Below are 55225 nucleotides of genomic sequence, written 5' to 3'. Positions count from 1 at the left end.
AGCGGTGCGATCTTGTCCGCCATGTAGGCGTGGCCCGCGTCGGTGGGGTGCACACCGTCCGCCCCGATGAGGTCGGGCCGGCCGACGAACCACCGGGCGGCGATCGGGTCGACGAACGTCGCGCCGGCGAGTTGGGCCTGGTAGCCCAGCATGTCGCGAATCCTCAGGATCTCCGGCGGCGGATCGGCCGTCGGCCACGGGGGGCCGATGACCAGCATCTTCGCCGACCGGGCGATCTGGCGGGCCAGATTCAACGTGCCGTACATCGCGATCGACAGCCGCGTCGGTTCGACCTTCATGTCGTTTCGCGACCCGAAGAACACGACCAGCGTGTCGTTGGGTTTGACCGCCCGCACCGTCAGGTCCTCGAAGACGCTGCCGCGGTTGCCGCGCGTGCAGTACCCGGCGCCGCCTTCCGCGGCGACGGTGGGCGTGACCGGGATACCGTGATCGCTGAGCGCCTGCCACACCTGCGGAGCCCAGCCCTGCGGCCCGTTACCGCCCTGATCGCTTCCCGTCGTGTAGGAATCACCGATCACCGCGACCCGGTTGATCGCATAGTCGAGGGTGCGCACCTGGCGATGAGTGACCGTCGGGGCGGGCGCGCTGAAGGCGCCGAACAGCAAGGCGGCAGCGAGGATCCACGTCAGCGCACGACTCACTGGACCAGCCTAGGGTCGGTCCGGCCGGGCGCGCGCGCCGACGCGCCGCGCATCACGATCGCGCCTCATCCCGCCCTCGCAGTGACCGTCTGCAGCCGGCCCTGCGGCGAACCCGAGAGGCTGGCCGGCGGTCTGCGGGGCTCGATCATCCGACGCATCCAGCGGCGTGCCGGCTCCTCGACGACGTGGTAGAGCAGCGCGGCCAGCAGCCCGGACAGCAGGACGAGGCCCATCACGGTGAACTTCGCCGACCAGCTGGGGACCAGGGTGATCGCGAACTGCTGGACCGCCCAGTTCCACATCGTGTGCACGATCTCGTGGACCATGTACAGCCCGAACGAGATGTGACCGAGGTAGACCATCACGGACGTGGACAGGAACGCGGACAGCGTTCCTGCGCCGATGGCCAGCGTGATGACCAGCGGGACGAACAACACGTCGATGAGCCCGCCGGCGTCGAGCATGTCCTGGGGCGGATACGCGTCGAGGAGGTAGAGCCCGCCGACGATCGCGGCGCCCAGACCCAGCGCGGCGACGCCGGCGGCGCGCCGGCCGCGGTCGGTGAGCTGTAGCCGGCGCACCGCAGCGCAGGCCAGCGCCCCGGCGGTGAACTGCATGATGATGCGGGGCAGCCAGCTCCACGGCGTGTAGAAGACGCCATGGGCGAGCAGCAGCAGCGTGGGCGCCAGCGCGGCCGCGACCGCCAGCCACATCAAGCCGCGCGCCCGGGTCACCGCCGCGATGCGGAACACCACCAGGACCAGCCCGCCGAACAGCAGGTAGGCCAGCCACTCGGCGCTGATCGACCAGGCCGGGCCGTCCCAACTCGAACCGTCGAAGAACGGCTGGAACCACAGCTGCACGAGGAACACTTGTTTGAGCCAACTCAACGCGTTCAGTGATGCGATGACGTCCGGCGGAAGCGGGAACCGTCCCACGTAGAGGGTGAACACCGCGAACGCCGCGGCCAGGTGCATGGTCACCAGGTACACGGGCCAGACGCGCGCGAGCCGCAGCCACAGGAACCGCAGCGTGGCGCGCGTCGACCAGGATTCACCCATGCGGTCGAGATAGTTCCACGTCAACACGAACCCGCTGAGGATGAAGAACAGGTCGACACCCTGGGCTCCGGCGTTCAGGATCGGCGCCAGCGCGTTGCGCACCCCGGGGGACGCCTCGGCCAGCAGCGGCCGGAAGTGGAACAGCACCACCCACAGCGCGGCCACGATGCGCAGCCCCGACAGGGCCCTGATCTCACCGGTGCGCACACGACTCATTTCGGTCTCGACGAACCACCTCGAAAAACGTCGAAGCGGTGACGACGGCGTCGATCCTCGGGGCAACGGGACAGGTCGCCTCCCCGGAGGTGAAAACACCGGCGACCGGACGCAGGTTACCAGCGCAAGCTGGATGGAGAGGCCTCGCAACGCCGCCGCAGCCCGCCTCTGAAGATCCTGTGACTGCCCGGGTAATGTCTTGCGAATTGTCAATCGAAGATGTCAGCGTGCGTGACGAGCCGCACGGAGAAGCACCGGGTCAGCTGACTGTCCCGGGCGACGGGGGGCCGCTGCAGGTCCTGCTCGTCGAGGACGATCGCGGCGACGCCGTCCTGGTCGAAGAGCTGATCGCCGACGCCGGCGTCGACATTCATGTGGTGTGGGCCGAGTCGATGGCCGACGCCGAGAAGGCGATCGACGGGTCGCGGCCCGACTGCGTACTGCTGGATCTGCATCTGCACGACACCGAGGGAGTGGCGGGACTGGCGCGCATCACCGCCCGGGACGCGACCGTTCCGGTCGTGGTGCTGACCGGTCTGAACGACGAACACGTCGCGTCGGCGGCCGTCGCCTCCGGCGCACAGGACTATCTGGTCAAGGGTCGAGTCGATCCGGAGACCTTGCGGCGCGCCGTGCTCTACGCGATCGAACGCAAACGCGCGGAACTGACCGCGGTCGACCTGCATGCCACGCGGTCTCGCGAGCGAGAGAATGCCCGGCTGGAGCGGGGGCTGCTGCCTTCGCCGCTGCTGCTCGACGACCCCGGCGTCAGCATCGTCACCCAGTACCGTCCGAGCCGGCAGAACGCACTGCTCGGCGGAGACTTCTTCGACATCGTCCAGACGCCGGACCGCACCGTGCACGTGATGATCGGTGATGTCGCCGGACACGGACCCGACGAGGCCGCACTCGGGGTGGCCTTGCGGATCGCCTGGCGGGCGCTGACCTTCGCCGGGCTGCGCGGCGCGGAGCGCATGCGTCAACTCGAGCGCATCCTTCGCGCCGAAAGGGCAGGCAAAGGCACCTTCGCCACCGTTCTCAGCCTGGCGCTGCCCCTGGACGGGTCGGCGCTCACCGCAGTGCGGGCCGGCCACCCCGGCATGCTGCTGCATGGCGGTGGCACGGTCGAGTGGGTCGAGCCCCCCGGCGGGCCCGCGCTCGGACTGCGGGTCGGCGACTGGACGCCTCAGCTGATGGAGCTGCCGCCGGGCAAGGGGCTCGTACTGCTCACCGACGGTTTGTTCGAGGGGCATGTCGGTCGCGGGAACGAACGGCTGGGTGAGGACGGGCTGCTGGAACTCGCTCGTTCGCTGGCACACCTGCCCGGGCCGCAGTTCGTCGACGGGCTGATCGACGCTGTCGAGCAGCGTGCGCACGCGCAGGGCGGGATCGCCGACGACATCGCGGTGGTACGAGTGGAAAGGACGTCTCGATGAGCCCCGACCAGCGCGGAATGCGCGCCCTGACCGTCGAAGGCTGGCATTACCTGGTGCTGTCGATCATGGCGCTCGTCGTGCTCGTCGGCGCCATCACGACCGCGGTACTGCTCAACCGCACCGACCGGGTGTCCGGCCAGCTCACCAACAACGTGGGGCCAGCGCGGGTGGCCGCCTACCAGTTGCAGGCGGCGCTGCGCGATCAGGAGACCGCGGTCCGCGGATACGTGATCTCCTCCGATCCCCAATTCCTCCAGCCCTACGACCTCGGGCGTGAGACGGAATCGACGGCATCGGCCGACCTGCGCCAGTTCGAACAGAAACGGCCCGACCTGCTCGCCGATCTGGATGACATCGAGCAGGCCGCCGGGTCGTGGCGGGACAGCTATGCCGAACCCGTCATCGCAGCGGTGCAGCCCGGGGTGCGCAACGCTGTCTCCCCCGCCCTCACCGAGGTCGGCAAAACCGAGTTCGACCGGTTGCGCATGCTCTTCGACCAGCAGAACCTGCACCTCGCTCAGGCGCGCACCGACGGTATCGCCGAACTCGAGTCGATCAGCGCGTGGCGCAACGGGGTGCTGCTCGCGATGCTGGGCGCGTTCGGAGTGACGATGGTGGTGCTGGCGATCGTGCTGCGGCGTGCCCTGGTGCGACCGCTGCGGCGGCTGGCCGAGGCGTGCCGCCGGGTCGCCGAGGGGAGCTTCGGCGAACAGATCGTGCCGCAGGGCCCGCGCGACATCCGGTTGATCGCGATCGACGTCGACAACATGCGCCGGCGGATCGTCGACGAACTGGAGTCATCAAGAGCGGCCACCGAGGCGCTCGACGAGCAGACCGAAGAGCTGCGCCGCTCCAACGCCGAGCTGGAACAGTTCGCCTACGTGGCGTCCCACGACCTGCAGGAGCCGCTGCGCAAGGTCGCGTCGTTCTGTCAGCTGCTCGAGAAGCGCTACGGCGACAAGCTCGACGAACGCGGCACCGAATACATCGCATTCGCCGTCGACGGCGCCAAACGCATGCAGGTGCTGATCAACGATCTGCTGACGTTCTCCCGGGTGGGACGTCTGGGCGCCACCGAGACTGCAGTCGATCTCGACACGGTCGTCGACGCCGCACTGGCGAATGTGGCCACCGCGATCGAGGAGACCAGCGCGCAGATCGAACGGCCGGCCGCCGGTCTGCCGACGATCTCGGGGGATCCGACCCTGCTGACCATGCTGTGGCAGAACCTCATCGGCAACGCCGTGAAGTTCCGCCGCGAGGGCGTGACGCCGCGGGTGGTGATCGAGTGCGGCCCCCCGGATTCCGGCCAATGGTCGTTCTCGGTGAGCGACAACGGGATCGGCATCGCCGCGGAGTTCTCCGAGAAGGTCTTCGTCATCTTCCAGCGGTTACACGGCCGCGATGCTTACACCGGGACCGGCATCGGTCTGGCATTGTGCAAGAAGATCGTCGAACACCACGGCGGGACGATCTGGATCGACAACGACTACACCGACGGCACCCGCTTCCGGTTCACATTGCCGAGCCGCCGTTCGGACAAGGCAGTGGATTCCGACGCCGCGGTCTCCGGTGCAGCACCCCTGATGGAAGGATCGTCGTCATGACCCCCGCTGAACGTGCCATCGACGTGCTGCTCATCGAGGACGATCCGGGGGATGAATTGATCACCCGGGAAGCGTTCGAGCACAACAAGATCAAGAACAATCTGCATGTCGCTCACGATGGCGAGGAGGGACTGGACTTCCTTTACCGGCGGGGCAAGTACGAAGGCGCGCCGCGGCCGGATCTGGTGCTGCTCGACCTGAATCTGCCCAAATACGACGGACGTCAGCTGCTGGAGACCATCAAGTCCGACCCCGAGCTCAACCACATCCCGGTGGTGGTGCTGACGACGTCCTCGGCCGAGGAAGACATCCTGCGTAGCTACAAGCTGCACGCCAACGCCTACGTGACCAAGCCCGTCGATCTCGACCAGTTCATGAACGCGGTTCGGCAGATCGACGAGTTCTTCGTCCAGGTGGTCCGGCTCCCCCACTCGTAGCGGTGGACCTGCCCCGGCCCGATCCGCAGGCGGCTCACCTCGCCGACGTGGCACCGTCGCTGCTCGCGGCGATGGGTGTCGCCGGGTTCTCGTCAAGGCTCACGGGCAGCGTCGACGTCGGTGAGGCGGCGGGCGCATGCCTGCTGCTGATCGACGGGCTCGGTGCCGAGCTGCTCGACGCCCATCTCGACGACGCACCGTTCCTGGCGTCACTGCGCGGGCCGACCCTGACCGCCGGCTATCCGGCGACGACGGCGGCGGGGCTCGCTGCGGTGGGCACTGGATGCCGTTCCGGAGAGCACGGCGTGGTGGGCATGACCTTCCGGCTGCCGGACGTCGGTGTCCTCAATGCGCTGCGCTGGCGTCCGCACCCCGGGGGTGAGGATCTGCGGGGGCGGGCGGTGCCCGAGCGCGTGCAGCCGCGGGACACGATGTTCGAGCGGGCTGCCTCGGCCGGGGTGTCGGTGCGCGTGATCTCGGGAGCCGAGTTCGCGGGTTCCGGTCTGACCCGGGCGGTGCTGCGGGGCGGCGACTACGTCGGAGTGCACGCGATCGGTGATCTCGTCGCAGCGGTCAGCGCGACACTGGCCGGCCGTGGCTTCTGCTACGCCTACCACGCCGACCTCGACCTCGTCGGCCATCTGCACGGTCCGGGAAGTGCGGCGTGGCGGTTTCAGCTGCGCCAGGTGGACCGGATGGTGGAGTCGATCGTCGAGGCACTGCCGGCAGGCGGGCTGCTGGCGGTTGTCGCCGATCACGGCATGGTGAGGCTGGGTGACGACACCGTGGATGCCGATGCCGAGCCGCTGCTTCACGACGGGGTGGCCGCGATCGGTGGCGAGGTGCGGGCCCGTCATGTGTACGCCGAACCCGGTGCGTCCGACGACGTGCTGGCCGCGTGGCGGGGCGTGCTCGGCGAACGGGCCTGGGTCGTCAGCCGAGACGAAGCCATGGCGGCGGGCTGGTTCGGCTCACGGGTGAGCGATGAGGCGATGGTTCGCCTCGGCGATGTGTTGGTTGCGGCACAGGGGGCCTCCGGTGTGGTGCGGCGCACAGTGGAGCCGATCGAATCCTCACTGATGGGTCAGCACGGCTCCTTCACGGCTGCAGAACAGCTGATTCCGCTGCTCATCGCCCGGGGTTAGCCGAATCCTGTTGATTCACAGCATCTTTCCTGGGTCTCTGCTGATCACGAAAAGGTCCGCGCCGCACACCTTTTCGTGACAATCACGGTTCGAATTGGCGTAATGTGCCCGCTGTCACACAATTTGGCCGTATTAGAGACCCGCTGCTAGCGTCCGGCCGCATGTATGAACTCGCCACACTTTTGACGCTCGTCAACCAGGTGTCGGGAACTCCGTACATCCGAGGCGGAGACTCACCGGCCGGAACGGACTGCTCGGGCCTGGTCTCCTGGGTGACCAACGCGGCCACCGGTCGACCCGTCTTCGGCGACCGCTTCAACACCGGCAACATCGAAGGCGCGCTGAAGGCGCGCGGATTCCAGGACGGAACCCAGCCCGGCGCCCTCGTGGTCGGGTGGAACGGCGGCCACGCCGCGGTGACCCTTCCTGACGGCACCCCGGTCTCTTCCGGGGAGGGCGGTCGCGGTGTCCAGGTCGGCGGTGGCGGCGCCTACCAGAGCCAGTTCACCCACCACATGTTCCTGCCCGCGCCGGCGGCTGCCGACGTGCCCCCGCCCGTCGATCCGCAGCTGACGCCGCCGATGGCCCCGCCGCCGCCTGCCCCCGTGGTGCTGATGGGCTCCGAAGCGCCGCTGCCTCCCCCGCCGCCGGCCGACCCGGTGCTGCCTCCCCCGCCGCCGCCGGCGGGATGATCCGGTGGCGCTACCGTCACTGCCGTGATCGTGCTGTTGCCACCGTCGGAGACCAAACGTGGCGGCGGTGACGGACCGGCTCTGAGCCTGGACTCGTTGAGTTCACCGGTGCTGAGTCCGGTCCGCGCCGAGCTCGTCGACCAACTCGTCGCACTGGCCGCCGACCCGGCGCGGAGCCGCGCGGCGCTGGGCCTGTCCGCGAGCCAGGACAGCGAGATCGACCGCAACGCGGCGCTGTGGTCCGCGCCCACGATGCCCGCTTTGCATCGCTATACCGGTGTCCTCTACGACGCACTGGACGTCACGTCGTTACGTGGCACGGCGGCGTCGCGCGCCACCGCGCGTTTGATGGTCGTCTCGGCGCTGTTCGGGGTCGTGCGGGCCGATGACCCGATTCCCGCCTACCGCCTCTCGGCGGGTTCCAAGTTGCCGGGCCGGCCGACGCTGGCGGCCGTGTGGCGGCCGGCCCTGGAGCCGGTGCTCGCAGAGCTCGCCGGCGGTGACCTGATCGTCGACCTGCGCTCCGGGGCCTATGTCAACTTGGGCAAGGCGCCCGGCGCGGTCACCGTCGACGTGGTCGCCGAACACGATGACGGGCGTCGAACCGTCGTCAGCCACTTCAACAAGGCACACAAGGGACAGCTTGCCCGTGCACTCGCGACGAGCAGGTCAGATCCCGCCGACGCCGCCGCGGTGGCGGCAATCGCCCGGCGTGCCGGGATGCGCGTCGAGCGTCGAGGCGACCACATCACCGTCGTGGTGGCCGCCTGATCCCTTGTCGGGCAGCCGATGTCAGGTGTCAGGCAGCCGATGACAGGTTCGCGACCAGATCGGTCGTGTAGAACTCGCCCGGCTTCTGACTGTTCGTGCCGGGCCGGGTCAGCGCCAACCACGCACCGGTGGCCCCGGGCATCAGCGGCCCGCGCACCGTGGTGTGGCCGGAACCCACTCCGTCGGTGAACAGCGTCGTCGCGGTGACGCCCGGCGCGCCCGCGCCGCAGCCCGCCGCTGAGGACCGGGGCATCTGGATCAGCCGGAGGTCATAGGGCGTGTTGGGCAGACCGGTGAAGAACTCGACGTCGGCGACCACCTCACCGCCCTGGACTCGCAGATGGGCCGACGGGCGACCGTAGCCGCTGCCGCCCACGTACTTGATCTGGGTGAAGTCGCAGCGGCGCAGCTTCTCGGAGAACGGCATGCTGACCGTCGTCCCTTCGGCCGCCGCCGCGCCGGCGAACAGGGGCGCGGCGATGAGCAGTGCTGCGGTCGCGACCGCGGCTCGTGTCGATCGGGACATCAGGTCACCTCACAGAGGAATCAACAGGAAATCTACAGCTTCGTCAAGGTTAGTTGTTCTCAGTTTCTTCTGGCCATCCGGACGGGGCGTTGACGTGCGGGTGTGTCGAAGGTGACACTGTCGGCCGATGGCGGCTCTGTGGGTGTACGTACGCGTGCAGCTGATGATGTTCGTGTTCGGGATCGTCGGCCCGATCTTCCTGTTCGTGTACTTCGCCGCGCAGCCCGACCAGACGATCCGCTGGATGTACTGGTGGGGGTTGACCATCACCGTGGGCGACATCCTGCTCGCGCTCTCGCTGACCGACACCGTCCTGCGCAAAGACCGCGAGCTGGCGGCCCAGCGAGCTGCCCGGCGGGCTGGTGAGGAGGCGCCGTGACGCATCCGGCGCCACGCTCACGCGCAGATCTGGCGACTTCGATCGTCCTGCTGGTTGTGACCGTGCTCATCGGGGCCGTCGGAGCGGTGCTGGGTCTCTTCTCGCTGGCATTCCTGGACCACTGCCCGCCCGTGACGTGCAGTGTGGACGGCGCGGTCACCGCCGTGTTCACCGCGCTCGCCGCCGCCGCGATGATCGGGGTGATCGGCCTGGTGCTGACGGTGGTGGCGCTGGTCCGGCGCGCAAGTGCCTGGCCGTACGCGCTCGCGACCCTCTGCCTGTGCGCACTGAGCCTGTTCCTCGGGATGCTGCGCTATGGCGCCGCGGTGAGCTGAGCCCGTCCGGTTGCCGCGGCGTGCTATCGGCCGGAAGGATTCGGCGCATGGACGCACGCACAGCGGTCGAACTCGCCGACATCGACGCCGTCGGCCAGGCGGCCCTGGTCGCCGCGGGTGAGCTGAGCGCCGCCGAACTGCTGGACGCCGCGATCATCCGCCTCGACGCGGGGCGTGCGCTGAACGCGGTGATCACCGACCTCGCCGACCGCGGTCGGGCCAGCGCCGCCGCCCTCGACGCGTCCGGTGTGTTGCGTGGCGGGCAGGCAGGTCCACTGGCTGGGGTCCCGTTCCTGCTCAAAGACCTCGGCGCATCGCTGGCCGGCGCTCCCGAAGCGATGGGCTGCCGCGCGCTACGCACCCACATCGCATCCGACACCGCCTGGATCGTGGCGCGCTACTCCGACGCCGGTCTGGTGATCTTCGGCAAGACCAACACCCCCGAGTGGGGCAACCACTGCACCACGGAACCGACGTTGTTCGGCGCGACCGCCAATCCGTGGGCGCCCGGAATCACCCCTGGTGGCTCCAGCGGGGGCTCCGCGGCTGCCGTCGCCGCCGGCATCGTGCCCGCCGCGTCGGGGGGTGACGGCACCGGATCGATCCGCGTCCCTGCGGCCTGCTGCGGTCTGGTCGGACTCAAGCCGCGGCGCGGGCGTACCTCGTTCGCGCCGGGGGCCGGTCACGGCTTGGAGGGTCTGGTCAACGAGCACGCCCTCACCCGCACCGTGCGCGACAGCGCGGCATTGCTCGACGCCGTGACCGGAACCGGCGTCGGCGATCCCTACTCAGCGCCGCTGCCGGCCGAGCCCTTCCTCCGCGCCATCGCGAATCCGCCTGCGCCGCAACGCATCATGGTGGCGACCGGATCCCCGTTTCCCGGGCCGATGACCGATCCCGCCGTCGTCTCGGCCGTCGAACGCACGGCGGCGGTACTGGCCGACCTGGGCCACCGCGTCGAGCCGGGCGCGCCCACGATCGATGCCGAGGCCGTCGCCGACGCGATCGCCGTCCTGCACACCGTCAGCAACGTCGAACTGTTCGAGACGGCGCGCGCACATCTGGGTCGCGAGCCGCGTGAGGACGAGTTCGAGCCGAGTTCCTGGGTGATGATCCAGGAGGGTTTCCACACGACCGGCGTCGCCTATGCCGGGGCCATCGCCGCGATCCACGCCCAGACGCGTCGCTTCGCCACGCAGATGCTCGACCACGACGTGTTGCTCGTGCCCACACTGCTGACTCCCCCGCCGCCGTACGGGCTGCTCGATCAGCCCCGGGGCAGCACGCGCGCGTTCTTCGACGTCGAGTTCGCGACCACCGGCTGGACGTCGCTGGCGAATGTGACCGGCTGGGCGGCGATTTCGCTGCCGCTGGGTATGACGGCCGACGGCCTGCCGATCGGTGTGCAGCTGATGGCGCCCGACGAGGCGGTCTTGCTCGCGGTCGCCGCACAGCTGGAAACGGCCGTCGGGTGGGCCGATCGCCGCCCACCGGGATGGGTCAGCGGGGTCTGAGGTGTTTCTCCGGCATGCGACACTGTCGCGCATGTCCGACGACATCACCCGTCCCAAGCTCGAGGGCAACGTCGCCGTCGGCCCGGAAGGCTCGGGCCGGCGCCTCGGCTTCGCCGAGTTCGGCGACCCTCAAGGCAAGCCGATCCTCTGGCTGCACGGCACACCGGGCGCGCGCCGACAGATTCCGTGTGAAGCGCGGCTCTACGCGGAGCGCAACGGCATTCGGCTGATCGGCATCGACCGGCCCGGAATCGGTTCCTCCACGCCCTACGCCTACGGACGGGTGATCGACTTCGCCGAGGACCTTCGCATGCTGGCCGATGTTCTCGGAGTCGGCAAGATGATGGTGATCGGGCTGTCCGGCGGCGGACCGTACGCGCTGGGTGTCGCCGCCACGATGCCCGATCGCGTCGTCGCGGCCGCTGTCCTCGGCGGGGTGGCTCCGACCAAGGGACCCGATGCCATCGGCGGCGGGGTGATGGGCACGGTCGGGGTGCCCGCCGCGCCCCTGCTCGAACACGTCGGCGGCACGTTGAGCCTGGTGGCCGCCGGCTTGATCCGGCTGATCAAGCCTGTCGCCGAACCGATTGCCTCGCTCTACGGCGCGCTCTCCCCGGAGGGTGATCGCCGGCTGCTGGCCCGGCCGGAGTTCAAGGCGATGTTCATCGACGACCTGCTCAACGGCAGCCGCAAGCAACTCGCGGCACCGTTCGCCGACGTCGTGGTGTTCGCCCGCGACTGGGGCTTCCGGCTCTCCGACGTCACAGTGCCGGTGCGCTGGTGGCACGGCGACAAGGACCACATCGTGCCGTTCGCGCACGGCCAGCACGTGGTGTCCCGGCTGCCCGACGCCGAGCTCTACACCCTCTCGGGTGAGAGCCACCTGGGTGGGCTCGGCGAGGCCGAGGCGATCCTCACCTCGATGACCGCGCTGTGGGACGCCGACGAAGACCGTTGATCAGCGCCTGAGCCAGCTCTGCACCGTCGGCAGCTCACGGCTGTAGGACGTCAAGAGGTCGTCGTGGAAGAGCGTGCCGCCGTTGAGGGCGCTGTCGTCTTGCCACACGATGTGGACGCGGATATCGCCCTTGGCGAAGTAGTCGTTGCGCTCGGCCCTGCGCTGCGTCCAGCCGGTCTCCTGGGCGAGCGCCGAGACCGCCTGCCGCTCGTCGGTGTCAACCATGGTCCACACCCTAGCGGGGTGCGCGCAGCGCCCTGCGCAGCATGTGCATCGCGATCGTGGTCGAGCGGTCTCGCACGTCCGATCGTCCGCCGGGCAGCACGGTGGTCCGCGTCAGCGTCGCGCCGTCGGCCAGGGCCACCGTGAAGCAGACCGTGCCCACCGGTTTTGCCTCGGTGCCGCCACCGGGCCCCGCGACGCCGGTGATGGCCACCGCGGTGTCGGCGCCGAAGCGGGCCAGTGCGCCGCGGGCCATCGCCTCGGCGACAGGTTCGGACACCGCGCCGTGCTGGTCGATCAGTGCGGGGTCGACGCCGAGCACTTCGGCCTTCGCGCTGTTCGCGTAGGCGACGGCGCCGCCGCACACGTAGGCCGACGACCCGGGACGCTCGGTGAGTCGCGCGGCCAGCAGACCGCCGGTGCAGCTCTCGGCGGTCGCGATCCTGCGGCCGGCCAGCAGTGCAGCCACCTGGTCGTCGATCAGGGCGCCGTCGGTGGAGAAGATCTCCTGCGCGTGCCGGTCCGACAGCGTCGCGAGAAGTGCGTCGTAGACGGGTGCGTCCTGCGGCTCGAATCGGGTGACGATCTCCAGCTCACCCCGGCGCAGACAGGTCGTGATCTCGAGCCGATCGAACCCGTCGACGTTGCGCTGCGCTTCGCGCAGAGTTTCGGCCAGCCCGGACTCGGGCAGCCCGAACATTCGCACCGTCTCCTGCTGGTAGTACGTGCGGCCCGTCAGCGCGTCGACGATGGCGTCGGTGGCCACCGCCGCCCGCCACATCGGCTGCAGCTCACGGGGCGGACCGGGCAGCACCACCACCGTCGGCCGGCCGGGGACGACGACGCCGGGCGCGGTCCCGACCGGAGGCAGGATCGTCGCGCCTGCGGGTACCAGGGCCTGCTTGCGGTTGGCGGCGTGAACGGCCTCGGCGTCCACTTCAGGGTAGCGGGCCATCAGGCCGTCGACGATGCCGCGAATCGTGGCTTCCAGCTCGGCGTCGAGCACCAACTCGCGGTCGCAGAAGCGGGCCACCACCTCGACGGTCATGTCGTCGGCGGTCGGGCCGAGGCCGCCGCTGGTGATGATCAGATCGACGTCCTGATCGGCGAGGAACCTCAGCTGCGCCTCGATGTCGCCGGGACGGTCGCCGCACAGCGTGATGTGCGCCAGTTCGACGCCGAGTTCGAGGAGGCGATCAGCGAGGTACGGACCGTTCTGATCGGCCACCCGCCCGGTGAGGACCTCGGTTCCGGTGATGACGATGCCCGCCCGTGCGCTCACACCTTGAGACAGTACGCATGGGTCAGCGGACCGGAACGGTGACCGGTGCGGTGTTGTAGCCGGTGACGCGGACCCAGTCCGCGCGCGGCGTGTCCGCCAGCGGTTGCCCGCGAATCTCGACGGTCTCCCCGCCGTAGACGGTGACGTAGTTGTCGGTGTAGGTGATCGGCAGGATCTCGTCGGCGTCGGGTGTCGGCGTGAGCTCCGCGCGGGCGAAGAACGCGACTCCCCGACCGGGATTGTGCAGTCGGATCGTCACCCCGTCTGCGTCTCGGCGCGCGGCGACGTCGAGCCTGCCGCGCGGCATGGTGTTCAACGCAGTCATGTCGGCCCAGCGGGCGGGCCGCAGCTCGAACGCCTGGTCGTTGCTCGGCTCCCCGACGTCGTCGCGGCGCTGGGACTGCCAGTAGGTGCTGTCGGTGACGAGATGCTCTGTGGCATCGAGCAATTCGACGCGGACGAAGAACACCGGGGAATCCGGTGCGACGCGCGGCAGCCACAGCGCCGTCGCGGTCCCTCCGGAGGCGACGTCGACGGGCGGGCTCGTGCGGTCCTCCCGCACGCGGCCCGCCACGTCGTACACCCGGACCCGCACCCGCAGGTCACGCTGATCAGCCTGGGTCTGGTTGACCACGGTCAGGGCGGCGCGGCTGTGGTCTCCGGTGGCGTAGGCGTCGAACACCGCCGACAGCGGGCGCAGACCGGTCTTGGCGCCGAAGTAGGCCCCACCCGGGCGCAGGTAGTAGTCGAAGAGGTGCCCGAAGAACGACGGCCAGTGGTTGTTCAGCATCCAGTAGATCGTCATCTTGTGCGTGTCCCAGCCGCCCGCGGCGAATGCCTCGAACTGCGCACGCGTCGATTCATAGTGCGCCAGTTGGGCTTTGGCGGTGAACATCTCGGCACTCGTGGACGTGCCGTAGCGCCGGTCGATCGCGCGCCGGATCGTGGTCAACGACGAATTGCTGGTGTTCGCGCCCGCGTGGAAGGACCAGGTGTCGTTGATCGGCCACAGCTTGTCGGGCGGGATGAAGCGGCGCAGGCTGGCCATCGGCGGGATGTGTTCGTTGTCGCCCTGCTCGGCGTTTGCGCCCCGTGCTGCTCCGTATTTGCCGGCGAACCAGTAGCTGGGCGGTCGCCAGCTGTACGGCCCGGCCATATGGATGCCGTCCCACGCGACCGCGCCGTCGGCGTCCCGGGCGAAACTGGACACCGTGTCGACCACGGCGTTCGGCCAGTGCAACTGCTGCAGTATCCGGCGGTAGTCGGCCAGCAGGTCCGGCGGCGGCGTGCCGTCACTGCCGTTGGCCCACACGAAAGCCGAAGGGTGCGAACGCAACATGGTGATCTGCGAGGTCAGGCTGTCGCGGGCGACGCGGTTGTCCTCGGCGTCCCACTGCGACCACTTCTCCCACTGGTTGCAGCACATCCACCCCAGCATCAGTGGGATTCCGAGTTCGTCGGCCATCTGCACCAGCCGCTCGCCCGGGAACTTGCCCTCCAGGCGCAGCATGTTCAGCCCCAGGTCGCGCACGTAGCGCAACGTGGCGGCGTCGCGCGCCGGGTCGTCGGCGAACAGCAGATCGGGCGAGTAGGCGGCGCCGCGCACCGGGAAATCGCGGCCGTTGACGGTCAGATAGAAGTTGCCGCCGGCGCCGAGCTCGGGGTGGCTGGTGTCGTCGTCCCGGTGCTGGGTGACGGTGCGGATGCCGAAACGCTGTGTGCGGGTGTCGGAATCGTGCCCGAAGCGACGGAACTCGGTGCGCAGATCGTAGAGCGCGGGTTCGCCCATCGTGTACGGCCACCACAGGTCGGGGTGGTCGAGCTTCAGTTGCGGGTACCGATCGGCGGCGAAGCTCACCTCCCGGATCTCCCCCGGCGCCAACGTCACTCGCGCCTCGACAGCCACGTCGGGCTTTCCCGCCCTGGTGATGGTCACGCGCATCAGACCGCGCACGGTGGCCGGCGAGTAGTTGCGGACCGTCGTGTAGACCGTCAGTGTCGCCGAATCCGTGCGCGGCAGCGGCAGATCGGAGCGCACGGCGCTCTCACCGAGGGAGACGTCCTGCGACATCTGCAGCGTCACGGGTTTCCAGATGCCGGCGTTGCGATCCGGCACGAAGGAGTTGTTCACCGGCAACGCACCTGGTTGTTCGCGATATCCCAGGTAGCGCCAGTTGATCCAGTCGTACCAGCTGTCGGCGAGCTCCACGCCGTCGACGTCTTGGCGCGCCTGCTCGGGAGTCACCTTGACGGCCAACACATTCGCGCCGCCGCGGTGTATCCACGGCGTCGCGTCGATCTGGTGTGCGGCGTGCATGCCGACGACGTCGTCGGAGCCGGCGATGCGGTGCCCGTTCAGCCAGATCTCCGCGCGGTAGTTGATGCCTGGAAAATCGAGGAGATACGTCGTGTGTCCGCCGGGTGCGTCAAAGGTGGTGCGGTACCACCAGTCCTGCCGGTACAGGTCCCAGGGCACCTCGTCGCGCAGCCGGGTGCCGACGTAGAGGTCGGGATAGCTGCCGTCGGCCCGCAGTGTCTGCAGCACCGTGGCGGGCATGCGGGCGATCGGGTGCCACCCGGCCTGCTCGCTTCCCGGGGACGAGAGGGCCGCTCCGTCGTCGCCGGCGACGCGGGCCGAGGCCAGGCTCCACCCCTGGGCCAGCTCGACGCGTGAGGGGTCGGGAGTGGGGCGGGCGAAGTCCGGGAAGTCGGCGACACCGAGCACCGCCACCAGGGCCGCCAACAGGACGACGATCAGCGTCGTGCGTGTGCCGCGACGACGCTGGGCCTCACCTGCGCGGTCCATCGACGACGGTGGCCGGCACCGACGAGGCGCGCGTGGTGCTATTTGTGCGGGACGTCGTTGACCAGACCGCCGTCCATGACGAACTCGGCCCCGGTCGAGTACCGCGATTCGTCACTGGCCAAGAACACCACGAAAGTGGCGACCTCGTCGGGCTGGCCGGGCCGGCCGAGCGGAATTCGCAGCATGTCGTCAGGGAAGAACTTGGTCATCGGGGTGCGGATGAAGCCGGGGTGCACGGAGTTCACGCGGATGTTGTGGGGACCGAGTTCCAGCGCCGCCGACTTCGTCAGCCCGCGCACCGCCCACTTCGAGGCCACGTACGGGTGCACCATCACCGCGCCGCGCAGCCCCTCAATCGAGGAGATGTTGATGATCGAACCGCCGCCCGCGGCTTTCATCGACTCGACGGAGGCCTGCATGCCGAGGAACGTCCCGGTCAGGTTCACGTCGATGACCCTCTGCCACTTGTCCATGTCGAACTCGCCGATCTTGCCGAGTGCGACGGTGCCGGCGTTGTTCACCAACACGTTCAGCGTGCCGAACGCGTCGAGCGCGGTGGCCACCGCGGCATCCCACTGGTCGGCCTGGGTGACGTCGAGATGTACATAGCGAATGGAGTCGGGGGTCTGGGCATTGATCTCTTCGGCCAGCGCCTGACCCTTCTCGTCGAGGATGTCGCCGATCACGACCTTGGCCCCTTCGGCGATCAGCGCCCGGGCGTCCTCGGCGCCCATCCCCTGCGCGCCGCCACTGATCAGTGCCACTTTTCCGTCCACGCGTCCCATGGGGCGACAGGCTACCGCACCACCCCCTGCGCAATTAGAACCTGTTCCAATTCGGCATCCGACCACGCATACTGGCCGCCATGGCGATTCGAGTGGCACAGATCGGCACCGGCAACTGCGGCAGCCTGACGCTGCGTCAGCTGATCGAGGACCCGCGCTTCGAGCTGACCGGCGTCTGGGTGTCCTCGGCCGACAAGCTCGGCAAGGATGCCGCGGAACTCGCCCGCCTCGGCGGCACCACGGGAATCCGTGCCATCGGGGACCTCTCGGCGATCATCGCCGACGCGCCCGACTGCGTCGTCTACTGCGCGATGGGCGACATCCGGCCCAAGGAGGCGCTGGCGGACGTCCGCGCCTTGCTCGAGGCCGGGATCAACGTCGTCGGCTCGTCACCTGGATTTCTGGCCTATCCCTGGGGCGTCATCGGTGAGCGGGCGATCGAGCGGGTGGAATCCGTTGCCCGGCAGGGCGATGCCACGGTGTTCGTCACCGGTGTCGACCCAGGGTTCGTCACCGACCTGCTGCCGCTGGCACTGGCGGGCACCTGCCAGCGTGTCAGCCAGATCCGGACGATGGAGATCGCGGACTACGCCACCTACGACGGTGCGACCGTGATGTTCGACGTGATGGGATTCGGGAACGAGATCGGTGACCTGCCCTTCCTGTACCAACCCGGCGTGCTGAGCGCGGCCTGGGGCGTGGCGATCCACCAACTCGCTGCCGGGCTCGGCGTGACGATCGACGAGATCACCGACACCGTCGAGCAGGAGCCGGCGCCCGAGGATTTCGACGTGGCGGTCGGCACGATCAAGAAGGGCACTGTCGCGGCGGTGCGCTTCCAGATCGAAGGCCTCGTCGGATCCGAGCCCGTCATCGTCGTCGAACACATCACCCGGCTGCGTGGCGATCTGCGGCCCGACTGGGCGCAGCCGGCCCAGGACGGTGGGTCCTACCGGGTGGAGATCACCGGAGAGCCGTCCTACGCGATGGACATCTGCCCGACCAGTCGCAACGGCGATCACAACTACGCGGCGATCCTCGCTGCCGCCGGCCGGATCGTGAACGCGATTCCCGCGGTGGTGGCCGCTGAGTCCGGCATCCGCACGACACTCGATCTGCCGCTGGTCACCGGTGCCGGCACCTACCGCAGATAGGGATCAGCGACGGGTGACGCCGTGCCACTCCAGGCGGACATGCGTGCCCTGGGTTGACGGCTCGATGACCGACCTGTCGGACAGGGTCTCCATCAGCGGGATACCGCGGCCGCGGGTCCGTGGCACCGGGTCCGTCTGCGGCGTCCGCCACGTGCCCCGGTCCTTGATGTCCACGGCGAGGGTCTCACGCTGGGCGTCATAGAGAGCGCAGATGTCGATGGTGCCGGGTCTTTCGACGAGCCGGTAGGCGAACTCCGCCGAGTTGGCCAGGGCCTCGTTGATGGCCAGCACCAGATCGCTGCAGCGTTCCTCGTCGAGGTCGAAGTAGCGGTTCAGCCAGGCGGCGAATTCACGGCGCGCCATAGCCACCGTTCCGGCGTCGGCGTCGAGGCCGAACCGCTCGAAACGTTCTGCATTGGCTACCTCAGCCGGCGGCATGGAATCGATCATGGCAGTCGGTGGCTACCCGAAGACGCACGTTTCTACGCGGCTTTCCTACGCGTCACGTGCGGCGAGCGCTTCGTCCAGGTTCGGGTAGAGGCTGACGATCTCGGCGATGCCCACCAATTTGAGCGGCCGACTGGTCGCCGGACCGTCGGCTACCACGCTGAATGACACGTCAGCGCCGGCTCTGTCGTGTGCGGCGACCAGAACACCCATGCCGGCCGAGGCCAGGAATTCCACCTTCGTGAAATCGATCACCACGGCGGACGGCTTCTGCGCCAGAGCGGCATCGATGGCCGACTCGAGCTGCGGTGAGGTGAGCATGTCGACGACACCGGAGACCGCCACGATGGCCACGCCATCGACCCATCGTTCGGTCACGTCGCAGTTCGACGCCCCTGATGAGGCGGTTGCGCCTTCGCCTGCTTGCTCGTCCAAGGTTCACCTTCCATGTCAGGCCGCTGTCCGCCCACTGCCAGAGCGCAGACTCCCGTCCACCTCTCGCACAGGCTGCTTCCTGAACCCGGCTACCAAACTACCGTGGCCGTTTGCGGCGACCGGCACAGATTAAACCAGGAGTGTCGGCGTGGTCCGTAGCATGGCGAATCAACGGCGACACCGGCCGAACGCGAGGAGACCGTGACCGCACTCCCCACCGACCTGCTGGCGGCGATCGCGGCGAGCCCGCAGGGTCCTCACGTCGGTGCGTTCTTCGATCTGGACGGGACGCTGGTCGACGGTTTCACCGCCACCGCGCACGCCGGGGATCGCATCCGTCGCAGGCAGGCCAGGCTCGGCGAGGTGACCGGCGTGATCGAGGCGGCCATGCGGTACCGGTTCGGCCGGGTCGACTTCGCCAAGCTCCTCGAGCGTGCCGCCGGGTACCTTCGCGGTGAGTCGCTGACAGAACTCGACGACATCGGCGAGCGGCTGTTCCGCGAGCGCGTCCGGTCGCGGCTTTTCCCCACCATGCACGATGTGGTCCTCGCGCATCAGAGCCGCGGCCACACGGTGGTGATGTGCTCGTCGGCGCTGACGATTCACGCCGAGCCGGTGGCGCGGTTCCTGGAGATCGAGCACGTGGTGTGCAACCACTTCGAGGTGGACGCCGACGGCCGCCTCACGGGCCGGATTCGACGGCCGGTGATCTGGGGTCGGCGCAAGGCCGACGCGGTCGTGACGCTCTGCGAACAGAGCGACATCGATCTGGCCGACAGCTGGTTCTACGCCGACGGCAACGAGGACATCGCCCTGATGTCGTTGGTGGGACAGCCACGCCCGGTCAACCCCCGCCGCGAGCTGGCGGCCCGTGCCGTGATCGAGGGGTGGCCGGTGTTGCGGGTCACCACTCCGGGCCGGGGAAACCACGACGGCCTCCGCGGTGTACTAAAGTAGAACACGTTCTAATTTCCGACGCGTTCGGCCCATGAGCCCACCAGGAGCGGACTATGCATACTCCCCTGTGCGACCAACTCGGCATCGAGTTCCCGATCTTCGCCTTCACCCACTGCCGCGACGTGGTGGTCGCAGTGAGCAAGGCCGGCGGCTTCGGCGTGCTCGGGGCGGTCGGCTTCACCCCCGAGCAGCTCGAAATCGAGCTGAACTGGATCGACGAGCACATCGGCGACCATCCCTACGGCGTCGACATCGTGATCCCGAACAAATACGAGGGCTCCGACGCCGCGGACATGGACCCCGAGGTGCTGAAGAAGACGCTCAACGACCTGGTGCCCCAGGAGCACATCGAGTTCGCGAAGAGGATCCTGTCCGAGCACGGGGTGCCCGTCGAGCACAGTGATGACGACGCCCTGCAGCTGCTCGGCTGGACCGAGGCGACGGCCACCCCGCAGGTCGAGGTGGCGCTGCAGCACCCGAAGGTGACGATGATCGCCAACGCCCTCGGTACCCCGCCGGCCGACATGATCGCCCACATCCACGAGCAGGGTCGCGTCGTGGCGGCACTCTGTGGATCTCCCTACCAGGCCCGCAAGCACGCCGACGCCGGCGTCGACATCATCATCGCCCAGGGCGGCGAGGCCGGCGGGCACTGCGGCGACATCGGCTCGATCGTGCTGTGGCCGCAGGTCGTCAAGGAGGTCGCACCCGTTCCGGTGCTGGCCGCAGGCGGTATCGGCAGCGGCCAGCAGATCGCCGCGGCGCTGGCGCTGGGCGCACAGGGCGCCTGGACCGGTTCGCAGTGGGTGATGGTCGAAGAGTCCGAGCACACGCCGGTACAGCACGCCGCATACGCGAAGGCGACCAGCCGGGACACGGTGCGCAGCCGGTCCTTCACCGGCAAGCCGGCGCGGATGCTCAAGAACGACTGGACCGAGGCGTGGGAGAACCCGGAGAACCCCCAGCCGCTCGGTATGCCGTTGCAGTACATGGTGTCGGGTATGGCGGTGGCCGCGACGCACAAGTACCCCAACGAGTCGGTCGACGTCGCCTTCAATCCCGTCGGTCAGGTCGTCGGCCAGTTCACCAAGGTCGAGAAGACCGCCACAGTGATCGAACGCTGGGTGCAGGAGTACCTCGAGGCGACGGGCCGCCTCTCCGAACTGAACGAGGCCGCCGCCGTCTAGCGATTTCGGCGTGGTTGTCGTCGCCCACCGACGACAATCACGCCCAATTCGCGCCAGCGGTTATGTATGGTTGCATACATGACCAGTCCCCGTGAGCGCATGGTCGTCTCGGCTGCGTTGCTGATCCGGGAGCGCGGCGCCCAGTCCACCGCAATCGCCGACGTGCTCGAACACAGCGGCGCACCCCGCGGGTCGGCCTACCACTACTTCCCCGGCGGACGCACCCAACTGCTCTGCGAGGCCGTCGATTACGCCGCCGACTACATGGCCAGCCACCTCGACGCTGCACCGTCATGTCTCGACGCGCTGGAGGAGCTGTTCTCCCGGCAGGCCCAACTGCTGCGCGACAGCGACTTTCGTGCGGGCTGCCCCGTGGTCGCGGTGGCCGTCGAAGCCGGCGACCCCGGTGCGGCCGAGCGGCCCGTCCTCGACCGCGCCGCTGCGGCGTTCTCCCGGTGGCGCGAGGCGCTTGCCACCCGATTGCGTGCCGACGGCGTCGCAGGCGACCGCGCCGACGACCTCGCCGTGTTCACACTGTCGGCGTTCGAGGGGGCGATCGTCATCGCGCGGGCCCAGCGCGACGACGAAGCGCTGCGCCGGGCACAGACCCTCCTCGCGGAGATGATTCGCGCGGCACTACCCGCCGCCACGAGAGAGCGAGCGACGCCATGACCGACACGACCGCTGATTGGCAGCCGACCGCCTGCATCTTGTGCGAATGCAACTGCGGCATCGTCGTCCAGGTCGAGGAGCGCAAGCTCGCCCGCATCCGCGGAGACAAGAACCATCCGGCATCGCAGGGCTACACGTGCAACAAGGCGCTGCGGCTGGATCACTATCAAAACCAGCGCAACCGGCTGACCTCGCCGATGCGTCGCCGGCCAGACGGCACCTACGAGGACATCGACTGGGACACAGCGATATCGGAGATCGCCGCCGGTTTCGCCGCGGTCGCCGACATCCACGGTGGCGACAAGATCCTCTACTACGGAGGCGGCGGGCAGGGAAACCACCTCGGCGGCGCATACAGCGGCGCCTTCCTCAAGGCGCTCGGCTCCTACCACCGGTCCAATGCGCTGGCCCAGGAGAAGACCGGCGAACACTGGGTCGACGCCCACTTCTACGGCGGCCACACCCGCGGCGAGTTCGATCATGCCGAGGTGTCGGTGTTCGTGGGCAAGAACCCGTGGATGTCGCAGAGCTTTCCGCGTGCGCGCGTGGTGCTCAACGAGATCGCCAAGGATCCGGCGCGTTCGATGATCGTGATCGATCCCGTGCTCACCGACACCGCGAAGATGGCGGATTTCCACCTGCGCGTGCGCCCCGGTGCCGACGCCTGGTGCCTGGCCGCGCTCGCGGCGCTGCTGGTGCAGGAAAACCTTTGCGACGAAGCCTTTCTCGCAGAGCACGTCAGCGGCGCCGACGAGGTGCGCGCCGTGCTTGCACAGGTACCCGTGGCCGACTACGCCGCCCGCTGCGGGGTCGACGAGCAGCTGCTGCGGGACGCGGCCCGCCGCATCGCCCGCGCCGACAGCGTCGCGGTGTTCGAAGACCTCGGCGTGCAGCAGTCGGTGAACAGCACGCTGTGCTCGTATCTGAACAAGATGCTGTGGTTACTGACCGGCAACTTCGCCAAACCGGGCTCCCAGCATCTGCATTCGTCGTTCGCGCCCCTGTTCAGACCCGGCGGTGTCGGCCGCACGCCGGTCACCGGTGCGCCGATCATCGGCGGCTTGATGCCGAGCAACGTGGTGCCGGACGAGATCCTCACCGACCACCCCGAGCGTTTCCGCGCGCTGATCGTGGAGAGCAGCAACCCAGCGCATTCGATCGCGGACTCGCGAGCCGTGCGCGCGGCGTTCGAGAGCCTGGAACTGCTCGTCGTCATCGACGTGGCGATGACCGAAACGGCGCGGCTGGCGCACTACGTGCTGCCCGCCGCCAGCCAGTTCGAGAAGGCCGAAGCCACGTTCTTCAATCTCGAGTTCCCGCGCAACACCTTTCACCTCCGCCATCGGTTGATGGAGCCGTTGGAGGGCACACTGCCCGAACCCGAGATCTGGGCCCGTCTCACCCGCGCACTCGGCGTCGTCGACGAAGCCGAGCTCGCACCGCTGCGCGAGGCCGCCGAGCGCGGTCTCGACGAGTTCGCGGCGGCGTTCCTGGCTGCCGTCGGCGCGAATCCGGGCCTGGCCAAGGTACTTCCGTTCGTGCTGTACGAGACGCTGGGTGCGACGCTGCCCGACGGCCTGGCCGGCGCGGCCGCTCTGTGGGGGCTGGCGCAGAAGACCGCCATGACCTATCCGGATGCGGTGCGGCGCGCCGGCCACGTCGACGGCAACGCGCTGTTCGAGGCCATCCTCACCGGGCGCTCGGGGATCACCTTCACCGTGCACGAGTACGAGGACGACTTCACTCTGATCACACATCCGGACCGCAGGATCGCGATCGCGATACCCGAGATGCTGGCCGAAGTGGAGAAGCTGGCCTCAGAACCCGTGCAACTCACCTCATCGGAGTTCCCGTTCGTGCTCTCGGCCGGAGAGCGTCGCGCCTTCACCGCCAACGACATCCTGCGCGATCCCAGTTGGCGTACCCGGGATGCGCAGGGGGCACTGCGGGTCAATCCGGCGGACGCGGCCGCGTTGGGGTTGACCGACGGCGGCCCGGCTCGCATCACCACCGCAGCGGGCACGGCCGAGGCCGTCGTCGAGATCAGCGACGCGATGCTGCCCGGGCACGCCTCACTGCCCAACGGGTTCGGGGTGGACTACGTCGACGCCGAAGGCGACACCGTGGCGCCCGGAGTCGCACCCAACGCGCTCACGTCGAGTCGATGGCGCGACGCCTATGCGGGCACTCCGTTGCACAAGCACGTGCCTGCGCGCATCGAGGCGATGGTGGCCACCGCGCTTTAGGAGGCCAGCGCTTTAGGAGGCCAGCGCTTTAAGGGGCCAGCGCTCTAGGGTGCCAGCGGAGCCGGAACAGGCGCAGGTGCCGGTGCGGCCGGCGCCGGCGGGGTGGGCTGCATGCCGGGCGTCGCCGACATCGGGCGCTGCGTGAGCAGCAGCAGAGCATCCGAGCCTGACACCTCCTGGGTCTGCATCGAATGCCAGAGGTCACGCAGATACCCCAGACGGGTCTGCGGTGCCGGGGTCTCGGTGGTGCCCGGGGGCAGGTTCTCGGGGCTGGACAGGTGCGGCACCTCGGCGGGCGGCGCTGCAGCGACATCGGGTGCGCCACCGGCCAGTGCTTGGACCGGCGCTCCCGGCACCGCGGCCTGATCCGGCGGCAGCTGGACAGGGGCAGGAACCGGGGCCGGTGGCGGAACCGCGGGACCGGGATCGGCGGCCGCGGTGGGCGCACACACCAGCAGCACCGCGATCGCGGCGGCGCCCACAGCAGAAGCGGTCCTGACCTGCCATCCGATCATCACCGGTTCCCCCTTCGGAGGTGCGGCCACGATGCAGGCCGCCTTGGGATCATTGTCACCCTGTGCTTCTCCCCCGGAGTCACATTCGTTACAGCTCACTTCGATCGAACTCCGCGAAGTCGGCGCCCCGAGCCCTGCCGGTGGTGTAGGTATCGAATACGAGCGCCCCATGACGGCCTTCATCACGGCAAGGAGCCACAGTATGCCGACTCCGGTCTTCCCCCCTGGATTCGACTTCACCGATCCGGATCTCAACTGCGAGCGACTTCCGGTCGAGGAGCTGGCCGCGCTGCGGCGCGCCGCACCCATCTGGTGGAACGAGCAGACCTCAGGCGGCGCCGGCCCGTTCGGCGACGGCGGTTACTGGGTGGTCACCAAACACCGGGACGTCAAGGAGATCTCGAAACGCAGCGACGTCTTCTCCAGCCTGGAGAAGACCGCGCTCCCCCGCTATCCAGAGGGCTCGACGGGCGAGCAGATCGAGACCGGCAAGTTCGTGCTGCTCAACATGGACGCCCCGCACCACACCCATCTGCGCAAGATCGTCTCCCGCGGCTTCACCCCGCGCGCGGTGGAACGCCTGCGCGCCGACCTCGACACCCGCGCGCAGGACATCGCCAAGACCGCGGCGGCCGCAGGCGCCGGCGACTTCGTCGAACAGGTCTCGTGCGAACTCCCGCTGCAGGCCATCGCCGGGCTGCTCGGCGTGCCGATCGAGGACCGCAAGAAGCTCTTCGACTGGTCCAACCAGATGGTCAGTGACGACGACCCAGAGTTCGCGCACTACGACAACCGCAATGCCGCAACGGAATTGATCATGTACGCGATGCAACTCGCGGCCCAGCGCGCGGAACAGCCGGGCGAGGACATCGTCACCAAGCTGGTGGAAGCCGACGTGGACGGCCACAAGCTCTCCGACGACGAGTTCGGGTTCTTCATGGTGCTGCTCGCCGTCGCGGGCAATGAGACGACCCGCAACTCGATCACCCACGGCATGATCGCGTTCACCGAGCATCCCGACCAGTGGGAGCTGTTCAAGGCGCAGCGCCCAGTCACCGCGGTCGACGAGATCGTGCGTTGGGCGACGCCGGTGACCTCGTTCCAGCGCACCGCGCTGTGCGACTACGAACTGTCCGGCGTGCCGATCAAGAAGGGCCAGCGGGTCGTGATGTCCTACCGCTCGGCCAACTTCGACGAAGAGGTGTTCTCCGACCCCTATTCGTTCGACATCATGCGCGACCCGAATCCGCACGTCGGCTTCGGCGGCACCGGGGCGCACTACTGCATCGGCGCCAACCTGGCCCGCATGACCATCGAGTTGATGTTCAACGCCATCGCCGACCACCTGCCGGACCTGCAGTCCATCGGGACGCCGCAACGTCTCCGCTCCGGATGGCTGAACGGCATCAAGCACTGGCAGGTCGACTACACCGGCACGGGCTGCCCGGTCGCCCACTGAGCGCAGAGCTCGCCGAGCTCCGCCCGGGTGGGTCCAGCGGCCGTCGGCGGCTGCCACCCCGACGCGTAGACCGCGCGGGCCCGGCACTGTAGGCGGTCGAGGCTGGCCGGTAACGCCTGCATCCGGTCGTAGCCGGCGACATCGGCGCGCAGCGACCGGTCCGCGGCTGCTGCGGCCACGACGAGGTCTGAGGGCAGCGCGCGGTTCAGGTCCACCGCACCACCAGCCCATCGACGAAGTCGATCCCCGTCGGAGCGCACGTGGTCGAGGAACCAGGGGCGGATGTGGGCGCGGCACCATTCGTCGAACCGGACGGCCACTGTTCCGGCGTCAGTCGGCGAGTGTTGCAGTAGATCGATCAGCGTACGTGCCTGCCGGAACGCCAGCGTGATGCCGCGGCCGGCCAATGGCGTGGTGGTGCAGACGGAGTCGCCGACGGCGAGAAGTCCCGGCAGTACCGGTCTCCCGGCGCCGTCGACCTGGGTGCGATAGGTGTTGTGCAGTCGGCCGCCGGGCAACACGGGGGTGAAGGGGTGAGCTCGCTCGATCCAGTCGGCCAGCAGCGGGATTGCCCGTGCGGCGGCCTCGAACACGTCAGGCTGGCGCAGCAGTTTCAGGCGGGGGTCGGTGCCGTCGTGGGTGATCGTGACGGAGAACGTCCCGGCATCGTGCAGGAACGCGACGGCGAAGTAGCCGGCCAAGCTCAAGGACAGCCCGACCGGGGCGTTGATCGGTCCCGGGTCGGCGCCGACGAGTCGGTACTGGCGGGTGACATAGGTGGCGCCGCACGGGACCTGATCACCCACGGCGCCGAGGTGACGCAGGATGCGCCCGCTGCGGCCGGACGCGTCGATCACCAGGTCGGCGGACACCGCCGTGCCGTCGACGTCGATCCCGACCGCACGATCCCCGTCCCTCAGAACCCGGTCGACGTGGCCGGTGACCAGCGTCAGTCCTGGTTGGCGCCGGGCGATCGTCCACAGCACCCGTTCGAGAACCTCCCGCCGGCACCGCATGGCGATCGCGGTGCCGTCCTCGCCGGTGACGACGGCGGCTCCGACGCTGCGCAATGACACCAGCGCGTCGGGGATCTCGCTGTCGAGCAGTTCCACCACGGGCCCACGAAATGTGTGAGCGTGCGCGAACTGCATCACGCCCCGGCGCCGCCATGTGATGCCGGGGATGGGCCCGGGATCACGATCGACGACGACCACCCTTCGCCCTCGACGGGCCAGCGCGATCGCGGTGAACAATCCCGTCGGCCCGGCGCCGATGATGACTGTGGCCACAACACCCTCACTTAAGGTAACTTGCGGTGTAATGAATACATTAACGGTCACCCATAATGGATGAATCTGTCAAGCGGGGATACCGCTCCCCTCTGCGCAGCGCTCAGGCCGCGGCCACGCGACGCCGCATCGTCGCAGCAGCCGCCGACCTCTTCGTCGCGGCGGGCTTCGCCGCCACCTCGGTGGACGCAATCGCGGCCGCAGCGGAGGTCAGCAGGAAGACGGTGTTCACCGCGGTCGGCGGGAAGGCAGAGCTCCTGGCGCTGGCGTTGGATTGGGCGGTGGCAGGCGACGATGCACCGGTGCCGCTGACAGAGCGCTCGGAGATGATCGCGCTACTCGCGATGCAGGATCCGGTCGCGATCCTGCACCAGTGGGCTCGCGTGCTCACCGACATCGACTCGCGGGTCGCCGAGCTGTTCATCGTCCTGGAGAACGCGGCGAGCGTCGACGACGCGGCGCAGGCCCTGTTCGATCGGATGGCCGATCAGCGCCGCGCGGGGGCCAGAGCCGTTGTCGCGGCGGTCGGCGCAGCAGGCGGGCTTCGCAACGACCTGCGCCGTTCCGAGGCCGTCGATCTGGCCGCGTTGTTCACCGAGCCGATGCTCTACAGCCGACTCGTGACACATCGTGGCTGGCCGCGGCGGACATTCGAGGCGTGGCTGGCTGCCACACTGTGCGATCAGCTGCTGACGCGCTAGCTCGGATAGTCGATGACCGAGCGCCAGTAGTCATCACCGAGCTCGCCGCCCGCCCGCAGCACGACGGCCAGCCCGGTCGCCATGGCCAGCCCCAGAACGCCGAGCCACAGGCCGGCCACTGCGATCAGCACCCACAACCCCGCCGTCACCGCAGGCCACGGCGACACCGCGGCGAGCACGGGCGCGAAGAAGAACCCCGTGCCCAGGTACCACGCCGAGCCGGCTCGATCGCAAACCAGGACGATGCGCAGCCAGCGGGGCGTGGCGGTCATCTCGGACATGCCTCCACGATTCGCGCCTGGGGTAAAGGGTGCAATTACCTCCGAGGTAGTGGCGCCGACTACCGGTCGGGGCCAGACTCGGGTGATGGCGGTACGGGACGCGCCACCAGCCACGGTGGGCGCGATGGTGCGGCGTTGGCGTATGCGACGCCGCCTGAGCCAGCTCGAGCTCGCACTGGAAGCAGACGTCTCGGCGCGCCATGTCAGCTTCGTCGAGACGGGCCGTGCGACACCCAGCCGGGCGATGGTGTTGCGGCTGGCTGATGTCCTCGACGTGCCTCGGCGCGAGCAGAACCGGATGCTGATGGCCGCCGGACACGCACCGGCCTACACCGAGCGGCCCCTTGACGCTCCCGACATGGCGTCCGTGCATGCCGGCGTGGCGCGGGTGCTCGAGGCCTACGACCCGTACCCATGCGTCGTCGTGAACCGGGTCTGGGACCTGCTGCGCGCCAACGCCGGTGCCGGCGTGCTGCTCGCAGGCGTCGCGCCGCACCTGCTGGACCGGCCCAATGCCCTGCGTATCGCCCTGCATCCCGAGGGACTCGCACCGCGCATCCGCAACCTGGGCCAGTGGCGCGCCCATCTGATCGCGCGGCTGCACCGGGAGGCGGCGGCCGACGACACCGGGGACCTCTCCGCACTGCTCGACGAGATCAGCGGCTACCCGGGCGGAGACGATCGATCCCTCGACCTCGGCGGGGTGGCGGTGCCGCTGGATCTCGTCACACCTGACGGCGTCGAACTCCGGTTGCTCTCGACGGTCACGACGTTCGGAACCGCGCTGGACCTCACCGCCGCGGAGCTCAGCATCGAGGCGTTCCTGCCTGCTGACGCCGCCACAGCGCGGGCATTGGGGTGACGCCTCGCGCGGATTGCGCGGGAAGTCCCCGGGCAACGGCTCATCACCGCATAGAGTCGGGCGCCATGGAGACTCGACATCTCGCCGCGATCGTCGCCGTCGGCGGAGCCGTCCTGGGGTTGACGGCGTGCTCATCGCCCGAGCCTGCACTCGGCGGCACTACGGCAACCGTTGCGATCGACGGCAACGATGCCGGGGGCGCGTTTCCGGTGACGTGCCGGCAGACGGGCTTCACCTGGTACATCCAGACGGCGGGCAAGGACAAGGGGTTCACCGCCGTGCTGGCGATGGACGGGCCGCCCAAGGCCGAATCCGTCGAATTCCGAGACGTCGCAGGCTTTTCCGGCAACTTCTGGAAGGGCAACATGGGCGACGCCGAGGTGACCGGTCAGCAGGGGCGGTACACGATCACCGGCACCGCGGACGGCAACTTCACCGCGACGCCGAGCGACGACGCCAAGGCGAAGTTCCGTATTCAGACCAACTGCTGAGCGAGTCTTTCTTCATAGCGGGCGATCTCGACGAGGTTGTCGTGCGCCTCGACGCTGACCTCCTCGCCGCTCATCATCCGCAGCATGGGTGAGTCCCCGATCTGGGACACATCCGCCAGGTTGGCTGTCGCGTGTGCGTGATCGCGCATGATCGCACCTCCGTCGTCGATGACAGAGGATTACCCCGCCGGCGGCCGACGAATATGACGGTGTGGTGACCCCCGTCAGGCCTGGACGATGATGGGATCGCCGACGCTGACGGTGTCGAAGTACCACGCGGCGTTGTCCGGGCTGAGGTTGATGCAGCCGTGGCTGACGTTCGCGTAGCCCTGCGAGCCCACTGACCACGGGGCGGAGTGCACGTAGACACCGCCCCAGGTGACGCGGACGGCGTCGGCGACGGTCAGCTTGTAGCCCTCGGGGTCCGACAGCGGGATGCCGATCGTCCGCGAATCCATGACCACGGACTTCTGCTTCTCCAGCGCGGTGAAACTCCCGATCGGCGTGGTGTGCTTCGGCTTGCCCATCGACGCGGGCATCTCCCGTGCGACGACGCCGTCGATGCTCACGGTGAACGTGTGCGCGTCGAGGTCCGCGACCCCGACGACCGAGGAGCCGGTCTGGAAACTGGTGGCGAATCCCCCCACCGAGACGTCGATGGGTGCGTGCGCCGGGAAGAACTGCGTGGGGGTCCACTGCATGGTCCGGTCGTCGAGCCACGAGAACGTGCCCTGGGCCGGCCCGCCGTCCGACGGCCGCACCGCGAAGGAACTCTCGACGGCGCTGCGGTCGGGTACCGCGGCGGTGAACGTCACCGTGACGGGATGGGCCACGCCGACGGTCTCACCGGGCGACGGCGACATCTCGCTGATCGTCGACGGGAGGGTCGGTACCGCGGTGCCGATGGCTCCGACCGCCGACGGTCCTACCGAGAGGCCGGTCATGACGACCACCGATCCCATCACTGCCGCGATGCGGACGATGGAGGATCGGAGTCGGTTGTGTTCACGTGAGGCGCTCGCCACGGTGCCATCCTAGGTAATCGACGGGTTTGACCCCTGTTGACCGACTATCGCGGTCACGAGGGTGAACGTTTCACTCCACCGCCGACGGCCAGCAACGCATATCCCAGCGCCAGCACGCCGACGGCCAGCACCGCGACGTTGGCGGCGACCGCGCCTGCGCCGACGCTGTCGACATCGAGGAAGAAGTAGGGCGCACGCCGGCCCAGGTCGTTGAGCACCAGCAGCGCCACCACCAGATACGCCGCCGGGAACGCGAGCCAGGCGACCGGATGCCACCACGCCAGCGTCGACCTCGTCGGCACTGTTGCCGGTTCGGGGCGCCGCCCCACCAGGATCCAGTCGCACAGGGCGAGCACCGGTACGACGCAGTGCAGCAGCAGGTTCGCGACGGTGTAGCCCATGCTGCGCTCGACCAGGAACAGGTTCCACACCACTCCGGCCATGACCAGGTACAGAACGACCGCCCCGCGCAGCCCGGCGCGGCTGTCGGCCCGCGGTCGGACCAGCGTCCAGAGGTAGTAGGCGGCCGCGGCGATGTTGACCTGGTAGGTGAACGTCACCAGGCGCCACCACAGACCACGCTCGGAGGTCACGCCGACGACGAGCAGTGCCGCTGCAACGGCCAGGACTATCCCGACGCGAAGGCCGATACGCAGGGTCACGTCCTCAGGGTAGAGGCGGTGGCGGCGGAGGAGCCGGCTCGACGACCGGCGGCTGCTCGTCGCGTACCCCGGCCAACCGATCGCGGATGCGCTGCAGCAGGCCCGGCTGCTGCTCGGGCACCGGTGGTGGTGCAACGACCGGCGGCGGTGGCGGCGGCACCGCGTCGACCGGCGGCACCGCGTCGACCGGCAGCGGGTCGGTGCTCTCGATCGGCGCCGGCTCCGGCGCCGGAGCGTCCTCGACCGGGGCGGGCTCAGGCGCCGGCTCCTCCGTGGCGGGGGCTTCGTCTACGGGCGGCGGAGCGACGGGAGGCGGCGGCGGGGCGATCGGCGCGACCGGGGCGGCCGGGGTCACGGTCGTTGCGGCCGGTCGCACCGGCGGGGCGGGCCGAACGGGGACGAACTGCAGACCCAGCGCTGCGGAGACCGACACGACGAATGCGACCAGGCCGCCGGCCAGCATCGCTGCCGGACCCACGCGCCGCAGCCGCTCCGACGCGCCCTGCGGCGCAGGCGGCGCCTGTGTCTGCGCGAAATCGTCGTCGATCCACCAGCCGTCGGCGCTGGGGGCGCAGGCCAGCGCCGCTCCCCGCGCCAGCGCCAGTTGGGCTTCGGCGGGCGAGAACACCGGCACGGCCAACGCGTCCTCGAGCACGGGCGCGATCCCGTCGAGGTCCTCGGCCGAGCCGACGAGCACCAGCGCCTCGGGCTCCCAGTCCGTGCGGGCGAAGACCGCGCTCAGCCACCCGATCAGGTCTTCCTCGGTGATCACGGAGCTGTTGACGGCGGTCTGCACCGCGCCGTCGTCCGGGGTGACGACCAGAGCGATCAGCTGTCCCGGCTCCACGACGCACACCGCGGTGGTGTGGTAGCCCATCACCTCGGCGATCCCGCGGGCCAGCGCATCGGTGGCCTCGGAGAGCTGCACGGGCACGATGGTGTGGCCGGACTCGGTGAGCTCTTTGAGCAGCAGTGACGCCTCGGTCCGCGCGTCGTCGCTCCAGGTCATGCCGATGGACTGCACGCGCTGACCGCGCTGCGCAGCCAGCGCCTCGGTGCGTCGCACGGCTTCGGCGGCCTGCTGCGACGTCGCCACCTCGACACCGGTGCCGGTCATCGCCTCGCCGTCAGCGTCCTGCCCGTGCACCAGGACCAGTCCGACAGCCGACGACGTCACCGACAGCCCGAGTACTGCGTCCACGAACCACTCCTTCGTCGCGGCGACCTTACCCGCAGTACCTCCGGTGACGCATGTCCGTCAGGCGAGGGTCTGGGCCAGCAAACGCGGTTCGATGTTGCCGCCGGACAGGATCACCACGGTCGGACCCGGTGGCGTGGTGTGCCGGCGGTAGGCCGCGAGCGCGACGGCCCCGCTGGGTTCGGCGACCAGATGGCCCCGCTGGGCGAATTCGCGGACGCCGGAGAGTATGTCGTCCTCTGTGACGGTGAGCACGTCGTCGAGGACGTGGCGCAGATGCGTGAACGTCAGCTCGGACGGCTGCGAACGCAGTCCGTCGGCGACGGTCCGGTTGCGCTCGGTGACCGGCCAATCCACGCGCTCGCCGGTCCGTAGCCCCTCGGCGGCATCGGCGGCCAGCTCGGGTTCCACGCCGAGCACCACCGCCGTCGGGCACAGCGCCTTGATCGCCACCCCGATACCCGAGGACAGTCCGCCCCCGCTGACCGGAACCAGCACCGTGGCCACATCCGGGAGGTCCTCGGCGATCTCCAGGCCGATCGTGCCCTGACCGGCGATGACGTCGCGGTGGTCGAACGGCGGGATCATCACCCCACCGGTTTCGGCGACCACCTCGGCAGCGACGGCCTCGCGCTGGCCCGCCCCGCACAGCACCACACGAGCCCCGTGCGCCCGGGTCGCGGCCACCTTCACCTCGGGCGTCTCTTCCGGCATCACTATGTGCGCCCGCAGACCAAACGTGGCTGCGGCGTAAGCGACGGCCTGGGCGTGGTTGCCGCTGCTGTAGGCGACCACGTCGGTGACCGACCCGGGCTGTGCCATCACGGCGGTGAGCGCGTTGAACGCGCCGCGCACCTTGAACGCGCCGATCGCCTGCAGGTTCTCGGGCTTGACCCACAGCGGGCGCTCGGGGTCGCCCCACGGCGCGGGTATCAGCGGAGTCCGCACGACGTGGGTGCGGATGCGCTGCGCGGCAACGCGGATGTCGTCGATCGTCACGAGCTGCATGGCTCGAGTCTGCCTCACCCTTACAGTCGTCGATGATGGCCGGATACGCGCTGCCCGTGGTGCCCCGCTACGCAGAGATCGATCAGCAGGGCGTGGTGTTCAACGGCCACTACCTCACCTGGTTCGACGAGGCGTGCACCGGATTTCTCGACCACTGCGGTGTCGTCTACGCCGAGATGATCGCGGGCGGCTACGACTTCCAGGTCGTGCACAGCGAGATCGACTTCGCCGCCCCGGTGCGCTGGCGCGACGTCGTGCGGGTCAGCGCAGCCTGCGCCAGGGTGGGCACCACGAGCTTCACGATCGAGTTCGCGGTGCGCCGCCGTGCAGCCGCAGACCCCGAGGACGCGGAGCAGGTCGCGGTGCGCGGAGCCAACACCTATGTCGTGGTGTCGACCGACGACTGGGCCAAGCGGCCCGTGCCGGACGAGCTGCGCACCGCGTTGACGGGCCGCGGCATCGCCTGACCGGTACGGTCCTCGCATGGGCCACGGTCACGATCACGGACATCAGCGCGATCTTCCGCCCGGCATGGTCGAGCAGTTGGAACTCGCCTACGCGGGGGTGGCGTCGTTCGGGCACCGCCCGTTCCTCACCGAGACCAGCCAGCTCGACTCCTGGAAACCCGACGTCGCGATCGTCGGCGCGCCGTTCGACATCGCGACCACCAACCGTCCCGGTGCTCGGTTCGGTCCGCGGGCCATCCGTGCCACGGCCTACGAGCCGGGGACCTATCACATGGACCTGGGCCTGGAGATCTTCGACTGGCTCGAGGTCGTCGACTTCGGTGACGCGTACTGCCCGCACGGGCAGACCGAGGTGTCGCACCAGAACATCAAGGACCGAGTGGCCGCGATCGCCAGCCGCGGCATCGTGCCGGTGATCCTGGGCGGTGACCATTCGATCACGTGGCCCGCCGCGACCGCGGTCGCCGATGTGCACGGATACGGCAACGTCGGCATCGTGCACTTCGACGCCCACGCCGACACCGCCGACGAGATCGAGGGCAACCTGGCCAGCCACGGCACCCCGATGCGCCGGCTCATCGAGTCGGGTGCGGTGCCCGGCTCGCACTTCGTGCAGGTCGGTCTGCGCGGTTACTGGCCACCGCAGGACACGTTCGAGTGGATGCAAGAGCAGAAGATGACCTGGCATACGATGCAGGAGATCTGGGAGCGTGGCTTCAAGGCGGTGATGGCCGACGCGGTCGGCGAGGCGCTGGCCAAGGCGGACAAGCTCTACGTCTCGGTCGACATCGATGTGCTCGATCCGGCGCACGCACCGGGCACCGGGACCCCGGAGCCGGGCGGTATCACCAGCGCGGATCTGCTCCGGATGGTGCGCCAGCTCTGCTACGAGCACGACGTGGCCGGCGTGGACGTCGTCGAGGTGGCGCCCGCCTACGACCACGCCGAGCTGACGGTCAACGCCGCCCACCGGGTGGTGTTCGAGGCGCTCGCCGGCATGGCTGCCCGGCGCCGCGATGCCGCCGGCGGCGAGCCGGGACAACCGGCGAAGTCGTACCTGAAGCCGAGCTGATCAGGCCCGTCGCGGGCCGAGCTGATCAGGCTTTGGTCAGGGTGAACTGGCAGATGTCGGTGTAGCCGTCACGGAACAGATCGGCGCAGCCGGTCAGGTACTTCATGTACCGCTCGTAGACCTCGTCGGACTGGATCGCGATGGCCTGGTCCTTGTTGGACTCCAGCGCGGCGGCCCACAGATCCAGCGTGCGCGCGTAGTGCAGCCGCAGCGGCTGGACCAGCCCGACTCCGAAACCGGCCTTGGTCGCGTGCGTCTTGACCTTGACCGGCTGCGGCAGGTCACCACCGGGGAAGATCTCGTCCATGATGAACTTGAAGAATCTGATCTTGGTCATCGTGACCGGCAGGTTCCTGGCCGCGAACTCGTCGTCGTCGGGCTTGACGATGGTGTGCAGCATCATCACGCCGTCGGCGGGCAGCACGTCGTGGGCCCGGCTGAAGAACTCGTCGTAACGATCACGGCCGAAGTGCTCGAACGCACCGATCGACACGATGCGGTCCACCGGCTCGTGGAACTGCTCCCACCCCTGCAGCAGCACGCGCTTGCTGCGCGGGCTGTCGAGTCCGTCGAGCACCTTCTGTACGTGGGCCTGCTGGTTGCGGCTCAGCGTCAGGCCGATGACGTTGACGTCGTACTTCTCGACGGCTCGCTTGATCGTCGCGCCCCAGCCGCAGCCGATGTCGAGCAGCGTCATGCCGGGCTCGAGGCCGAGCTTGCCCAGCGACAGGTCGATCTTGGCCAGCTGAGCTTCCTCGAGGGTCATGTCGTCACGCTCGAAGTAGGCACAGCTGTAGGTCTGCGTGGGATCCAGGAACAACCGGTAGAAGTCGTCCGAGAGGTCGTAGTGCGACTGGACGTCCTCGAAATGCGGAGTCAGGTCCTGGGTTCCGTTGGTGGTGTCTGGCAAATCACTGACCTTTGAATCTCGAGTGCTTGCGAGGTGGCCCCACCGTCTTCGAGGGCCTGTCTCGTCCGGGGCGGAAGTTGCTACGCACAGTACCCGAGCAGGCTGGACCAACGTGAATCGCCGGGCGGGCATGTCCGCCCCCGCGCCGGGCGAACTATCGTGGGGAGACCGCCGAACCCGCCCATCGACTCTCGGAGGTATTCCACCGTGACGACACCCCAGGACGATCCGTTCGACGATGCTCCCGAGGCCGACGTGGCTGAGCAGCGCGTGCCGATCGACCCCGCCGATGACGCCGCTGACGGGGCCTGGCGAGATGCCGACCGGGTGGCCGGCGAGCGGGACTGGCAGGCCAGCGAGGCCGACCTGATCGAGCAGACGATCGACGTCCCGATCGACGACGACTTCGACCGCTGACCCCCCGACGGCTCGTCAGAGACTCGACACACACGCCGCGGTTGCGCCGTCGGCAAGTCGGGTAACTCGCTGACGTGAGTGACGCGAGTGATGCCACGGTCGAGGCCGTCGGCAAGGTGACCGAAGCGCTCGAGTGGGTGGAACGTGCTCGCGGACACCTGTATTCGTTCCACCAGCTGATGGGCCACGCCGACCTGCTCCTCGGGGAGGCGTGCGACGCGCTGCGCGAGGCGGGTCACGACGATGTCGCCCAGCGCATCGAGACCGAACTCGTGGGCCGCAACGTGCTCGAGGGGCGGTGGACCTTCCAGGTCGTCGAGGAGTTCGACGACAGCTACTGGCAGGTCGTTCGCGACCACGAGAAGCGCGTCCGCGACGACCTGGTCGGCGGGCAACGCCACCTGCACGAGGCGCGAATGAAGGAGGACCGTCGCACACATGGCCGAAAGGGTCATGAAGCGCGGCCCTGACGCTACGCTCGGGTCACATGAGCAGCCCCGAACTCGGCACGACACTCGGGGATCTCACCCGGGTGAACGGAACTCCCCCACCGGACATCGCCCTTGGCGACGTCGACCTGGGGTCGTGGGATTTCTGGGGGCTCGACGACGACATCCGTGACGGAGCGTTCGCCACGCTGCGCCGGGAGGCGCCCATCCGGTTCTTCGAGGCCTTCGTCGCCGACCCGGATGCGGAGGTGGCCGGTCACTGGGCGCTCACCCGCTACGACGACGTGTTCTACGCCAGCAGGCATCCCGAGATCTTCAGCTCGGCGCTCGGTATCGTGATCGGGGATCAATCCCCGGAGCTGGCCGAGTATTTCGGCTCGATGATCGCGATGGACGATCCCCGCCACACTCGGCTGCGCAACATCGTCCGCAGTGCGTTCACCCCGAAAGTGCTTGCGCTGATCGAAGATTCCGTGCGGGCGCGGGCGGCGCGGCTGGTGGCCGACATGGTGGCGAACCACCCCGACGGCCGGGCTGATCTGGTCGCCGAGTTCTCCGGGCCGCTCCCGCTGCAGGTCATCTGCGACATGATGGGCATCCCTGAATCCGATCATCAGCGAGTCTTCCACTGGACCAACGTGATCCTGGGTTTCGGGGATCCCGACATCGCCACCGACTTCGAGGAGTTCGTCTCGGTCGCGATGGCGATCGGGGCGTACGCCACCGCACTGGCCGAGGACCGGCGCGAGCATCCCGCCGACGATCTGACCACCGCCCTGGTCGCCGCCGAACTCGACGGCGAACGGCTCACCTCGGCCGAGGTGGCGTCCTTCTTCATCCTGCTCGTCGTGGCAGGCAACGAGACGACGCGCAACGCGATCAGTCACGGTGTGTTGGCGCTCAGCCGCTTCCCGGCACAGCGCGACCTGTGGTGGGCCGATTACGCGGGCATCGCCCCGACCGCGGTCGAGGAGATCGTGCGCTGGGCGTCACCGGTGGCCTACATGCGACGGACCGCGACCCGCGACGTGGAACTCGGTGGGGTGCGGATCGCCGCCGGCGACAAGGTGAGCCTGTGGTACGGCTCCGCCAACCGCGACGAGTCCAAGTTCGCCGACCCGTGGACGTTCGACGTGCGCCGCCACCCGAACCCGCACGTCGGGTTCGGCGGCGGCGGGGCGCACTTCTGCCTGGGGGCCAATCTGGCCCGCCGCGAGATCACCGTCGCGTTCGAGGAGCTGCACCGCGCCGTGCCCGATCTGCGCGCCGTCGGTGAACCCGACCGGCTGCAGTCGGCGTTCATCCACGGCATCAAGCGGCTACCGGTGGTCTGGGCCGTCTGATCAGTTCCTGGTGACGTCGGGAGCGACGCGATGGGTGTCGCGTCCGGTGTCACGGGCGACATCAGGGTCGACGGTGCCGTGATGGCTGTCCTGGCTGCTGTGGCGTCCGCCGGCGACCGCGCCGTTGTCCTCGGCGGAGACGTCAGTGTCTGACCGGCGGACTCGCGGGTCGAGCTTGTCGGCATGCTCGCGGCGCTCGTCGAGATGCTGCTGGGAGCTGGTCAGCGCGTCGCGACGGCCCGCCGCGGTATCCGCCAGGCGCGCGGCTTCGGCGGCTTTGGCCTCGGCCTCGGCCTGCGCGGCTCGGGCTTTCGCCTCGGTCTCTTCCACCAGCGTGGCCTGGCGCTGCACGCGCTGGCTGTCGTGCTGGACTTCCTCGCGGATCCGGTCGGCTTCGGCGGCGCGGCGCTTGTTCCGGGACTTGCGTGCGAGGACCACGATCAGGGCGATGACGACGATCGCGGCGACGGCGGCCACCACGATCCAGACTGTGTTGTTGCTGTCCATGACGGCTCCTCGGCTCATGCGGGGCCGTTCGGCGTTGACGACCCCATCAATATGCGCTCGGATGCCCGGGTGGTTACGGAGCTAAACCGCTAGTGCAGACGCAGTGCACTGAGCATGCCGGCTGCCGACCGCGGCCAGGTGAAGTCCTCGGCCCGGCGGCGGGCGCTGCGCCTGCGCTGCTCTTCCGGCCGGCTGATCACGGAGGCGACGGCGCGCGCGATGGCGCGTGGATCGTTGTCCGCGACAGCCCCGCTGTCCTGGGTGAGGATCTCGGTGAGCGCCGAGGTCCGCGACACCACGGCGGGCGTTCCGCAGGCGAGCGCTTCGAGCGCGGCGAGTCCGAAGGTCTCGTGCGGGCCCGGGGCAAGGGCCACGTCGGCGCTGGCGAGGATCGTCGCCACGGTGTCGCGACACCCCACGAATCCGGTGAAGTCGACCGGAAGACCCCGCGCCTGCCGTTGCAGGCGAGCCCGCAGCGGCCCGTCACCGACCACCACCAGACGGGCATCGACTCCCGAATCACGCAGCGCAGCAACAGCATCGATGCTCTGGTGCGGATGCTTCTCCATCGAGAGGCGGCCGCAGTGCACCAGCAGCGTCTGTCCGGGTCCGGCCCAGCGCGCCCGCATGGCCGTGGAGCGGTGGCGCGGATGGAACTGGTCGAGGTCGACGCCGAGGGGCACCGTCACCAGGTTCGTCACGCCGATGCGGTCGAATTCCTCGCGCGCGAACGTGGTCGTGCATACCACCACGTCGTAGGTGGCGGCCGTCCGGCGGTTTGCGGCGTTGGCCACCGCGCGCGCCCACCGCGTGGGCAGGACCTGGCCCACGAGCCGGTCGAGCCGTTCGTGGGAGATCATCGCCGTGGACACGCCGTGACGGCGGCCCCACGGCCCCAGCGAGCGGAGCGTCAGCCGGTCGGACACCTCCAACGCATCGGGGCGCAGCGCATCGAGCAACGCCGTGACGGGGCGCGGAGACACCGCGCGGTAGCCCCCGGTGAACGGAATCTCGAACGCGGGCAGCGTGATTCGTATGACGCCGCTCGCGGTGGCCGTCCATTCACGCCGGGGGCCGGGCACGACGAGGAACACGTCGTGCCCCGCCGCGCGGTACTCCGCGCCGAGCCGGTCGACCGCGGTGCGCAGGCCTCCGGATCGGGGCCCGTAGAAGTTGGCCACCTGGACGACCCGCATGGTGGCATCAGAGCGTGCCCGGGTGTGCGGAAGTCGACGGCGGGGTGGCGCGGCGCCGAACACCCGGTGGCGGCCCCTGGCAACCGGCGGGATCAGCCGACGTGGACCACGAGCCAGTCCAGCGTGCGGCGCCATGCGTCGTCGGCCGCCGTCTGGTCGAACCGTTCACCCGTGTCGTTGAAGAACGCGTGGTTGGCACCCGGCTCGGTGACGAGTTCGTGCACCAGCCCGGCCTTCTCGAGGGCGGCACGGGCGACCGGTTCGGTGGCGTTGACGCGCTGGTCGAGCGCTCCGTAGAAGCCGAGCACCGCCACCCCGGCGGACTTCGAGAAGTCGGGGTCATCGGGGGTGGGACCATAGAAGGGGAACGCCGCGGCCAGCTGCGGGACCCCGCTGTCGAGGAGGCGCCACACCAGTCCCCCGCCCATGCAGAACCCGATGGCGGCGAGCTTGCGCCCGGGGGTGCGTCGCGCCACCTCGGCGATCCCGGACTGCAGGTCGGCCACCATGTCGGCCGGCGGGCGCTCCCCGAGCGCGGCGGTGGCCGCCGCGGGGTCGGTGAACGTGGCGGTGCCGCCGCGACCCGACAGCAGGTCGACGGCGAGGCTCGAGTACCCGGCGCCGGCGAGCCGGCCGGCGACCGATCGCACCCAGTCGGTGAGCCCTTTGTTCTCGTGGATGACCAGGATGCCCCCGCGCGCGTCGGCGGCCTCTGCCCACGCACCCTGCAGCGCTCCGGCGGGGCCGGCCCAGGTCACCGGCGTGGTGGGCAGCGCCCCGGCCTGCCCGGGAGGCTGCCGTGGGGCAGGCGAGGCGGATGCGGGTGTGCCGGAGGAGCCTGACGGGCTCGACGAGCTGGCCGGGGCAGTGCGAGCGTTGTCGGCACAGGCCGCGATCAGCGCCGATGCGCCGGCCGCGCTCACCCCCAGCAGGGCCAGCCGACGCAGTGCCTCGCGTCGCGAGAGCAGGCCCTCGACGTGATCGGTGGCGATTTCTTCGGCGATGTAGCGCTGCAGCGGCGTCACCTTCTCAATTATGCGCCGTGGGTTCGGTAGACAATCCGAAAAAAGTGTTCACGATGTCGTTGACACGTGTCGTGTCGACCTGTTCGATGGGGACGTGAGCAGCGCTGTGACGTACGACACGATCATCCGCAACGGACGTTGGTTCGACGGCACCGGAGCTCCGTCGGCCGTGCGCACCATCGCGATCAAAGACGGTCACGTCGCAGCCATCACCGAGGACGACCTCGCCGGGGCCGAGTGTGCCCAGGTGATCGATGCGGATGGCAAGTGGGTGCTGCCCGGCATGCTCGACATCCACACCCACTACGACGTCGAGGTGCTGAGCGGGCCTGCGCTGTCGGAGTCGCTGCGCCACGGCGTCACCACGGTGCTCCTCGGCTCCTGTTCGCTGTCGACCGTCTATGTCGACGGCGGTGACGCCGGCGACATCTTCGGCCGGGTGGAGGCCATCCCTCGCGAGCACGTGGTGGCCGCGATCGAGCAGCACAAGACCTGGCGAAACGGCGAGGAGTACATCGCAGCGCTCGAGGACCGACCGCTGGGGCCCAACGTCGCGGCGTTCATCGGTCACTCGGACATGCGTGCCGCGGTGATGGGTCTGGACCGCGCCACCCGCTCCGAGGAGCGCCCAAGCGCAGCCGAGCAGGCCCAGATGGAGCGCATGCTCGCCGAGGCGCTACGCGCCGGATTCGTCGGAATGTCCTCGCAGCAACTGCTTTTCGACAAGCTCGACGGTGAGGTGTGCCGGTCGCGGACCCTGCCCTCGACCTACGCCAAGCCGCGGGAGCTGCGCCGGCTCAAGGCGCTGCTGCGGCGCGCGGGCCGAGTCTTGCAGTCCGGACCCGACATCGAGAACCCGTTCAACATCGGTTCGCAGGCATTCCAGTCCCTGGGCATCGTCCGCAACCCCCTCAAGACAAGCCTGCTCTCGGCCGCCGACGTCAAGTCCAACCCGGTGGCGGTCAAGATCCTCGGTCCGCTCGCCCGGCTGGTCAACGGCCTGGGTGGCGACTTCCGCTGGCAGCACCTGCCCGTGCCGTTCGAGGTGTACGCCGACGGCATCGATCTGGTGATCTTCGAGGAGTTCGGCGCCGGAGCGGCCGCCCTGCACCTGCGCGACGAGGTGGAGCGCAACGCACTGCTGCGCGACGAGAACTACCGGCGCCGGTTCCGCCGCGACTACGACGCGAAGTTCGGCATGCGGGTCTGGCATCGGGACTTCTTCGACGCCGAGATCGTGGACTGCCCCGACGCCTCGGTGATCGGCAAGTCGTTCGGTCAGGTCGGGCGGGATCGCGGCGGGCTGCATCCGGTGGATGCGTTCCTCGACCTGGTACTCGACCACGGCACGGCGCTGCGGTGGCGGACCACGATCTCCAACCATCGGCCCGAGGTGCTCAAAGCGCTGGCGCGCGATCCCGGTGTGCAGATGGGGTTCTCCGACGCCGGTGCCCACCTGCGCAACATGGCGTTCTACAACATGGGGTTGCGGTTGTTGCGGCACGTCCGCGACGCCGAACGGGCGGGCACGCCGTTCATGAGCATCGAGGCTGCGGTGCACCGGCTCACCGGTGAACTGGCCGACTGGTACCGCATCGACGCCGGGCATCTGCGGATCGGCGACCGTGCCGACGTCGTGGTCATCGATCCCGAGCGGCTCGACGAGTCACTGGACCGCTACGCCGAATCGCCGGTCGAGCAGTATGGCGGGCTCCCCCGAATGGTCAACCGCAACGACGAGACGGTGCTCGCGGTGCTGGTCGGTGGGCGCGCGGTGTTCCGCGACGGAGAGCTCACCGACCTCGTCGGGACGCAACGCACCGGCCGGTTCCTACGCGCCGCGCACCGCGTCCGGGCCCTGTCGGCGGCGCCCGATGAGTTGACTCGTGTCGGCTGAGCAGACCGTCGCAGCCCTGTGGACTGCGCTTTCTGCGCGCGACTGGGACGGCGTCATGACTCATCTGAGCGCCGACTGCATCTACCTCGACGTGCCGGTCGGCCCGGCCGCTGCCGCGCGCGGACCGGTCGACATCGTCAAGAGGCTGAAGATCGGCCTGCAGCCCCTGGCGTCCTACGAGAACTTCCCTGGCCTGATGGTCAGCAACGGCAGCGACGTGATGTACGAACATCACGAGCAATGGCATTGGCCGACAGGCGAATCCGCGGTCCTGCCATTCGTCACGGTGCACCGGGTGACAGACGGCAAGGTCTCGCTGTGGAAGGACTACTGGGACATGAGCGCGCTCGCTAACCATGCTCCGCCGAGCTGGCTGGAAGACTTCGCGACCGCGGACATGTCCTGGGTGTTCGACGCCACCGGCATGGTGTGACGCGTCAGGCTCCGAGCAGGCCGTCGATCTGATTGGTGGCCGCTGTGGCGCCTTCGATCATGCCCATGTCGAGTACCTGCTGCAGCGCCTCGACCGAGGCGTATGTGCTGACGTAGGTCGCGCGGGTGCCTCCGTCGTTGTCGGCGAACGTGAACACGTTCTTCGACACCGGCAGATCGGTTTTGGGGGTGAAGTCGGGTTCGGCGAAACCGTCGTCGAAGCTGAACCCGTGCGGCTCGTCGACCGCGGTCACCTCCCAGTAACCGGCGAACTTCTCGCCCTCCGGGCCCGTCATGTAGTAGGTGACACGGCCACCGGGACGCAGATCATGATCAACCACAGTCGCCGGGTATTCCGGTGGCCCCCAGATCTTCTCGAGTTGACGAGGATCGGCGTAGATCTGCCAGATGCGCTCGACGGGCGCGGCGAAGTCGGCGGTGATCGTCAGGCTGCGGGCGTCCAGATCTTGGTGGACATCGGTGACGGGCATGGTCATTCCTCTCGGGTGTTCTCGGATGCTGAGTTCTCGGACGCGATGAGGTCGTCGATGCGGGCGATTCGGCCGCGCCACACCTGTTCCAGCTCGGCGAGCAGCGAGGCCACCGACCGGATCGCGGTGACCTCACCGCTGGCCAGTTGTTCGCGGCCGCGCCGCCGCTTGGTGATCAACCCGGCTCGGTCGAGCACCGCGACGTGCTTCTGCACGGCGGCAAAACTCATGTCGTAATGCGCCGCCAGTGTGGACACCGAGTGCTCGCCCGCCAGAACACGACGCACGATGTCGCGCCGCGTCCGGTCGGCCAATGCATGGAACAACGCGTCTGCGCGGTCCTCATCGAGCACGTCCACCCCCACAACATACAACCGAACGGTTGTATGTTGTCAAGGGCTCACGCGCTCACACACTCCAGGCGAGGCGGAACTTGTCCGCGAGTTCATCGGCGCTCAGGTGGCCATAGGTGGCGTTCTCGTAGCGGCGCACCGCCAGCACCGCGTCCACCACCGGATCGCCCAGGATCGCGCGCAGGGTCGTCGAGCGGTCCAGAGCGTCGAGCACGGTCCGCTGATCGGTGGGCAACACCGTGACGCCGGCGTCTGCGCGCTGCGCCTCCGACAGCGACGACGGATCGACCGCCACCTCCGCTGGCGGGCGAAGGTCCTGCTCGATACCGTCGAGCGCGAGGCCCAGCACGGCGGCCGAGGCCAGATAGGGATTCGCCGACGGGTCGATGATCTTGACCTCGACATTGGCGCCGTACACGTTCGCCGGTCCCGCGGTCATGAAACGCACAGCGGCTTCGCGGTTCTCGGTGCCCCAGCACGCGTAGGCGCCGGCCCAGCTCCCGGGCTGCATCCGCAACCCCGAGACGATGGATCCGCTCAGCACCCCCTGCGCATCCGGGAGGCCGGCGAGCACGCCCGCCACCGCTGACGCGCCCTCATCGGTCATGCCCGCGGGGCCGTCACCGCCAGAGAACAGCGGCGTCTCGTCGCGGACCAGCGAAAAGTGTTGATGCGCGCCCGATCCTACGCTCCCGGCGAACGGCACGGGCGAGAGACTCACGCGTGCACCGTATTTGCGGGCCGCACGACCGATGATGATGCGTATCAGGCTGACCTGGTCCGCGGCGGCGACGGGCGACAGCGGCGCCAGGGAGATCTCGAACTGGTTCGCGCCGTACTCGGGATGGAACTGTTCGATGGCCACCCCGGACGCCGTCGCCGCAGCTGTCACGTCGCGCACGAAGCCCTCGAACTCAAGCACGCCGGCCAGCCCGTACTGGGCCCACAGGTCGGCGGGCAGTGCGGCGCCGTCGGGCCCGACGAGCACGAACTCGATCTCGTGGCCGACCAGCGCCTGCAGACCCGCGTCGGCGAGCCTGTCCTCGATGCGCCGCAGTGTGCCGCGCGTGCAGAACGGATCGACCGTTCCGTCCTGCCTGTGGAAATCGCCAGGCGCCCAGGCGAATCCGTCACCGAGGATGCGGAGCGCGCTGAGATCGATCCGGATTCGCTGGTCCCCGACGACGCCGGTGGCGGGGGTCAACGCGATGCCGGCCTTGTCGATCGTGAACACGTGCCAGACCGGGCTCGCGCCGAGTCCCGGATCGGCAAAGGACCCCATCCGACGCAGCGGAACGGTCTTGGCGTGCATCAGTCCGGCAGGATTGACGACGGTGCCGATCAGCGTGGCGACTCCGTCGGATTCGAGCTGGGCGATCGCCGCGGCGGCGAGCGGTTTGGCGGCCATGCGGCCATTCTGCCGCCGGGCCGGCGCGTTCACAGCGTGATCGCGCAGGCCTGTCCGATGTCGAGGGTGCGCAGCATGCGACCCATCCCGACCCACATCGCGCACGAGATCGCCAGATCGGTGAGCAGTTCGTCGTCGAAGTGCTCCTTGGCCCGGGCCCAGAAGTCCTCGTCGTCACGCAGTGCGGTGTGGTCCGTGGCGAAGCGGTGCGCGAATTCCATCGCGATGCGTTCAGCGTCGCTGTATCCCGGCCACGTCCGCCACTGCGTGGCGTAGTCGTAGAACTCCTCGGTGAGGCCGTTGGCCTCGCCGTCACCGTCGCGCGTGTTCTGGCACGTCACGCATTCGTTGGCGTACGCGATCACGATGCGGGCGGCTTCGCGGGTGCGCATCGGCAGCCGGTTCTTGGTGTACACCGCATTGCTGAACCGGGCCATCGCAGCCCCGAGCTCTGGCGATGTCACCGCGAAACCGGTCACGTCGTCGTCGGCGAAATCCCCGATTCGGCTCATGGCCGAAGTGTAACGCGTTCTAGTTCGCGCCGACGCTGGGCGGACGGGACACGCACTGGGCCAGGTACAGCTCCTCGCCCAGCTTGCCCATCAGCTCGAGCTGCGTCTCGAGATAGTCGATGTGGAGTTCCTCGTCGGCGAGGATCTCCTCGAGCAGAGTCGCCGAGGTGGCGTCACCCTTCTCGCGGCACATCATCACGCCCGGCCTCAGCCGCCCGACCACCTCGTACTCGATGGCGAGGTCGGCTTCGAACTGCTCGCGCACTGTCTGACCCACGCGCAGGGAGAACAGTCGCTGATAGTTGGGCAGGCCGTCGAGAAGCAGGATGCGGTCGGTGATCTTCTCCGCATGGACCATCTCTTCGAAGGATTCCTTGCGGGTGTGCTCGGCCAGCTCGGTGAAACCCCAATTGTCCTGCATCTTCGAATGCAGGAAGTACTGGTTGATCGCCGTCAGTTCGCTCGTCAGCTGCTCGTTGAGCAACTTCAAGACGTCGGGATCCCCTTGCATGGTCAGCTCCTCGAGAACGGTGTGGCGGCGGCACGGGCCATGTGCCGAGCACGTTCAATCTAGTGCACCGAAAACGTCGAGCCACGTAAGTCTGCCCTCATGCGAGAGGTGAGTCTGGACCATCCACGTGGAGTAAGGCTAGACTTCGCTACGGTAGGTAAGGCTAGACTCAGCTTGGTTGTGACTCCGACAGTGAGGATGGGCGTAGCGGATGTTCGTCTGCCTGTGCACCGGCACCACCCACCACGCCGTTGGTGAGCTCGTGGCCAACGGCGCCCGCACATCGCGCGATCTGGCCGAGGCGTGTGGCGCCGGCGGCGACTGCGGCCGTTGCCGCCGCAATCTGCGGGCGATCATCGAGGCACATTTCGCCCAGAAAGTTGTCGCGCCCGCAGTCAGCGTCGCTGGCTGAACTGGTCCAGCGCCGCGGCATTGGCCACTCCCCCGAGCAACTCGGCGAATTCGGCGTTCTCGCGGGCGGTGGCTTCGGCAATTCCCGGTCGATAGCCCTGTGTGATGGTGCGCTTCACCGCCGTCAGGCTCGAAATCGGTCGGGCGGCAAGCACATCGGCGTGCCGACGGGCCTCGGCCATCAACTCCTCGGGTGCGCAGACCTTCCAGGCAATGCCCATCCGGTGCGCCTCTTCGGCGTCCACCCACTCCGAGGACAGCAGCATCCAGGCCGCGTTCTGCCTGCCCATCAGCTGAGGCAGCAGGTAGGACGACGCCGCTTCCGGGGCGACGCCGAGACTGGTGAACGGGCACTTCAGGCGTGCCGTGGACGACATGAACACCAGGTCCGCGTAACCCAGGATCGTGGTCCCGATCCCCACCCCGACGCCGTTGACCGCGCAGATCAGCGGTTTGGTGAGGTCGGCGAGCGCGGTGATCATCGTCGGAAAGTTGCTGCCGCCCGTATAGGAGCCGTCGGCGATGCGCGTCTGCATCTCCTTGAGGTCGTTGCCCGCGCTGAACGCGCGGCCCGCGCCGGTCAGGAGCACCACGGCGACGTCGGGGTCCGCTGACGCCTCGGTCAGCGCCGTGGCCGTGGCGAGGTAGAGCTCCTCGGTGAAAGCATTCAGCGCCTCCGGCCGGTCGAGCACGATCGTGCGTACCCGATTGTCATCGCTGATCTGCAGAGTCACGGTGCCACCGTAGCGAACGGGTCACGGAGCACGTAGCGACTGCTGGGCACGGTGTCGACGTTCTCGTTGGCGCCGAAGGCCGAGGTGCTGGCGATCATTCGCGTCATCCGGTCGGAGAGATCGTCATCGTCGCTCGCGCCGAAGAAGGCATGCAGATCGGTGGCGGCTGCGAGGGGGAAGAGCTCCTCGACGATCGCCGAGATCGGTTCGGCCCCGGCGGTGAGGGCGCGGACCACCGTGTTCTGGGTGTAACCGAACGTCGCCTGTGTGTCGATGGCGACCTGAGTGTGGTGCCGGTGCCATCGGGTCAGCCACGTGGCCTCGTCCATTGCCGCCGGCCGGCGCAGCAGCGCGACGTTGGCCAGGCCCGGCGTCCGTTCTCCGGGAGGGGTGTGCGGGGGCTTGAGCGGAACGGACTCGGTGACCAGATAGGCCGCGAGCGCATCGCTGTGTGCCGTCAGAATCTCTGTGGCAGCGGCAATCTGGCTGCCGTAGTACTGGTCGGTCCAGATGCTGACGACGGCGATCACCGGTGGGCTGAGCGTGGTCAGGGTCATCAACGAGTCCGTGACGGCCGCGTCGCGCACGTTCACGGTCAGCCCGGCGACGCCGGTGCCGGCCACCTGCTCGGCGATATCGGTGCGCAATCGTAGAGCCCACGTCTCGTCGCCGGGCGCGCCACGCAACGTCATCATCACCTTCTCCACTCCGCGACGATAGCCCCGCGCAGAATGGGGAGATGATCACGGGTGAGACGGTGCGCGCGGCACTGCCGGAGGCTGCTCCGGTCCTGCGCAGCGTCGTACTCACCGTCGTCGCCGCGCTGTGTGCGATCCGGTGGGGCCCGGCGGGTTCTGCGACCGCGGTGGCCGGTACGGCAGTGGTCGCCGCTGTGGTGGCCCTGCAGCAGGATCCGCGCGGGCGAACCCTACGGGTGCTGTTCGTCGCGCTGGTGATGGGCGTGGCGATCCTCGTCGGAACCTCGACGTCGGCGTTCTTCGGGGTGTTCGTCGCCGCTGCCGGCCTCTGGTGTGCTCTTGCCGCCCTGCCCTGGGTGTGGGGCACGTATGCCGGGCTCGTCGCCTCCACATCGGGGGCTCTGGTCGTCGCGACAGGACTGACGGCGCCGACGTGGTCCTCGACCTTCGGGGCAGCGGCACTCGCGGTGAGTGCGGGTGCGCTGCAAGCCGCGGTCACCGCGGCGTGGCCGCCACGACGCTGGCGGCTGCAGCGGGAAGCGTTGGCCGCGGCATACCGCTCGCTCGCCGAGGATGCGACGCGACTGGCAACCCGTGCCGAGGAGTCGGTGGCCAGCGCCGAGCCGATGATCGCGTTGCGCGCGGCGTTCACGGCCGACGCGGCGCGTCCGACGCGCCGATCCGCCGGCTACCGCAACTGGTATGTGGTGCCCGGGCGCATCGGCGCCACCCTGGCCGACCTCGCGGCGAGCGCCGACCCGACCGAGGTGTTGCACGCGGCCGCGGCCACCTTGAACGCCCTGGCCGACCCCGACCGATCGGCACGCGCCACCGTCGACGCCACGCTCGCGCGACTCGAGGCCGCCGTTGCCGCCGCGGATGGCGATGCGGTGCCCGCCGCGCAACGACTGTCCGCCCATCTCCACCTCGCCGCAGCGCGTCGACCGAACGACAGGCTTCACGTCCGACCGGCTGACCTGTGGACACGGGTGCGGGTCGCGGTCGACGGGTTGCGAGAGCACATCGACCGGCACTCCCCCGTGCTGCGGCACGCCGTGCGCCTCGGTGTCGCGGTGGTTCTGGCGTGCCTGTTGGGGCGCGTGATCGCGGTGGGCGACGGAACCTGGATCGCGTTGACGGTGCTGATGGTCTTGCGTCCCGAGACGGCACACACCTACACCCGCTGTGTGGGACGTACCGCCGGGGTGGCGGCGGGGGCGCTGCTGGTCTCCTGCGTCGCCCTTGTGGCGCATGCAGCTCCGGCGGTGTTCGCAGTCCTCGCGGGCGTCTCCGTGGGTGCCGCCTACGCCGCGTCGCGGTACGGGTACGTCGCGGTGGCCGCTGCCGTCGCGGCTACGACGGCGTTCATCCTCGGGATCGACCATGCCGCCGTACTTGTCGACCCGCGCGACGTTCTGGTCGTGACGGCGATCGGCGGCGCGCTGGCCGTGCTCACCCACGTGCTGATGCCCGACGACCCGCTGACTCGGCTCGCGCAGCGGGCCGGGGAACTCCTCAAGGCCGAGATCGATTACGCGGCAACGGTCGTGAAGGTCTATCTGCACGAGATCGACAGCGCGACGGAGGTGCGGGCCACCGCGTGGGAGCGCACGTTCCGGGCTCGGGCGGCGTTCGAGGCCGCCTCCGGCGCGGCGCGTCTGGTCTCGGCGGAGCAGCGCCGCTGGTTGCGGTGCTATCGCACGGTGCTGAACTCGATCACCGGATCGTGCGCGACGCTCGAGGACAATCTGCCGGTCGACGCGTTCCCCCAACCGCACCGACCCTTCGTCCGCGCGGTCGACGAGTACGTCGAGGTGCTGTGCGGCGAACCGGTGACGGCCACCGACCCGTGGAGCGTCGACACCGACGAACTGATCGCCGCCGCCGAGCGCGTACGGCGGTCGGTGCCCGGGCACGAATCGGTCGAGGGTTCGGCCCGCGTCCTGGTCGCCGAGATCGCCGCGATCACCCGTGCGCTGTGCCTGGTCGCCGACACCCCGTGGCCTGCGGCGCGCTGAATCGCTAAGTCAACGCCTGTTGACATTTGCGTCGATCGGTCTACGGTCGAAGTCAACAACTGATGACTTGCCCGAGGAGACCTGATGACCGCACACATTCCCGTCCTCGTCGTCGGCGCAGGGCCCACCGGCCTGGCGGCGGCAATGGAACTCTCCCGACTCGGCGTCGGCGTTCGCATCGTCGACCGCGCACCACATCCGTCGCCGGAGTCGCGGGCCCTGGCCGTGCAGGCGCGCACACTGGAGCTGCTTCGGGTCCGCGGGGTCGGCGAGCAGATGCCGCCGCTGGGGAACGACGTCCGAGCCGCGGCCCTGCATGCCGGGGGCCGGCACCTCGCGCAGGTGGAACTGAGTCGGATGCCCAGCGTGTTCAACGGCATTCTGATGCTCGCCCAGTCGGAGACCGAAGCTCTGCTGGCCGAGCAGCTCGGCCGCCAAGGGGTCAAGGTCGAGCGCGGAGTGGAGGTCGCCTCCGTGCGCAATATGGCTGCATCGCAGTCTGTTTCGGCGGTACTGCGATCCGCGGGAGGTTCCGAGGAGCGCGTCGAGGCGCAGTACCTGATCGCCGCCGATGGTCCGCACAGCACCGTCCGCAAAGCACTGGGCGTGCCGTTCCCCGGGCGCACGCTGCCGCACGACTACGTATTGGCCGACCTGCACATCGCCGGCCCGGTGCCGCAGGATCAGGTGTCGATCTTCTTGGCCCGCAACGGTTTTGTCGCCATCTTTCCGATGGGTCACGGGCGCTTCCGCATGATGGCCACCGATCCCTCTGGTGTGCTGGGTCGTGGATCGACGCCGACGGTCGATCAGATGCAAGAGCTCTTCGACCGTACGGTCGGCGTGCCGGCGCGACTGCGCGGGGTGAACTGGAGTTCGCAGTTCCGGATCAACAGCCGCATGGTGCCGGATCTGCGCTCAGGCAGGGTGCTCTTCGGCGGTGACGCCGCGCATGTGCACAGTCCGGCGGGCGGGCAGGGAATGAACCTGGGCATCCAGGACATGATCAACCTGAGCTGGAAACTCGCGATGGTGCTCGACGGGCGAGCGCACCAGGAACTGCTCGACACCTACTCATCCGAACGGCTACCCGTGATCCGAAAGGTGTTGCGATTCACCGAAATCGGAACCCGGGTGTTCAACTCCACCAATCCCGTGGTGCATGCGGTGCGTATCCGGATGGCGCCGCGGGCGCTGGCGCGCGACGCCGTGCAGAATGCGGCGGCATCGATGTTCGGGCAGCTGTCGGCTGGTTATCGTGGCGACGCGCTGACCGACGGTGCGGGAGGTCTGGGTGCCCTGCGTGCCGGCGACCGCGTGCCGGATGTGGATGGTCTTTATGACGCGCTCGATCTCGGTGCGTTGACGTTGTTCGCAGGCGCCGATGCTGGCGCGGTGGTCGACGTGGCGCGGACGTGGGACGGGGTGGTGAGCGTGCGCGACGGGCACGTGCCGGAGGGTTGGCTACTGGTCCGGCCTGACGGCTACCTCGCCGCGGCTGGCGGGCCGGGCGACGGGCCCGTGCTGGAGCGCTGGCTGCGGCGGTGGTTCATGCGCCCCTGAAGTTGTCGGTGGTTCGAACTAGTGTTCGATATATGGATGTGGTGGCGGACGCGGTCGGGGTGATGCGGGGTCAGTTGGCGATCCTGCGCGACGCCTCCGACGCGCTCTCGCACCGCGAGCTGGTGGCACTGCTGGCCGAGGTGACGTCGTTCGTGCGCTCGGTGCCGGCATTGGAGCATCACATCCTGGCCCGGTTGGTGGCTGAGACGGAGCCGCGGCGGCTCGGCGAAGCGTCGTGGAAGAAGGTCCTGACCACCGCACTGCGGGTCTCCGAACGCGACGCCAAACGCCGCCTGACCGAGGCAGCGGCGCTGGGCCCGCGGCAGGCCATCACCGGAGAAGCGTTGCCGCCGGCGTGGGAAGCCACCGCTCGCGCGCAGGCCGCCGGGGCGTTGGATGCTGATCATGTCGCGGTGATCGCGACGTTTCACGACAAGTTGCCGGTGTGGGTCGATGTCGACACCCGCGCGGCCGCGGATCGGCAACTCGCCTCCCTGGGCGCAGGGTTGACCCCGGAGGATCTGCGTAAGGCGGCGGATCGGTTGGCGGCGATGATCGACCAGGACGGCCCCGAACCCACCGACGCCGACCGCGCCCGCCGACGAGGCATCCAGCTCGGTGAGCAGCAGGCCGACGGGATGAGCCGACTGACCGGATGGATCACCCCAGAAGCGCGCGCCACCTACGAAGCCATCCAGGCCAAACTCGCCGCACCGGGGATGTGCAACCCGGACGACGAGACGCCCTGTGTCGACGGCGAACCCGCCCCCGAGCAAGCGCGATCGGACACGCGCAGTGCGGCGCAACGCAATCACGATGCGTGGCTGGCCGTCGGGCGGATGGCGTTGTCCTCCGGGGAGTTGGGGTCGCACAACGGGTTACCCGTGACCGTGATCGTGTCGACGACTCTGCAGGAGTTGGAGAAGGGTGCGGGGGTGGCGGTCACCGGCGGCGGGTCGCTGTTGCCGATGGCGGATCTGATCCGGATGGCCTCCCACGCCCACCACTATCTAGCGGTGTTCGATCAGCACACCACCCAACCGCTCTACCTCGGCCGCACGAAGAGACTCGCGAGCCCGGCGCAGCGGATCATGCTGCACTCCTCAGCCCGCGGTTGCACGAGACCGGGCTGCAGCGTGCCCGGCTACTGGTCGCAGGTCCACCACATCGAGGACTGGAAGACCGGCGGCGCCACCGACATCACCAACCTCACCCTCGCCTGCGGACCCGACAACCGGATGATCGACAAAACCGGCTGGACCACCCGCATCAACAACCGAGGCCAAGCCGAATGGCTCCCCCCACCCGACCTCGACACAGACCAACGCCGCAGCTCGCGGACAGTCAATGGCTACCACCACCCCGAACGCCACCTCCTGCCCGAAGACGACCACGGACCATAGATCAACGCGGGCAACAACTTTCACTGCAGGGCAGGGGCTGTCGCTGCGGGCATCGGCAATTGTTCCTACCATTGTGTGCCATGGCAGCGCCGAGCGAAGGTCCGTCGCGGCCGGTGCTGCCCGCGACTCTCGTCGAAGTGGCCGGCCACCGGCTGCGCGATGCGATCCTGTCCGGACAGCTCGCGCCCGGCCAGAAAATCGTCGAAGAACAGCTGTGCGCCGACCTCGGTATCAGCAGGGCCCCGCTGCGCGAGGCGCTGCGTCTGCTGGCCCAGCAGGGACTGGTGGAGCACCTCCCGCGGCGCGGATCGCGGGTCACCGAATGGTCCCCCAGCGACATCCTGCAGCTGTTCGAGCTGCGATACGTCCTCGAACGGCACGCGATCGACACCGCGCTCCCCCTGGCGGATCCCGACCGTCAGCTCGAGCCGGTCCGTGCTGCATTGGATCAGATGGTCAGCGCTGAGGATGCGCTCGATCGCGATGACGCCCACCGCGCGTTCCACGCCGCGGTGGTGACCCTGGCCGACAACCGGCAGCTGGACATCGCGCTGGCGCCCATCCTGGTGAAACTGCAGCTGCCGATGGCCAAGAACCTCCGTGCGGAGGCGCACCACGGGGACCCCGCCGACGGCGTGGAGCGGCACCGGGCGATCCTCAAGGCGCTCGAGACCAACGATGCGGGGGTCGTCGCGGCAGCGCTGCGGCAGCACGGCCACCTCGACTACCTGGGACTCGACACGGACGTCAGCGCAGAGCCGTAACACGGCGGCACAGCGCTTACACAAACGACACATTCCCGACCCGCGTTCGCCATGATTCTGTCGACAATCGACAAACATGGAGGAACACCGTGGCCCGTCGATCGGTCCGTCCGTGGCCGAGATCCTGGCCTCCCACGCCAGCGGAACCGGATCGCCCGCCAAGACCGCAGCCCGCGTCGCCGACGCGATCGAGGCCCGCGGAGATGACGGCACCTGGCTGTCCACCGTCCCCCGCCACGAACTGATCGCCGCCGCCGAAGCCATCGAACGCCGGCCAGGCGCCCGCACGCTTCCGCTCTACGGGGTCCCCTTCGGCGTGAAGGACAGCATCGACGTCGCCGGCGTACCGACCACGCTGTCGTGCCCCGACTTCGCCTACGTCGCCGACGCGACCGCACCCGCGGTCCAGCGCCTCCTCGACGCCGGCGCGCTGTACGTGGGCAAAACGAACCTCGACCAGTTCGCGACGGGCCTCAACGGCACCCGCACGCCGTACACCATCCCCCGCAGCGTGTACGGACGCGACATCATCTCCGGCGGTTCCAGTTCCGGATCGGCACTGGCCGTCGCCCTGGGGCAGGTCCCGTTCGCCGTCGCGACCGACACCGCCGGGTCCGGTCGCGTCCCCGCCGCACTCAACGGCGTCGTCGGCGTCAAGCCGTCGCGCGGCCTGATCAGCACCGTCGGACTGGTACCGGCGTGCAAATCGCTCGACTGCCTCACCGTCATGGCCGGATCCGTCGACGACGCCGACCGCGTGCTCGACGTGATGATCGCCCGCGACGACGGCGACCCCTGGTCGCGCGACCGCGGTCCCCGCGTGACGAGCGCACCCCTGCGCGTCGGGCTGCCGCCCGCCGACGACCTGGAGTTCTTCGGCGACGCCGCGATGCGCGCGGCACACCTCGCGTTCCGTGACCAGCTCGCCCGCAAGCACTCGATCGTCGACATCCCCCTCGAGCCCTTCCTCGCCGCCGGTTCCCTGCTCTACCAAGGCCCCTGGGTGGCCGAACGCCTCGTCGAGTTCGGCGACTTCCTCGCCGAGCATCCCGAGTCCATCCACCCCGTGGTGCGCGAGATCTTCGCCAGCGGTCATCGCTACACGGCCGTCGACGCATTCGCCGCCCTGCAGCGCCTACAGGAACTCAAAGCCCAGGTGGGCAGGCTCTGGCAACGCATGGACGTCTTCGTGCTACCCACCATCGGCACCACCTTCACCGT

General features: G+C 68.9%; 60 protein-coding genes (2 of these 60 running past the window's edge). 32 read left to right on the top strand and 28 right to left on the bottom strand.

Annotated features, from left to right (window positions below; translation table 11 throughout):
- On the bottom strand, positions 1-662 hold the 5' portion of the coding sequence (locus tag ACZY1G_RS18360; RefSeq protein ID WP_463816144.1) for an Rv0518 family GDSL lipase. The gene continues 28 nt to the left of window position 1, outside the view; the window shows 662 of its 690 coding nt (coding positions 1-662); its start codon is at positions 660-662; the stop codon falls past the left edge of the window.
- A 65-nt stretch (positions 663-727) separates the two neighbouring features.
- Positions 728-1939, bottom strand: coding sequence for an acyltransferase family protein (locus ACZY1G_RS18355; RefSeq protein WP_463823225.1), 1212 nt, complete (start codon positions 1937-1939; stop codon positions 728-730).
- Between the two features lie 263 nt (positions 1940-2202).
- Here ACZY1G_RS18355 and ACZY1G_RS18350 point away from each other — a divergent pair, with 263 nt between their 5' ends.
- The 6 genes from ACZY1G_RS18350 (at position 2203) to yaaA (ending at position 8027) form a co-directional block, all read left to right on the top strand.
- Positions 2203-3375, top strand: coding sequence for a PP2C family protein-serine/threonine phosphatase (locus tag ACZY1G_RS18350; RefSeq protein WP_463823411.1), 1173 nt, complete (start codon positions 2203-2205; stop codon positions 3373-3375).
- A complete protein-coding gene (locus tag ACZY1G_RS18345; protein ID WP_463823224.1) occupies positions 3372-4982 on the top strand; it encodes a sensor histidine kinase in 1611 nt (536 codons plus the stop codon). The genes ACZY1G_RS18350 and ACZY1G_RS18345 overlap by 4 nt, the downstream gene beginning before the upstream one ends.
- Positions 4979-5419, top strand: coding sequence for a response regulator (locus tag ACZY1G_RS18340; protein WP_046364196.1), 441 nt, complete (start codon positions 4979-4981; stop codon positions 5417-5419). Before ACZY1G_RS18345 ends, ACZY1G_RS18340 begins: the two co-directional genes overlap by 4 nt.
- A gap of 2 nt (positions 5420-5421) precedes the next feature.
- On the top strand, positions 5422-6564 hold the full coding sequence (locus ACZY1G_RS18335; RefSeq protein ID WP_463823223.1) for an alkaline phosphatase family protein: 1143 nt from the start codon (positions 5422-5424) through the stop codon (positions 6562-6564).
- Positions 6565-6725: 161 nt separating this feature from the next.
- Entirely contained in the window at positions 6726-7256 is a 531-nt protein-coding gene (locus ACZY1G_RS18330) for an NlpC/P60 family protein (RefSeq protein ID WP_463816140.1), read from the top strand.
- A 24-nt stretch (positions 7257-7280) separates the two neighbouring features.
- The gene (gene yaaA / locus ACZY1G_RS18325; protein ID WP_463823222.1) at positions 7281-8027 is read left to right on the top strand and encodes a peroxide stress protein YaaA; all 747 of its coding nucleotides are present in this window, start codon (positions 7281-7283) and stop codon (positions 8025-8027) included.
- Positions 8028-8055: 28 nt separating this feature from the next.
- Here yaaA and ACZY1G_RS18320 read toward each other — a convergent pair whose 3' ends face one another.
- Positions 8056-8553, bottom strand: coding sequence for a hypothetical protein (locus tag ACZY1G_RS18320; RefSeq protein ID WP_463816138.1), 498 nt, complete (start codon positions 8551-8553; stop codon positions 8056-8058).
- Positions 8554-8680: 127 nt separating this feature from the next.
- On the opposite strand from ACZY1G_RS18320, the gene ACZY1G_RS18315 reads away from it, so the two are divergent.
- Genes ACZY1G_RS18315 through ACZY1G_RS18300 form a run of 4 tightly spaced genes read left to right on the top strand, consistent with a single transcriptional unit; the run spans position 8681 to position 11739 of the window.
- Complete coding sequence (locus ACZY1G_RS18315; RefSeq protein ID WP_463816137.1) at positions 8681-8932, top strand: hypothetical protein; 252 nt, start codon at positions 8681-8683, stop codon at positions 8930-8932.
- Positions 8929-9267, top strand: coding sequence for a hypothetical protein (locus ACZY1G_RS18310; protein ID WP_463823221.1), 339 nt, complete (start codon positions 8929-8931; stop codon positions 9265-9267). Before ACZY1G_RS18315 ends, ACZY1G_RS18310 begins: the two co-directional genes overlap by 4 nt.
- A 47-nt stretch (positions 9268-9314) precedes the next feature.
- Positions 9315-10781 (top strand): amidase, encoded by a 1467-nt coding sequence (locus ACZY1G_RS18305; RefSeq protein ID WP_463823220.1) that lies wholly within the window; start codon positions 9315-9317, stop codon positions 10779-10781.
- A 31-nt stretch (positions 10782-10812) separates the two neighbouring features.
- Complete coding sequence (locus ACZY1G_RS18300) at positions 10813-11739, top strand: alpha/beta fold hydrolase (protein WP_463823219.1); 927 nt, start codon at positions 10813-10815, stop codon at positions 11737-11739.
- Here ACZY1G_RS18300 and ACZY1G_RS18295 read toward each other — a convergent pair whose 3' ends face one another.
- From ACZY1G_RS18295 to ACZY1G_RS18280, 4 genes are read right to left on the bottom strand one after another with little or no spacing between them, the layout of a single operon-like run.
- Entirely contained in the window at positions 11740-11964 is a 225-nt protein-coding gene (locus ACZY1G_RS18295; RefSeq protein ID WP_463816133.1) for a hypothetical protein, read from the bottom strand. It lies immediately after the preceding gene.
- A gap of 10 nt (positions 11965-11974) precedes the next feature.
- Entirely contained in the window at positions 11975-13243 is a 1269-nt protein-coding gene (locus tag ACZY1G_RS18290) for a competence/damage-inducible protein A (protein WP_463823218.1), read from the bottom strand.
- A 22-nt stretch (positions 13244-13265) separates the two neighbouring features.
- Positions 13266-16049: a glycoside hydrolase family 2 protein gene (locus ACZY1G_RS18285; protein ID WP_463823217.1), complete on the bottom strand. Its 2784-nt coding sequence runs from the start codon at positions 16047-16049 to the stop codon at positions 13266-13268.
- Between the two features lie 38 nt (positions 16050-16087).
- Positions 16088-16834, bottom strand: a complete 747-nt coding sequence (locus tag ACZY1G_RS18280; RefSeq protein ID WP_463816130.1) for a glucose 1-dehydrogenase — start codon at positions 16832-16834, stop codon at positions 16088-16090.
- Between the two features lie 80 nt (positions 16835-16914).
- Between ACZY1G_RS18280 and ACZY1G_RS18275 the strand changes: the two genes are divergently transcribed.
- Positions 16915-17988 (top strand): NAD(P)H-dependent amine dehydrogenase family protein, encoded by a 1074-nt coding sequence (locus ACZY1G_RS18275; RefSeq protein WP_463823216.1) that lies wholly within the window; start codon positions 16915-16917, stop codon positions 17986-17988.
- Between the two features lie 3 nt (positions 17989-17991).
- Here ACZY1G_RS18275 and ACZY1G_RS18270 read toward each other — a convergent pair whose 3' ends face one another.
- Complete coding sequence (locus ACZY1G_RS18270; RefSeq protein ID WP_463823215.1) at positions 17992-18438, bottom strand: ATP-binding protein; 447 nt, start codon at positions 18436-18438, stop codon at positions 17992-17994.
- A 45-nt stretch (positions 18439-18483) separates the two neighbouring features.
- Entirely contained in the window at positions 18484-18870 is a 387-nt protein-coding gene (locus ACZY1G_RS18265) for an STAS domain-containing protein (protein WP_463823214.1), read from the bottom strand.
- A gap of 201 nt (positions 18871-19071) precedes the next feature.
- Between ACZY1G_RS18265 and ACZY1G_RS18260 the strand changes: the two genes are divergently transcribed.
- The 4 genes from ACZY1G_RS18260 (at position 19072) to ACZY1G_RS18245 (ending at position 23932) form a co-directional block, all read left to right on the top strand.
- On the top strand, positions 19072-19827 hold the full coding sequence (locus tag ACZY1G_RS18260) for an HAD family hydrolase (RefSeq protein WP_463816126.1): 756 nt from the start codon (positions 19072-19074) through the stop codon (positions 19825-19827).
- Positions 19828-19880: 53 nt separating this feature from the next.
- Complete coding sequence (locus ACZY1G_RS18255; RefSeq protein ID WP_463823213.1) at positions 19881-21014, top strand: nitronate monooxygenase; 1134 nt, start codon at positions 19881-19883, stop codon at positions 21012-21014.
- Positions 21015-21092: 78 nt separating this feature from the next.
- Positions 21093-21686: a TetR/AcrR family transcriptional regulator gene (locus ACZY1G_RS18250; RefSeq protein WP_463816124.1), complete on the top strand. Its 594-nt coding sequence runs from the start codon at positions 21093-21095 to the stop codon at positions 21684-21686.
- Positions 21683-23932: a molybdopterin-dependent oxidoreductase gene (locus ACZY1G_RS18245; RefSeq protein ID WP_463823212.1), complete on the top strand. Its 2250-nt coding sequence runs from the start codon at positions 21683-21685 to the stop codon at positions 23930-23932. The genes ACZY1G_RS18250 and ACZY1G_RS18245 overlap by 4 nt, the downstream gene beginning before the upstream one ends.
- Before the next feature lie 44 nt (positions 23933-23976).
- Here the strand turns inward: ACZY1G_RS18245 and ACZY1G_RS18240 are convergent, their stop codons facing one another.
- Positions 23977-24477 carry a hypothetical protein gene (locus ACZY1G_RS18240; protein ID WP_463823211.1) on the bottom strand — a complete coding sequence of 167 codons (501 nt, stop codon included), beginning with the start codon at positions 24475-24477 and terminating at the stop codon, positions 23977-23979.
- A 172-nt stretch (positions 24478-24649) separates the two neighbouring features.
- Here ACZY1G_RS18240 and ACZY1G_RS18235 point away from each other — a divergent pair, with 172 nt between their 5' ends.
- On the top strand, positions 24650-25906 hold the full coding sequence (locus ACZY1G_RS18235; protein WP_463823210.1) for a cytochrome P450: 1257 nt from the start codon (positions 24650-24652) through the stop codon (positions 25904-25906).
- On the opposite strand, the gene ACZY1G_RS18230 is transcribed toward ACZY1G_RS18235, so the two are convergent.
- Positions 25873-27195: an FAD-dependent oxidoreductase gene (locus ACZY1G_RS18230; protein ID WP_463823209.1), complete on the bottom strand. Its 1323-nt coding sequence runs from the start codon at positions 27193-27195 to the stop codon at positions 25873-25875. The two genes, ACZY1G_RS18235 and ACZY1G_RS18230, sit on opposite strands and share 34 nt — an antisense overlap.
- A 56-nt stretch (positions 27196-27251) precedes the next feature.
- Between ACZY1G_RS18230 and ACZY1G_RS18225 the strand changes: the two genes are divergently transcribed.
- Positions 27252-27896 carry a TetR/AcrR family transcriptional regulator gene (locus ACZY1G_RS18225; RefSeq protein ID WP_463823208.1) on the top strand — a complete coding sequence of 215 codons (645 nt, stop codon included), beginning with the start codon at positions 27252-27254 and terminating at the stop codon, positions 27894-27896.
- On the opposite strand, the gene ACZY1G_RS18220 is transcribed toward ACZY1G_RS18225, so the two are convergent.
- Complete coding sequence (locus ACZY1G_RS18220) at positions 27893-28177, bottom strand: hypothetical protein (protein WP_463823207.1); 285 nt, start codon at positions 28175-28177, stop codon at positions 27893-27895. The two genes, ACZY1G_RS18225 and ACZY1G_RS18220, sit on opposite strands and share 4 nt — an antisense overlap.
- An 85-nt stretch (positions 28178-28262) precedes the next feature.
- On the opposite strand from ACZY1G_RS18220, the gene ACZY1G_RS18215 reads away from it, so the two are divergent.
- Together ACZY1G_RS18215 and ACZY1G_RS18210 are read left to right on the top strand one after the other, a co-directional pair.
- Complete coding sequence (locus ACZY1G_RS18215; protein ID WP_463823206.1) at positions 28263-29039, top strand: MmyB family transcriptional regulator; 777 nt, start codon at positions 28263-28265, stop codon at positions 29037-29039.
- A 65-nt stretch (positions 29040-29104) separates the two neighbouring features.
- A complete protein-coding gene (locus ACZY1G_RS18210) occupies positions 29105-29530 on the top strand; it encodes a lipoprotein LpqH (RefSeq protein ID WP_463823205.1) in 426 nt (141 codons plus the stop codon).
- Here ACZY1G_RS18210 and ACZY1G_RS18205 read toward each other — a convergent pair.
- The 5 genes from ACZY1G_RS18205 to ACZY1G_RS18185 all read right to left on the bottom strand — a co-directional run bounded on the left by ACZY1G_RS18205 (position 29515) and on the right by ACZY1G_RS18185 (position 33423).
- The gene (locus ACZY1G_RS18205) at positions 29515-29679 is read right to left on the bottom strand and encodes a hypothetical protein (protein WP_463816113.1); all 165 of its coding nucleotides are present in this window, start codon (positions 29677-29679) and stop codon (positions 29515-29517) included. The genes ACZY1G_RS18210 and ACZY1G_RS18205 overlap by 16 nt on opposite strands.
- 75 nt (positions 29680-29754) lie before the next feature.
- A complete protein-coding gene (locus ACZY1G_RS18200) occupies positions 29755-30492 on the bottom strand; it encodes a L,D-transpeptidase (RefSeq protein WP_463823410.1) in 738 nt (245 codons plus the stop codon).
- 116 nt (positions 30493-30608) lie between these two features.
- Complete coding sequence (locus tag ACZY1G_RS18195) at positions 30609-31217, bottom strand: Pr6Pr family membrane protein (protein WP_463823204.1); 609 nt, start codon at positions 31215-31217, stop codon at positions 30609-30611.
- 4 nt (positions 31218-31221) lie between these two features.
- Positions 31222-32418, bottom strand: coding sequence for a DUF7159 family protein (locus tag ACZY1G_RS18190; protein WP_463823203.1), 1197 nt, complete (start codon positions 32416-32418; stop codon positions 31222-31224).
- Positions 32419-32475: 57 nt separating this feature from the next.
- Positions 32476-33423, bottom strand: a complete 948-nt coding sequence (locus ACZY1G_RS18185; RefSeq protein WP_463823202.1) for a threonine ammonia-lyase — start codon at positions 33421-33423, stop codon at positions 32476-32478.
- Between the two features lie 35 nt (positions 33424-33458).
- Here ACZY1G_RS18185 and ACZY1G_RS18180 point away from each other — a divergent pair, with 35 nt between their 5' ends.
- Positions 33459-33890: an acyl-CoA thioesterase gene (locus ACZY1G_RS18180; RefSeq protein ID WP_463816109.1), complete on the top strand. Its 432-nt coding sequence runs from the start codon at positions 33459-33461 to the stop codon at positions 33888-33890.
- A 16-nt stretch (positions 33891-33906) separates the two neighbouring features.
- Positions 33907-34962, top strand: coding sequence for an agmatinase (speB, locus tag ACZY1G_RS18175; RefSeq protein ID WP_463816108.1), 1056 nt, complete (start codon positions 33907-33909; stop codon positions 34960-34962).
- A gap of 25 nt (positions 34963-34987) precedes the next feature.
- Here speB and ACZY1G_RS18170 read toward each other — a convergent pair whose 3' ends face one another.
- Positions 34988-35872, bottom strand: coding sequence for a cyclopropane mycolic acid synthase family methyltransferase (locus tag ACZY1G_RS18170; protein WP_463816107.1), 885 nt, complete (start codon positions 35870-35872; stop codon positions 34988-34990).
- A 207-nt stretch (positions 35873-36079) separates the two neighbouring features.
- Here ACZY1G_RS18170 and ACZY1G_RS18165 point away from each other — a divergent pair, with 207 nt between their 5' ends.
- The 3 genes from ACZY1G_RS18165 to ACZY1G_RS18155 all read left to right on the top strand — a co-directional run bounded on the left by ACZY1G_RS18165 (position 36080) and on the right by ACZY1G_RS18155 (position 38081).
- Positions 36080-36289, top strand: a complete 210-nt coding sequence (locus ACZY1G_RS18165) for a hypothetical protein (RefSeq protein WP_463816106.1) — start codon at positions 36080-36082, stop codon at positions 36287-36289.
- A 74-nt stretch (positions 36290-36363) separates the two neighbouring features.
- Positions 36364-36759 carry a hypothetical protein gene (locus ACZY1G_RS18160; protein ID WP_463816105.1) on the top strand — a complete coding sequence of 132 codons (396 nt, stop codon included), beginning with the start codon at positions 36364-36366 and terminating at the stop codon, positions 36757-36759.
- 17 nt (positions 36760-36776) lie between these two features.
- Positions 36777-38081: a cytochrome P450 gene (locus ACZY1G_RS18155; protein WP_463823201.1), complete on the top strand. Its 1305-nt coding sequence runs from the start codon at positions 36777-36779 to the stop codon at positions 38079-38081.
- Here the strand turns inward: ACZY1G_RS18155 and ACZY1G_RS18150 are convergent, their stop codons facing one another.
- From ACZY1G_RS18150 to ACZY1G_RS18140, 3 genes are all read right to left on the bottom strand, one after another.
- Positions 38082-38588 (bottom strand): hypothetical protein, encoded by a 507-nt coding sequence (locus ACZY1G_RS18150; protein WP_463816103.1) that lies wholly within the window; start codon positions 38586-38588, stop codon positions 38082-38084.
- Between the two features lie 89 nt (positions 38589-38677).
- Positions 38678-39784 (bottom strand): glycosyltransferase, encoded by a 1107-nt coding sequence (locus ACZY1G_RS18145; protein WP_463816102.1) that lies wholly within the window; start codon positions 39782-39784, stop codon positions 38678-38680.
- 92 nt (positions 39785-39876) lie between these two features.
- Positions 39877-40809, bottom strand: coding sequence for a dienelactone hydrolase family protein (locus ACZY1G_RS18140; protein ID WP_463816101.1), 933 nt, complete (start codon positions 40807-40809; stop codon positions 39877-39879).
- Positions 40810-40915: 106 nt separating this feature from the next.
- On the opposite strand from ACZY1G_RS18140, the gene ACZY1G_RS18135 reads away from it, so the two are divergent.
- Complete coding sequence (locus tag ACZY1G_RS18135) at positions 40916-42706, top strand: N-acyl-D-amino-acid deacylase family protein (protein ID WP_463816508.1); 1791 nt, start codon at positions 40916-40918, stop codon at positions 42704-42706.
- A complete protein-coding gene (locus ACZY1G_RS18130; RefSeq protein ID WP_463816100.1) occupies positions 42696-43139 on the top strand; it encodes a nuclear transport factor 2 family protein in 444 nt (147 codons plus the stop codon). Before ACZY1G_RS18135 ends, ACZY1G_RS18130 begins: the two co-directional genes overlap by 11 nt.
- 4 nt (positions 43140-43143) lie before the next feature.
- On the opposite strand, the gene ACZY1G_RS18125 is transcribed toward ACZY1G_RS18130, so the two are convergent.
- Genes ACZY1G_RS18125 through bfr form a run of 5 tightly spaced genes read right to left on the bottom strand, consistent with a single transcriptional unit; the run spans position 43144 to position 46413 of the window.
- Positions 43144-43629, bottom strand: coding sequence for an SRPBCC family protein (locus tag ACZY1G_RS18125; protein ID WP_463816099.1), 486 nt, complete (start codon positions 43627-43629; stop codon positions 43144-43146).
- A 2-nt stretch (positions 43630-43631) separates the two neighbouring features.
- Entirely contained in the window at positions 43632-43988 is a 357-nt protein-coding gene (locus ACZY1G_RS18120) for an ArsR/SmtB family transcription factor (RefSeq protein WP_463816098.1), read from the bottom strand.
- A gap of 49 nt (positions 43989-44037) precedes the next feature.
- On the bottom strand, positions 44038-45390 hold the full coding sequence (locus ACZY1G_RS18115; protein ID WP_463816097.1) for a type I glutamate--ammonia ligase: 1353 nt from the start codon (positions 45388-45390) through the stop codon (positions 44038-44040).
- A gap of 29 nt (positions 45391-45419) precedes the next feature.
- Positions 45420-45902 carry a carboxymuconolactone decarboxylase family protein gene (locus ACZY1G_RS18110; RefSeq protein ID WP_463823200.1) on the bottom strand — a complete coding sequence of 161 codons (483 nt, stop codon included), beginning with the start codon at positions 45900-45902 and terminating at the stop codon, positions 45420-45422.
- Between the two features lie 19 nt (positions 45903-45921).
- On the bottom strand, positions 45922-46413 hold the full coding sequence (gene bfr, locus ACZY1G_RS18105; protein WP_463823199.1) for a bacterioferritin: 492 nt from the start codon (positions 46411-46413) through the stop codon (positions 45922-45924).
- A 211-nt stretch (positions 46414-46624) separates the two neighbouring features.
- On the opposite strand from bfr, the gene ACZY1G_RS18100 reads away from it, so the two are divergent.
- Positions 46625-46825 carry a (2Fe-2S)-binding protein gene (locus ACZY1G_RS18100; protein WP_463816095.1) on the top strand — a complete coding sequence of 67 codons (201 nt, stop codon included), beginning with the start codon at positions 46625-46627 and terminating at the stop codon, positions 46823-46825.
- Here ACZY1G_RS18100 and ACZY1G_RS18095 read toward each other — a convergent pair.
- Both ACZY1G_RS18095 and ACZY1G_RS18090 read right to left on the bottom strand, forming a co-directional pair.
- Positions 46809-47558, bottom strand: a complete 750-nt coding sequence (locus ACZY1G_RS18095) for an enoyl-CoA hydratase/isomerase family protein (RefSeq protein WP_463823198.1) — start codon at positions 47556-47558, stop codon at positions 46809-46811. The two genes, ACZY1G_RS18100 and ACZY1G_RS18095, sit on opposite strands and share 17 nt — an antisense overlap.
- Positions 47555-48265, bottom strand: a complete 711-nt coding sequence (locus ACZY1G_RS18090) for an EthD domain-containing protein (protein WP_463816093.1) — start codon at positions 48263-48265, stop codon at positions 47555-47557. The genes ACZY1G_RS18095 and ACZY1G_RS18090 overlap by 4 nt, the downstream gene beginning before the upstream one ends.
- A gap of 32 nt (positions 48266-48297) precedes the next feature.
- On the opposite strand from ACZY1G_RS18090, the gene ACZY1G_RS18085 reads away from it, so the two are divergent.
- The 5 genes from ACZY1G_RS18085 to ACZY1G_RS18065 all read left to right on the top strand — a co-directional run.
- Positions 48298-50274, top strand: a complete 1977-nt coding sequence (locus ACZY1G_RS18085) for an FUSC family protein (RefSeq protein WP_463823197.1) — start codon at positions 48298-48300, stop codon at positions 50272-50274.
- 84 nt (positions 50275-50358) lie between these two features.
- Positions 50359-51837: an FAD-dependent monooxygenase gene (locus ACZY1G_RS18080; protein WP_463823196.1), complete on the top strand. Its 1479-nt coding sequence runs from the start codon at positions 50359-50361 to the stop codon at positions 51835-51837.
- A gap of 32 nt (positions 51838-51869) precedes the next feature.
- Positions 51870-53240: an HNH endonuclease signature motif containing protein gene (locus tag ACZY1G_RS18075; RefSeq protein ID WP_463823195.1), complete on the top strand. Its 1371-nt coding sequence runs from the start codon at positions 51870-51872 to the stop codon at positions 53238-53240.
- Between the two features lie 80 nt (positions 53241-53320).
- Complete coding sequence (locus ACZY1G_RS18070) at positions 53321-54004, top strand: GntR family transcriptional regulator (protein ID WP_463816089.1); 684 nt, start codon at positions 53321-53323, stop codon at positions 54002-54004.
- Between the two features lie 76 nt (positions 54005-54080).
- Positions 54081-55225, top strand: partial view of an allophanate hydrolase gene (locus tag ACZY1G_RS18065; RefSeq protein WP_463816088.1) — the 5' portion only. The gene runs 256 nt beyond the window's last position; 1145 of the gene's 1401 nt are visible here — the first part of the coding sequence; it begins with the start codon at positions 54081-54083; its stop codon lies beyond the right edge, outside the window.

It is taken from the genome of Mycobacterium sp. IDUB_5, from assembly GCF_055419565.1.
Note: the sequence above shows the minus strand (reverse complement) of the source record. Positions and strands in the feature narration are given on the sequence as shown.

What these genes read in the sequence shown, in the direction of transcription:
- ACZY1G_RS18355 (WP_463823225.1), bottom strand. Translation starts at nt 1,939, where the DNA reads ATGAGTCGTGTGCGCACCGGTGAGATCAGGGCCCTGTCGGGGCTGCGC.
- ACZY1G_RS18345 (WP_463823224.1), top strand. Translation starts at nt 3,372, where the DNA reads ATGAGCCCCGACCAGCGCGGAATGCGCGCCCTGACCGTCGAAGGCTGG.
- ACZY1G_RS18340 (WP_046364196.1), top strand. Translation starts at nt 4,979, where the DNA reads ATGACCCCCGCTGAACGTGCCATCGACGTGCTGCTCATCGAGGACGAT.
- ACZY1G_RS18330 (WP_463816140.1), top strand. Translation starts at nt 6,726, where the DNA reads ATGTATGAACTCGCCACACTTTTGACGCTCGTCAACCAGGTGTCGGGA.
- ACZY1G_RS18320 (WP_463816138.1), bottom strand. Translation starts at nt 8,553, where the DNA reads ATGTCCCGATCGACACGAGCCGCGGTCGCGACCGCAGCACTGCTCATC.
- ACZY1G_RS18315 (WP_463816137.1), top strand. Translation starts at nt 8,681, where the DNA reads ATGGCGGCTCTGTGGGTGTACGTACGCGTGCAGCTGATGATGTTCGTG.
- ACZY1G_RS18305 (WP_463823220.1), top strand. Translation starts at nt 9,315, where the DNA reads ATGGACGCACGCACAGCGGTCGAACTCGCCGACATCGACGCCGTCGGC.
- ACZY1G_RS18300 (WP_463823219.1), top strand. Translation starts at nt 10,813, where the DNA reads ATGTCCGACGACATCACCCGTCCCAAGCTCGAGGGCAACGTCGCCGTC.
- ACZY1G_RS18295 (WP_463816133.1), bottom strand. Translation starts at nt 11,964, where the DNA reads ATGGTTGACACCGACGAGCGGCAGGCGGTCTCGGCGCTCGCCCAGGAG.
- ACZY1G_RS18285 (WP_463823217.1), bottom strand. Translation starts at nt 16,049, where the DNA reads ATGGACCGCGCAGGTGAGGCCCAGCGTCGTCGCGGCACACGCACGACG.
- ACZY1G_RS18280 (WP_463816130.1), bottom strand. Translation starts at nt 16,834, where the DNA reads ATGGGACGCGTGGACGGAAAAGTGGCACTGATCAGTGGCGGCGCGCAG.
- ACZY1G_RS18275 (WP_463823216.1), top strand. Translation starts at nt 16,915, where the DNA reads ATGGCGATTCGAGTGGCACAGATCGGCACCGGCAACTGCGGCAGCCTG.
- ACZY1G_RS18270 (WP_463823215.1), bottom strand. Translation starts at nt 18,438, where the DNA reads ATGATCGATTCCATGCCGCCGGCTGAGGTAGCCAATGCAGAACGTTTC.
- ACZY1G_RS18255 (WP_463823213.1), top strand. Translation starts at nt 19,881, where the DNA reads ATGCATACTCCCCTGTGCGACCAACTCGGCATCGAGTTCCCGATCTTC.
- ACZY1G_RS18250 (WP_463816124.1), top strand. Translation starts at nt 21,093, where the DNA reads ATGACCAGTCCCCGTGAGCGCATGGTCGTCTCGGCTGCGTTGCTGATC.
- ACZY1G_RS18245 (WP_463823212.1), top strand. Translation starts at nt 21,683, where the DNA reads ATGACCGACACGACCGCTGATTGGCAGCCGACCGCCTGCATCTTGTGC.
- ACZY1G_RS18235 (WP_463823210.1), top strand. Translation starts at nt 24,650, where the DNA reads ATGCCGACTCCGGTCTTCCCCCCTGGATTCGACTTCACCGATCCGGAT.
- ACZY1G_RS18225 (WP_463823208.1), top strand. Translation starts at nt 27,252, where the DNA reads ATGGATGAATCTGTCAAGCGGGGATACCGCTCCCCTCTGCGCAGCGCT.
- ACZY1G_RS18220 (WP_463823207.1), bottom strand. Translation starts at nt 28,177, where the DNA reads ATGTCCGAGATGACCGCCACGCCCCGCTGGCTGCGCATCGTCCTGGTT.
- ACZY1G_RS18215 (WP_463823206.1), top strand. Translation starts at nt 28,263, where the DNA reads ATGGCGGTACGGGACGCGCCACCAGCCACGGTGGGCGCGATGGTGCGG.
- ACZY1G_RS18210 (WP_463823205.1), top strand. Translation starts at nt 29,105, where the DNA reads ATGGAGACTCGACATCTCGCCGCGATCGTCGCCGTCGGCGGAGCCGTC.
- ACZY1G_RS18205 (WP_463816113.1), bottom strand. Translation starts at nt 29,679, where the DNA reads ATGCGCGATCACGCACACGCGACAGCCAACCTGGCGGATGTGTCCCAG.
- ACZY1G_RS18200 (WP_463823410.1), bottom strand. Translation starts at nt 30,492, where the DNA reads ATGGGATCGGTGGTCGTCATGACCGGCCTCTCGGTAGGACCGTCGGCG.
- ACZY1G_RS18185 (WP_463823202.1), bottom strand. Translation starts at nt 33,423, where the DNA reads ATGCAGCTCGTGACGATCGACGACATCCGCGTTGCCGCGCAGCGCATC.
- ACZY1G_RS18180 (WP_463816109.1), top strand. Translation starts at nt 33,459, where the DNA reads ATGGCCGGATACGCGCTGCCCGTGGTGCCCCGCTACGCAGAGATCGAT.
- speB (WP_463816108.1), top strand. Translation starts at nt 33,907, where the DNA reads ATGGGCCACGGTCACGATCACGGACATCAGCGCGATCTTCCGCCCGGC.
- ACZY1G_RS18155 (WP_463823201.1), top strand. Translation starts at nt 36,777, where the DNA reads ATGAGCAGCCCCGAACTCGGCACGACACTCGGGGATCTCACCCGGGTG.
- ACZY1G_RS18150 (WP_463816103.1), bottom strand. Translation starts at nt 38,588, where the DNA reads ATGGACAGCAACAACACAGTCTGGATCGTGGTGGCCGCCGTCGCCGCG.
- ACZY1G_RS18145 (WP_463816102.1), bottom strand. Translation starts at nt 39,784, where the DNA reads ATGCGGGTCGTCCAGGTGGCCAACTTCTACGGGCCCCGATCCGGAGGC.
- ACZY1G_RS18125 (WP_463816099.1), bottom strand. Translation starts at nt 43,629, where the DNA reads ATGCCCGTCACCGATGTCCACCAAGATCTGGACGCCCGCAGCCTGACG.
- ACZY1G_RS18115 (WP_463816097.1), bottom strand. Translation starts at nt 45,390, where the DNA reads ATGGCCGCCAAACCGCTCGCCGCCGCGGCGATCGCCCAGCTCGAATCC.
- ACZY1G_RS18110 (WP_463823200.1), bottom strand. Translation starts at nt 45,902, where the DNA reads ATGAGCCGAATCGGGGATTTCGCCGACGACGACGTGACCGGTTTCGCG.
- bfr (WP_463823199.1), bottom strand. Translation starts at nt 46,413, where the DNA reads ATGCAAGGGGATCCCGACGTCTTGAAGTTGCTCAACGAGCAGCTGACG.
- ACZY1G_RS18100 (WP_463816095.1), top strand. Translation starts at nt 46,625, where the DNA reads ATGTTCGTCTGCCTGTGCACCGGCACCACCCACCACGCCGTTGGTGAG.
- ACZY1G_RS18085 (WP_463823197.1), top strand. Translation starts at nt 48,298, where the DNA reads ATGATCACGGGTGAGACGGTGCGCGCGGCACTGCCGGAGGCTGCTCCG.
- ACZY1G_RS18080 (WP_463823196.1), top strand. Translation starts at nt 50,359, where the DNA reads ATGACCGCACACATTCCCGTCCTCGTCGTCGGCGCAGGGCCCACCGGC.
- ACZY1G_RS18075 (WP_463823195.1), top strand. Translation starts at nt 51,870, where the DNA reads ATGGATGTGGTGGCGGACGCGGTCGGGGTGATGCGGGGTCAGTTGGCG.
- ACZY1G_RS18070 (WP_463816089.1), top strand. Translation starts at nt 53,321, where the DNA reads ATGGCAGCGCCGAGCGAAGGTCCGTCGCGGCCGGTGCTGCCCGCGACT.